Origin of the sequence: Curtobacterium sp. VKM Ac-2861, from assembly GCF_013204965.1 — a bacterium.
Classification (GTDB): Bacteria; Actinomycetota; Actinomycetes; order Actinomycetales; family Microbacteriaceae; genus Curtobacterium.
In genome coordinates, this window is the sequence record NZ_JABMLA010000008.1 from 1 (window position 1) to 56,276 (window position 56,276).

Sequence of the window (56,276 nt, forward strand, 5' to 3'; positions counted from 1 at the left end):
GCTGCTGTGTGCGCGCCGAACACACCCTGGTGCAGGGTGGAGAACCAGCAATGTGCGGCTGGTGAGCGCTCCGGGTGGTTCCCGGTCTGTGCAGGTGATTCGGGGGCCTCCGGGAAAAGGTTTGGACCGATCTGTCCTCGTTACCGGTCTGTGACCTTCGCGCCCTGGGCGCGACCAGCGGACGGACGGGAGGCCCGGTGCCAGCTGGCACCGGGCCTCCCGTCCGTCGTCCACGTGGGTTCAGAACGCCTTGCCGGGATTCAGGGTGCCCGCCGGGTCCAGGGCGTCCTTGACGGCACGGTGCATCGCGAGGACCCGCTCGCCCAGCTCCTGCCGCAGGCCCGGCAGCTTGAGCAGGCCGACGCCGTGCTCACCCGTGACGGTGCCGCCGAGTGCCAGGCAGTCCGCGACGATCTGGTCGAACGCCTCCTTCGCGCGGGCCTTCGCGGCCTCGTCGCCCTCGGGAGCGATGATCAGCGGGTGCAGGTTGCCGTCGCCGGCGTGCGCGATGTTCGCGATGGTGACGTCGTGCGCCGCCGCAGTCGCCTGGATCCGTCGGAGCATCTCGGGCACCGCGCTGCGGGGCACGCAGATGTCCTCGGTGAGCACCGGGCCGAGCCGCTCGAGTGCCGGGTACGCGAGTCGCCGTGCCTGGAACAGCCGGTCGATGTCGTCGGGGTCCGTGGCGCGCTCGACGTCGGTGCCGCCAGCCTGCGCGAAGACGGCCGCGACCTGGTCGGCGAGCTCGTCCCCCGCGGCACCAAGCTCGTCGACCCGGGCCAGCAGCAAGGTGTCGACGTCGGACGGCAGCCCGAGGTGCATCCAGTCGTCGACGGCCCGCAGACAGGCCCGGTCCACGATCTCGAGTGCTGCGGGGATGATCCCGGCACGCGAGATCGCGGCGACGGCGTCTCCGGCGGCGCTGAGCGAGGGGAAGTAGCCGATCACGGCGCGTTCGTCGCGTCCGGCCAGGGGGAGCAGCTTGACGGTGACCGACACGACGATGCCGAGCGTGCCCTCCGACCCGACCATCAGGCCGGCCAGGTCGTACCCGGCGACGCCCTTCGCCGTGCGGCGTCCGAGCTCCACCACGGAACCGTCGGCCAGCACGACGGTCATCCCGAGCACGTAGTCGCGGGTGACTCCGTACTTCACGCAGCAGATGCCGCCGGCGTTCGTCGCGACGTTGCCCCCGATCGTCGAGATGGCCGAGCTCGCCGGGTCCGGCGGGTACCAGAGTCCGTGTTCCGCGACGGCAGCGCGCAGTGCGTCGTTGATCACACCGGGCTGGACGACGGCGTAGCGCTCGTCGGTGTTCACCTCGAGCACCGCGTCCATCAGCTCGAGGGACAGGACGACCGATCGGGCCATCGCGTTCGCCCCGCCGGACAGCCCGGTCCCGGCGCCGCGCGGCACGACCCGCACGCCGGCGGCGGCCGCCCACCGGACGGTGGCGACGACGTCGTCGGTGCTGCGTGCGAGGACGACGACGAGCGGTGCGGTGGAGTCGGCCCACTCGGCGTCGTCGTGGCGGTACCGCTCGAGCGACGCCGGGTCGCGGAGGACCTGGTCCGGCTCGAGCAGGTCGTCGAGGGCGGCGGTGTCGACGGCGTGACTGACGGTCATCGGTTCGGGGGTCCTTCCGGGCGCTGCGGTGCGGCGCCGACGACGATACCGCGCTGAGCGGACGACCCGTGTCGTCTGCCAGGGACGCCGGACGACGGTGAGGCACGCGGCGGATCCGTCGCGGACGGCAAGGAGGCCCCATGTACTTCCACGCACAGACCTGGATCAACGAGATCGCTGACGGCGAGCCCGACCCGGCAGCCGCCAACGCCCTGCAGGAAGGGCTCGGCGGGCAGTTCGGCGAGATGCGCACGATGATGCAGTACCTGTTCCAGGCGATGAACTTCCGTGGCCCGGCGGCGAAGCCGTACCGCGACCTCATCCAGGGCGTCGGCACCGAGGAGATCAGCCACGTCGAGCTCATCGGCACCACGATCTCCCGCCTGCTCGACGGCTCGCCCGAGTACACCGGCAAGCTCACCGACCCGCTGGACAAGCCAGGTGCGAAGGGTGCGACGCCGCTGAACATCGCGCTCGACACGAGCAACATCCACCACTACCTGGTCGGCGCCCAGGGTGCCCTGCCGGTCGACGCGGCCGGCAACCCGTGGAGCGGCAGCTACGTCTACAACTCCGGCAACCTGCCGCTCGACCTGCTCTACAACCTGATGCTCGAGTCCACCGGTCGCCTGCAGAAGTGCCGGATCTACGAGATGACGGACAACCCCACCGCGCGCAGCACCGTCGCGTACCTGATCGTCCGCGACCAGGCGCACGAGAACGCCTACGCGAAGGCGCTCGAGACCCTCGGCGTCGACTGGAAGACCCTGCTGCCGATCCCGAAGACGAACGCCGAACGGTTCCCGGAGGTCAAGGAACTCGTCGACCTCGGGCTGCAGAGCAAGCAGTACAGCTTCGACCTCGACGGGGCGTCGGAGGCGGGCAAGATCTTCCGCGGGGCGTCACCGTCGAAGGACGGCACGGACCTGACGGCGACCGAGCAGGCCCCGGCCGGCGTGCCGTCGTTCATCGCTCCGGAGCGACTCGAGGAGTTCGCTCCCGGACTCGATGCCGACCTGCTGGCGCTCATCCAGCAGACCGCCGAGCTCGAGCTCGACGCCGTCGAGGTGAGCACGTACGGGCCGGTGGCCTGAGCCCGCACGCTCGCGGATCAGTCGAGGCAGAACTCGTTGCCCTCGACGTCCTGCATCACGATGCAGGACTCGTTGACCTGATCCGCGAGCATGCGGCGGAACTGCGTCGCGCCGAGCGCGACGAGGCGAGCGCTCTCCGCATCGAGCGCTGCGAGACGTTCCTCGCCGACCAGACCGGTGCCGACCCGGACGTCCAGGTGCACGCGGTTCTTCACCGTCTTGCCCTCGGGCACCCGCTGGAAGAACAGCCGCGGCCCGACGCCCGTCGGGTCGACGCACGCGAAGGCGGAGTCCTGGTGCTCGGGCGGGAGCGAGGCGTTGAACGCCTGCCAGTCGTCGAACCCGGTCGGGGGAGCAGGGACCTCGTAGCCGAGGACCTCGCACCAGAACCGGGCGACCCGCTCCGGCTCGGCGCAGTCGAACGTCACCTGGAGCTGTCGCACCGTTGCCATGCGCGCCAGGGTAGGCGCGCGGCGCGGGTCGCGCGCACCCGTTCTCCGACGGACCACGAGTTGATCGACGCGTGGTCCGTCGGAACACTCGTGTTCCGACGCCGGAACAGACGTGTCAGTCAGTGCTTCCCGCGGAGGCGACCGATGCCGAGGACGATCGCCACGACGACCATGCCGAGGACGACTCCGGCGACCGCCGAGACCGCGGTGTCGACGATCCACGTGATGACCGGGCCTGTGGCCTCGATCGCGTGCTCGATCGTGTGCAGCAGGTCGTACGGGCCGTGCCAGAAGGTCTCGGCGAGGTTCGCGATGACCAGGTGCCCGCCCACCCAGAGCATGGCCACGGTGCCGATGACGCTGATGACCCGGAAGACCGTCGGCATGGCTCGCACGATCCGTGCTCCTGCGCGTCGCGTCCGGCGGACGGAGTTCTTCATCATCTGCAGACCGACGTCGTCGATCTTCACCAGCAGGGCCACCGCGCCGTAGACGACCGCGGTCATGACGAGACCGATCACGATGAGGGCGCCGAGCGTCGGCCAGAGCCCGAGGTCGGGGTCGAGCCCGGCCAGGGCGATGAGCATGATCTCGGTGCTCAGGATGAGGTCGGTCCGGATGGCGCCGAACACGAGCTTCGGTTCGGTGACCGAGTCGGTGGAGCCTGCGCCGTGGTGGACACCGAACCACTCGGTGACCTTCTCCGCGCCCTCGAAGCACAGGTACGTCCCGCCGATGAGCAGGAGGTACGGCAGCACCCAGGGCGCGAACGCGGTGAGCAGCAGCGCGAGCGGGATGATGATGATGAACTTGTTGAACAGGCTGCCGAGCGCGATGCGACCGACGACCGGCAGTTCCCGGGCCGGCGCGAGTCCCTGCACGTACTGCGGCGTGACCGCGGCGTCGTCGATGACGACCCCGGCGGTCTTCGCGCTCGCCTTCAGGGCCGCGGAGAGGATGTCGTCCACCACGGCGAGCAATCCGACTGACATGACTTCGTTCTCCGCTCGTCCGGGCCTGTGACGGTGCTCAGCGTAGTGGGCGCGGCCGACCCTGAACGCCGCCGGGGCACCGTCCGTAGGCTGACGGCATGGCTGACTTCACCGCTGCACAGGCCGCCGTCGTGCGGATCGAACGCGCCGAGGAAGGGCGTTGGGACCTCACGGTGATCAGCGACTCGGGCGTGAAGATGGGGCACGGCGTGTACCTGTTCGACGCCGCGCACGACGACGCCGAGGACGAGCAGGCCGCCGCACTCGACTTCGTGCGCGACTACGGCTTCCGGTTCGAGCGCGACGCCGTGCAGGCTGACGGCGCGGACGCATACTGGGCGCCGCTGCTGCCGTCCGACCAGCAGTAGCCGGCTACAGGGACGCGATCAGCCGCTCGACCCGCATCCGGATGTCGTCGCGGATCGGGCGGACCTGCTCGATCCCCAGCCCGGCCGGGTCGGCGAGGTCCCAGTCCTCGTACCGCTTGCCGGGGAACACCGGGCAGGCGTCCCCGCAGCCCATGGTGATGACGACGTCCGACTCGCGCACGGTCTCGGTCTCGAGCACCGCTGGCCGGGCGTCGGCGATGTCGATGCCCTGCTCGGCCATGGCCTGGACGGCGACGGCGTTGACCTGGTCGGCGGGCTCGCTGCCGGCGGAGAACACCCGGACGCGGTCGCCGGCGAGGTGCTGCAACCACCCCGCGGCCATCTGGGAGCGTCCGGCGTTGTGGACGCACACGAACAGGACGGCGGGGCGGTCGGTCATGCGCCCATCATCCCAGCGAGGGTGCCCGTCATCCCAGCGCTGACGCCTCGAACCCGATCAGCCACGTGACACCGAACGCGTCCCGCACGGTGCCGTCCCAGTCGCCCCACGGCCGTTGCTGCAGTGCATCGACGACCGTGCCGCCCTCGGCGAGCGCGTCGAACCACCGCCGCAGCACGTCGGGTTCGTCCGCCCCGAGGAGCGAGAACAGCAGGCCGGTCGCCGCGAACGGCTCGTCGGTCTCGCTCGCGTCCGCGGCGAAGAGCTGCAGCCCGCCGGTGAGCTGCCCGTGGGCGACCGCGTCGGCGGGGCCGTCGGTCCGTGAGAAGTCGGCGTAGGTCGCGATCTGGACCTCGCCGCCGAAGACACCCTGCCAGTGCTCGAGGGCCTGCCTGGCGGTGCCGGCGAACTGGAAGTACGGCGACGGTCCGGTGACGTTCATGCCCGGACGATACCGCCGGACGACGGCGCCCGTCCGCTCGTCAGGCGCTCGGTGCGATGCCGTCGAACGCGCGTCGCAGGATCGCGGCCGCGTCGGGGTCGTCGCCCGTGGCCCAGGTGGTGATCGCCACGTCGAAGCACCCGAGGGCTGCCTGCACGAGCACCCGTGCCCGCAGGTCGGCGTCGGGGCCGTGGAGCTGCTCGACGACGAGGGGCGTCAGGACGTCCGCCCAGGCCTGGTGCTTCTCGAGGTTCCGTGCGCGCAGCGATGCGGTGCTCGTCATCACGCGGACGGACCGTCGACCGGTCTCGGGGTCGTCGGTGCTGCCGCGCTCGAGCATCTCGGCGAAGGCCTCGCGCAGCGCGGGCCACACCGGTTGGGTCGTCGACCGCGACCGGAACGCCTCGGCGAGGGCGTCCCGGTGTCGCGCGGGGTCGCCGATGACGGCGTCCTCCTTCGCGGGGAAGTACCGGTGGAAGCTCCGCGCTGAGATCCCCACCTCGGCGGCGACCTGTTCCACGGTGACGTTGTCGAACCCGTCGGTGTCGAACCGCTCGAGGGCCACGGCGGCGATGCGCGCGCGGACGGCATCGCGGGTGATGTCCCGCAGGCCGGTTCGCACGTCGCTCACGGGGCCGATCGTACCGCGACGTCATCTTCGGTCCAAGTTGTCAGACTCTGACAGGAGTGGCGTACAGTGCCAATCGCATGACCACCACACGTCACGAAGGGACGGCACCATGCAGCAACGCACCCTCGGCCGACAGGGCCTCACCGTCAGCGCCATCGGCTACGGCGCCATGGGCACCACGTTCGCGTACGGACCCGGCGACGACACCGAGTCCGTCGCCGCGATCCGGCACGCCCACGAACTCGGCGTCACGCACTTCGACACGGCCGAGCTGTACGGCTGGGGGACCGGCGAGCGGCTCCTCGGCGCGGCGCTCGCCCCGATCCGCGACGAGGTGACGATCGCGACGAAGTTCGGGTTCACGCCCGAGGCCTACGCACCGGACTCCCGACCGGAGCACATCCGGCAGGTGGTGGACGCGAGCCTGCAGAACCTCGGCACCGACTCGATCGACCTGCTCTACCAGCACGTCCACGATCCGGCCGTCCCGATCGAGGACGTCGTCGGCGTGATGCAGGAGTTCGTGCAGGCCGGCAAGGTCCGGTACCTCGGCCTGTCGAACACCGATGCCGACCAGATCCGCCGTGCCCATGCCGTACACCCGATCTCGGCGTTCCAGACCGAGTACTCCGTCTTCTCGCGGGAGTCCGAGGCGCTCTTCCCCCTCGTCGACGAGCTCGGCATCGGCGTCGTCGCCTACTCGCCGCTGGCGCGCGGCTTCCTGAGCGGTGCCGTGCAGCCGGCGAGCGCCTACGCGGCCGACGACATCCGCCAGCAGCTCGAGTGGTGGGCGCCGGAGCACTTCGACGCGAACGTCGCCGTCGTCGCCGCACTCACCGAGATCGCCGACGCGAAGGGCGTCTCGCTCTCGCAGCTCGCGTTGGCCTGGATCCTGGCGAAGCGCGCCGACCTGGTCCCGATCCCCGGATCGCGCAATCCCGGACGCGTCGCCGAGAACGTCGCCGCCGCCGAGGTGCGGCTCACTGACGACGAGGTGGCGCGCATCGACGCGCTGTCGCGCGACGTCCGTGGGAAGCGAGCGATGGGCTGAGCCCGGCCGGGTGCCGGACGGGAGGCCCGTGGCACGCCCGCCACGGGCCTCCCGTCCGTCCGGTGGTCGTGTCCAGGGCGCGTCTCAGGCGAGCAGGGCGAGCGCGCGGTCCACGACGTCCTCCGGTCGGCCGTCGCCGTGCAGCGCCCACCAGGTGAGGGCCGCGCTCGCCGCGGCCGCCAGGGCGTGCGCGCGCACCGACACCGCGAGGTCGTCGGGCGTCGCGCCGTCCCGCTCGGCCACGAACCGGACGATCGCGTCGGTCAGGGTCGTGACCGTGGCCGCGCCGACGTGCTCGAGCGAGGGGTTGGCGCGGATGACACGGAGCCGGTGGCGGGTGACCTCGACGGCGTCGTCGGGGAAGGTCGCGCCGATCCGGTACGCCGCGCGGAGGGCGTCCGACGACGACTCCGTGGACGGCCGCTGTCGGAGCGCGTCACCGAACCGCGAGGCGAACTCGTCGAGCCCGCCCCAGACGAGCGCCGCCTTGTTCGGGAACAGCCGGAACAACGACCGGCGGCTCACCCCGGCAGCTGTCGCGACGTCGTCCATCGACACGGCGTCGAAGCCCTGCTCGTCGAACAGCCGGAGCGCCACGAGGGACACCGCGTCCGGGTCGATCGTGCGGGGGCGTCCCGTCGGTCGGTCGCTCGTCGGCCGGTCGCTCGTCGGGCGCATGGAGTCCTTTCGGCACTGAGTGCTATAACCGTCGTGGCGCAGCGAGCGCCTCTCAGTGAGGAGACGACATGACCGACACCACCGCCGGACGTTTCACCGGCAGGACCATCATCGTCACCGGGGCGGGTTCCGGCATCGGACGCGCCACGGCGACGCGCATCGCGAACGAGGGCGGGCGGGTGATCGCGACCGACGTCGTCGCCGACCGCCTCGACGCGCTCCGCTCCGAACTCGAGGGCCTCGAACTCGAGACCGTCGTCGGCGACGTCGCCGCCACCGAGACCATCGACGCACTCATCGCGGCAGCGGGCGATCGCATCGACGGACTGGCGAACGTCGCCGGCATCATGGACGCCTTCCTGCCGCCGAGCGAGGTCGACGACGCCACCTGGGACCGCGTCTTCAGCGTCAACGTCACCGGACCGATGCGCCTCACCCGCGCCGTCCTGCCGCACATGATCGCCGCCGGCCGCGGCGCCGTCGTGAACGTCGCCTCCGAGGCCGCACTCCGTGCCTCGGCAGCGGGTGCCGCGTACACGGCGTCGAAGCACGCGATCGCCGGGTTCACCAAGAGCGTGGCGTTCTTCCACGGGCCGCAGGGCATCCGCGCCAACGCGGTCGCGCCGGGCGCGGTCGCGACGAACATCGAGGCGCCGATGCGCAGCGAGTACGCCGCCAGCCGGGTCGGCCCCATCATGCAGGTCGCCATCCCGCCGGTCGCGCAGCCGGAGCAGCTCGCAGCGGCCATCACCTGGCTGCTCAGCGACGACTCCGCCAACGTGAACGGCGCCGTGCTGCCGAGCGACGGCGGGTGGTCGGTCGTCTGAGGCGGGACGCGCCGCCTACACTGCCGACATGACCGAGGTCCCCGTCGCGCGCTCCGAGTGGGGCCGGTTCGCCCCCGACTCCGTCGAACGCCGGATGCTCGAGCACACCGGCACCGCCCTCGGCCTCGTCCTCCGCCCGCGCACGGTCGTGCTCGATCGCGCCCGGGTCGAGGTCGAGGGCATCGACGACGCCGACCGCGTCGTCGTGCAGCTCGTCGCGAACCAGGGCGCCTACAAGCCCGCCTGGCGCAACAAGGTGATGGCGGACCTGTTCAAGCTGCTGTGGCTGCGGCAGTCGGTCCCCGGCGTGGAGCGGGCCGTGCTCGTCGTCGCCGAACCCGCGGCGAGGGCGCTCGCCGGGTGGGTGGCGGTGGCCGCCGAGGACCTCGGCGTCGAGGTGCTCGTCTGGGACGGGCAGACCGCGGTGCCCTCGCCACGCTGAGCGCAGTCGACCCGACCCGCGCACTCGTTCACACGTTCGCAACACATGTGGTCCGACTCCGTAACACGGGCGTCCTAACCTCATCACCAGCAGCGGATTTCCGCGTCGCAGACCAACCCGAGCTCGCGACGCACGCTCTCCGCCATACGAGACCGAGCCTGCGTGCTCGCCGACGGTATGGAGGAACGGATGACCACATCAGCGGTCCGCGTGGACGCGGTGCGCAAGGTGTACGGCAGCGGCCCGAGCGCCATGGTCGCGCTCGACGACGTCGAGTTGACCATCGAGCCCGGGAAGTTCGTGTCGCTCATCGGCCCGAGCGGCTGTGGGAAGTCGACGCTGCTCCGCCTGGTGGCCGGGCTCGAGCCCGCCGACCGCGGTGACGTCCGGGTGCACGGTGTCACACCGGCCCAGGCCTGCGCGGCGAAGCTCATCGGACTCGTGCCCCAGGCACCGGCGCTGCTGCCCTGGCTCACCGTGCTGCAGAACGTGTCGCTCGCCGGGCGCGTGAACCCGGGTGCCGGCCGCCGCCGCGCCGCCATCGAGGACCTCGAGGAGCGCGGTACCGGCACCGGCCCGGACATGCGCGAACTCCTGCGGATGGCGGGACTCGGCGAGGCGATGGACAAGCTCCCCGCACAGCTGTCCGGCGGCATGCAGCAGCGTGCCGCGATCGTCCGGGCCTTCGGCCTGCGCCCCGACGTCCTGCTGATGGACGAGCCGTTCTCGGCGCTCGACGAGTTCACCCGCGAGAGCCTCCAGGACCAGCTGCTCGACCTGTGGGACGAGCTGCGCACGACGGTGCTCTTCGTGACGCACTCGGTGTCCGAAGCCGTCCGGATGTCGGACACCGTCGTCGTGATGGCGCCGCGCCCCGGCCGGATCGTCGACGTCATCGACATCGACCTGCCCCGCCCGCGCAACCAGCGATTGTTCGAGGAACAGCGGTTCCACGAGTACGAAGACCTGGTCCGGACCCGTCTGCACAGCGCCTGGCGCATGACCGATGCGGCCTGAGGGAGACGGGACCATGAGCGCCACCACCACCTCCACACCCGCCGCGACCGCCACCACGGCCGACGCCGAACGACGCACCGCCCGCCGACCGGTGCCCGGTTGGCTCCGACCGACCGTCTGGTTGCCCCTCGTCGTGATGCTCGCCGTCCTGGCGGTGCTCTGGCAGATCGGCGCGACGGCGATGCCGTACCTGCTGCCGCCGTTGCCCGCGGTGGGGGAGACCCTCGCCACGCAGCTGCCCTACTACCTGCAGAACGCCGGCATCACCCTGGCGGAGTCGCTCGTCGGCCTGGCCATCGGGTTCCTCGCCGCCTTCGTGCTCGCGGTGCTGACGAGTGAGCTGCCGATCGTCCGCCGTGCGGTCATGCCGATCGCCATCGTGCTGAACGTCACGCCCCTCGTCGCGATCGCGCCGGCCCTGGTGGTGGCGTTCGGGTTCGGGCCGCTGCCGAAGCTCGTCATCACGGCGCTCATCTGCTTCTTCCCGATCCTGATCAACACCGCCGCAGGCCTGCGGTCCGTGCCGCAGCCCGTGCTGCAGGTCTACAAGACGATCGATGCCTCCCGGTTCGAGATGCTCGTGCACCTGCGGATCCCGAACGCCCTGCCGTTCGTGTTCGCAGCCCTCCGGATCGTGTTCCCGCTGTCGATCATCGGCGCGGTCGTCGCGGAGCTCTCCGCCTCGGGATCGACCGGAGGACTCGGCACCGTGATCAGCACGGCGTCGTCGATGAACCAGCTCGACGTCGTCTACGCGGCGATCGCGATCCTCGCGGTGATGGGCGTGGTCCTGCTCGGACTCATCACGCTCGTCGAGCGGCGCGTCCTGCACTGGCACCGCACCGCGAACGACTGACTCGCGCGGCGCCGGCCGCACCACGCGGCCGCCCCGCGGCCCTTCCGCACCACCCGCCGGCGCGAGCCTGCCCGCGCGACGTCAGCCGCGCCTCCAGGCCGACGTCCGGCGACCCACCGACCCACCCGCACCCGCCCTGCACCACCCATCCCTTCCCACAGGAGTGACCATGCAGCACAGCACCATGCAGCACCGCACCACGCACCGCACCAAGGCCGCGCTCGCGGCCCTCGCCACCGCCGTCGTCGCCCTCGCGCTCGCCGGCTGCAGCACCGGCTCGAGCGCCGGCACCACCTCGTCCGAGGGCAGCGCGATCTCGGCCGAGCGGTGCAAGGAGAACCAGGACGCCGGCAAGATCACCTACCTGTCCGGCTACCAGTACCAGTCGTCGGCGTCGATCCTCGAGTACATCGCGGCGGACGAGCTCGGCTACTTCAAGGACCTCTGCCTCGACGTGACCCTGAAGCCGGGCTCGGGTGACACCGCCCAGAACACGAAGCTCCTCGCCAGCGGCCAGGCCACCGTGTCCGCCGTCGCCGAGCAGGACCTCATCCAGGCCCGGGCGAACGGCATCGACATCACCGGGATCTCGTCGTACTCGAACGCCGGCCTCGACGTCCTGATGACGAACAAGGACATCACGAAGCTGCCGCAGCTCGACGGCCAGGTCGTCGGCCACAAGGGCTACGTCCCCGCCTCGGTCCGGGCGATGATGGAGAAGGCCGGTGTCGAGTGGGACTCCCTCACGCTCGTCAAGGAGGGCTACGACCCGTCCGTCCTGCCCCGCAAGCAGAACGGCCTCGAGGCGCTGACCGGCTTCGTGTCGAACGAGCCGAACCTGCTCAAGGCCGCCGGTGACGACGTCACCGTCTGGCAGCCCGTCGACTACGACATCCCCTCGTCGATCGGCGCGATGGCCGTCAACCCCGCCTTCGCGAAGGCGCACCCGACCGCGGTCGAGGACGTCCTGCGCGCAGCCTTGCACGCCTACGACTTCTGCTCCGCGAGCGAGGCGAAGACCAAGCAGTGCGTCGGGTACGCCGCGAAGCTGTCCGGCGCGACCTACGACACCGCCCAGAACACCAAGATCTGGACCACCGAGACGAAGGTCATCGCGGACAACCCGACGCCGGACCAGCCCCTCGGCGGGATCGACCCGGAGAACGTGACGAAGCTCGTCGACATGCTGCACCAGTTCGACATCGTCAAGAGCTCCGTGACCGCCGACGACGCGAAGAGCTGGTTCACGAACGAGTACATCGACGCCATCACGAAGGACGGCGAGACCGTGTGGCCCGCACCGTGAGTCCCATCGTCACCGAGTGTTCCGCAACGACCAGAAAGGCGGCGTGAGATGCCCGCGAAGGAGTACGGGATCTTCCTCCCGATCGGCAACGGCGGGTGGATGCTCTCCACCACGGCACCCCACCCCGAGGCGACCTACGCGTGGAACAAGCGCGCGGCGCTGCACGCCGAGACGATCGGCCTGGACTTCGTGATGTCGATGGCGAAGTGGCGCGGCTTCGGCGGCTCCACCGACCACTGGGGCCGTTCCCTCGAGTCGATGACGATGATGGCCGGCATCGCCGAGGCCACCGAGCGCGTCAAGATCTGGGCGACGATGCACGCCAACGTCCACAACCCGGCGGTCGCAGCGAAGATGTACACGACGCTGCAGGACGTCTCCGGCGGCCGGGCCGGCATGAACATCGTCAACGGCGCCTACGCGGCGGAGTTCGAGCAGTTCGGGATCTGGGACGCGGCCCTCAGCCACGCCGACCGGTACCGGATGACGGAGCTCTGGACCGAGGCGGTCACGCGCCTGTGGACCGAGGACAGCGTGACGATGCACACGCCGTACTTCGACCTCGACGCGTGCGAGTCCCGTCCGCACCCCGCATCGCGGCCGACCATCATCAGCGCGGGCAAGTCCGAAGCGGCCCGGGCGTTCCAGGCGAAGCACGCCGACGGCGCCTTCCTGGCAGCGGACAGCCTGGACGAGATGCGCGACCTGTCCCGCGACGTCCACGACCGCGCCGCCGCCGAGGGACGCGAGTGCCGCACCTACTCGATGCTCACGGTCGTGCAGGGCGAGACCGACGCCGCCGCGCAGCGGAAGGTGCGCGAGTGGGGTGCCGGCGTCGACCGCGAGGCACTGGCCTCGATGCGGGCGTCGTGGGGCGTCCCCGCCGAGCAGGCGCGTGCCTGGGCGGACGGTGCTGCCGGTGAGGACGCGTTCCAGACCGCGTACGTCGCCGGGTCCGCCGAGACCGTCACCGAGCACATCGAGTACATCGTCGACCGGGGCGAGCTCGACGGCCTGATGCTGATCTTCCCCGAGTACGACCAGGACATGGTGCTGTTCGGGGAGACCGTCCTGCCGGCGCTCCGCCAGCACGACGCGGCGGTCGTCCGGTGACCGGGGCACTCGACGCGGGTCGCGACCCGCGGCTCGCGCAGTTGCTGTCCGCTCCGCTCAGCCCGGCGCTCGTCGTCGTCGACGTGCAGCGCGACTTCGGTGAGCCGGCGCGGATCGCCCCCTACGGACTCGACGACCGCGCGTCCGTCGCGGTGGACGCCGCCGTCACCCGCATCGGCTCGCTCGTCGACGAGGCCCGCGCAGCGGGCGTCCCCGTCGTCTGGGTCGAACTCGGCAGCGACCCGGCCCGGCCGTGGCGCTCCAGCACGTGGCTGCGCGGGGGCGACCCGGACGGCCCGATGCCGGACGACGAGCCGTGCCGGATCGGCACGGAGGGCGCCGAGTGGTACCGCACGGCGCCCGAGCCCGGTGAGACACGCGTCGTCAAGCGCGGCTACAGCGGGTTCCTGGGCACCGACCTGGAGGCCCGGCTCACCGCCGCAGGGATCGGCTGGGTCACCGTCGTGGGACTCACGACCGAGTGCTGCGTCCTCGCCACCGCACAGGACGCGATGCAGCTCGGCTGGCCCGTGGTGGTCCCGCAGGACGCCACCGCCGCGTACGACACCGACGTGCACGACGCCGCACTGACCCTGATCGACCTCAACGTGGGCGTCGTGACCGACGCCGACGAGACGGTGGCGCTGTGGCGCGCGGCGGCTGACGCTGCTGCGTCTGCGTCTGCGTCTGCGTCTGCGTCCGCTTCGCCGGTGGGTGCCCGATGAGCGGCATGCACCTGGCCTACGACCTGTCCTTCACCCACACCGAGGGGCGGTGGGCAGCGGCCGGCAGCTGGGTCGGCCAGGACTTCCCCGACGTCCGCATGTACATGGAGGTCGCCCGGACCGCCGAGCGCGCAGGCGTGGACATGCTGTTCTTCGGCGACGGGTCCGGTGTGCCGAGCACGTGGCGCGGCAGCATCGACCCGGCCGTCGAGTGGGGCATCCAGTGGCCCCGGCAGGACATGTCGCCCGTGATCGCCGCGATGTCCACCGTCACGGAGCACATCGGGTTCGGGCTCACCTACTCGTCCACGTTCACCCACCCCTTCTCCGTCGCCCGACTGCTCAACTCGCTCGACCACGTCACCGGCGGGCGGATGGCGTTCAACGTCGTCGCCTCGTCGCGGGGCGCGGACGCGGCGAACTACGGGTCCGACCACCTGATCGACCACGACCTGCGGTACGAACGGATGGAGGAGTTCATCGGCGTCTGCCGTGCGCTCTGGGACTCCGTCGCCCCCGACGCGATCGTCCGCGACCGCGCGACCGGCCGGTTCGCCGACCCGGCCGGGGTGCACCCGATCGACCACGACGGCCGCTTCTTCAAGGTGCGCGGCCCGCTCGCGAGCGTCCCGAGTCCGCAGCGGCACCCCGTCGTCGTGCAGGCCGGCAACTCGCCGCGCGGCATCGCCGCCAGTGCGTCGTTCGCCGACCTGGTGTTCGGGTTCGGGTCGAGCGTCGCCGGACAGCTCCGGCACCGGAACGCCCTCGACGCAGCGCTCACCGACGCCGGTCGGGACCCGTCCGGCGTCGGGATCCTCTGGGCGACCCAGGTCATCGTCGGCGCCACCGACGCCGAGGCCGCCGCCCGCCGTGACTCGCTGCTGTCGTTCTGGAACCGCGAGGCCGTCGGCACCTTCATCTCGCACAACGCCGGGTACGACTTCTCCACGCTCCCGGAGACGTTCCGCCTCGGCGAGCTGCGCGACGAGATCGTCGCCGCGCAGGCGAGCCCGGCCGGCCTGGTCGGCAGCCTGGTCGCCGAGTTCGGCGAGGACCACACCATGGACCGCGACGACTTCTTCGAGCACGGCTGGCGTGCCGCGACGGGCCTCGACCACATGCTGGTCGGCGACGCCGCGGGGGTCGCCGACGCCCTGCAGGCGAACTTCGCGGCCACCGGCGGACGCGGCGGCTACATGCTGTCCAGCCCGCTCGGCATGCCCACCGGGTTCGCCGACCTGAGCGAGCTGCTCGTGCCGGAGCTACGTGCCCGAGGTGCCCTGGCGCCCCGGTACCCGGGGTCGACGCTCCGCGAGAACCTGGCGGTGTGAGGTGACCCCGGCCCGTCGGTGGCTCGCGCTCGGCGGGCTCTGCCTCGGCTTCTTCATGCTGCTGCTGGACAGCACGATCGTGTCCGTCGCCCTGCCGGACATCGGCAGCGACCTCGGCACCGACGCGTCGCTGTCGGTCTGGGTGAACAGCGCCTACCTGTTCGCGTTCGCCGTGCCGCTCCTCGTCGCCGGACGGCTCGGCGACCGCTTCGGTCACCGCCGGGTCTACCTGCTCGGGCTCGCGGTGTTCACCGTCGCGTCGGTCGGGTGCGCGTTCGCACCGGGGATCGGCGCGCTCATCGTCTGGCGCGCCGTGCAGGGCGTCGGTGCCGCGCTGCTGACACCCCAGTGCCTGACCGTGATCCGCTCGTTGTTCGAACCACCCCGGCTCGCCGTCGCGCTCGCCGTCTGGAGCGCCGGTGGCGGTGCGGCGACCGTCGCCGGCCCGATCGTCGGCGGCGTGCTCGTCGAGGCGTGGGGGTGGCCGTCGGTCTTCCTGGTGAACGTGCCCGTCGGCATCGTCACCGCCGTCGCCGTGCTGCGGTTCGTGCCGGTGTCCCGACGCATCGCGGTGCCCCTGCCGGTGCTCGCCGTCGTCGGGGTGACCGCCGGGGTGTTCGCGGTGGTCGTCGGTGTCCAGGGCGCGGGCGACGGCGTCCTCGCCGCACCCCTGCCGAGGGTCGGTCTGGTGGTGCTCGGCGCACTCGTCGTCGCCGCGGTGCTCACGGTGCAGCGCCGCGCGGGGGACCGGGCGCTCGTCCCGCTCGGGTTGTTCGGTGACCGCGGGTTCGTGACCGGTTCGTGGGGCGCGACCGCCGCGTCGTTCTGCGTCGGCTCTGCCCCGATCCCGCTCATGCTCGACCTGCAGGACGGACGTGGTCTCGGACCGGGGGCCGCGGCCCTCGTGCTCGTGCCGATGGGGGTCGCCTGCCTGGCCGCCGCACCGTTCGTCGGCCGCACGACGAACACCGCGGGCCCCCGTGCGACGGCGACCATCGGCGCCGTCCTGCTCGTCGTCTCGGTGGCACTGACCGCCGTGCTCATCGGGATCGCCGCACCCTTCTGGGCGGTGGCGACGGCGTTCACCGGCTTCGGGGTCGCGAACGCGTTCGTCTGGTCGCCGTTCTCGCTCGCGGCGGTGCTCGGGGCCGGACCGGCGACCATCGGTGCGGCGTCGAGCACCTTCAACACCGTGAAGCAGCTCGGTGCCGTCCTGGGCAGCACGGTCACCGCGGTGCTGCTCGCGGTGTCGACCGACGCGGTGGCCCTCGGCGCCCTGGCGCTGGCGGCCCTCGGGGCACTCGTGGCGGCGGCGTCCCTGCCAGGGCGAGCGCCGGCGGTCCTGACCGGCGCGGTCGTGCACGGCGCCGGGGTCGGGCACGGGCTCGGGTTCCCGACCGCCAACATGCTGCCCGACGACGCGGGCGCTGTTCCGTCGGACGGGGTCTACGTCGGCTGGCTCACCGCGCCGACGTGGTCCGGTGCCCGTGAGGCGCTCGTGTCGATCGGCAGCAACAGCACCTTCGCCGACCGGCCGCGCACCGTCGAGATCCACGTGCTCGACTTCGACGGCGACCTGTACGGCACCCCCGTCGAGCTCACCGTCGGTCGTCGGCTCCGGCGGCAGCGCACGTTCCCCGGGCCGGACGCCCTCGTCGCCGCGATGCGTGCCGACGAGCGCCGTGCCCGCACCCTGCTCGCCCGCTCCTGAACGAAGGAACCACCATGCAGCACGACTTCATCGACGACCCGCTCGACATCCGCGAGGCGATCGCCGAGGTCCCCTCGGTCGTGGCCGCCATCGCCGCACGGGTCGAGGGCGCGCCGGTCGTCATGGTGGCGACGTCGTTCACCGTCGGGGTCTCGTACGACCCGCCGCTCGCGACGATCGCCGTGCAGCACTCGTCGACGACCTGGCCGGACCTGGCCGACGCGCCGGTGCTCGGCATCTCCGTGCTCGCCGAGGGGCACGCGGCGCAGACCCGGCAGCTGGCCTCCCGCGATCGGGCGAAGCGACTTGTCGGCGTGCCGCACGTCGACACCGGGTCGGGTGCCGTGCTGCTCGACGGCGCGCACTCGTGGCTGGAGTGCTCGGTCGAGGCAGTCCACCGCGCGGGCGACCACGACATCGTGGTGCTGCGGGTGCTCCGCTTCGCCCGCGACTCCGCCAACGCCGCGCTCGTGTGGCACCGGCCAGCTCGGCGGCGAGCAAGCGTCGCCACCGCCTGACGTTCTTTCCCAGAACGCGTGCGATGGGAAGCGGAATCGGGCGCACCTGGTCAGAAGTTCCGACCCGGTACGCCCGAAACGACTCGGTACGCTCCGCGCGGCGGCCCGCGCGGCGCCCGTCAGGAAGCCAGCGCCGCCATCTCGCGCACCACGGCCCGGAGCCGCACCGCGAGCTCGTCGTTGTTCCGCACGGAGTCGCGGTGGGCGGCCTCGCTGAGCGCCGACATCACGAGCGTCACCGCCGTGCGAGCGGTCTGGTCGTCGGTCCTGGTGCCCACGACGCTGAGGAGGGACTGGCGCGACTCGGCCATCCACTGCATCACCATCGAGGACATCTCGGGCCGGAGGACCAGCAGCTCCTTCATCCGTCGGCGGTCCTGGGACAGCGGTACGGTCGCCGCGACGAGGGTGCAGAGGTCGTCGACCAGGCCGCCACGAGCCTCGGCGAACCATGCTGCGGAGGGCTCCGGGACCTCGACGGAGTCGAGTCCGAGGGCGGCGTGCGCCTTGGACGAGAAGTAGTTGAAGAAGGTGCGGGGCGAGACGTCGGCATCGGCGCAGATCTGCTCGATGGTGACGCCGTCCAGCCCGTGCGCGGACACCAGCGTCAGGGCCGCGTCGTGCAGCGCCTGCCGGGTCTGCTGCTTCTTGCGCTCCCGCAGGGTGCACGGCTCCGTCGCCGCTGCAGCTGCCGGGGTGGTGATCACGTGGACTCCTGGTGGTGGGGGTTGGTGGGCCGCCCGTGCCGGAAAGGGGGCACGGCACGGACGGCCCGGTCGGTCACCGACGGTGCGTCGGCGTGGATCCGGTCGAACCCGATCCGGTCGAACCCGATCCGGTCGAACCCGATCCGGTGGGCACCGAGCCGGTCGGCACGGACCCGGTCATCGGACCGGTGAACGAGCCGGCGTCGGCAGCGGCGGCGCCGGCTTCGGCCTCGAGCTGGGCCTCGGCGGACAGGTCGGCACGCTCCTGCAGGGCGGAGCGCTGGCGCAGCGGCGGCACCCGGAAGAACCAGGTGAGCACGAAGGCGAGCAGGATCACGCCGAGGCCGACCCAGTAGATCGTCACGGACGAGGCGTTGAAGCCCGCCATGAACGGCCGGGTCAGGCGGCTGTCGGCACCGGTCAGGAACGAGGTGTCGTTCGTGCTGGTGGCGCTGTCGCTCGTGGTGTTGCCGTCGTCGATCTTCTTCGCGAGCTCCGGGGTGAGCTCGTCGACCCAGTACGAGCGCTGCGAGGCGTTCGACCAGTCGACGGACACGGTGCCGTCCTGCACGCTGGCGTGTGCCTGGTCGGCGACCTGCTCGAGGGCGGACTGCTCGGCCGCCGGCGTCGCCGCTGCGACCTGCTGGTCGATGACGGACTGGGCCGAGGCGGCGGGGACCGCACCGGCGGCGACCTGCTGCTGCACGGCTGCCGTGACCTGCTCGGTGACCGCGGCGTCGGCGGCCTGCGTCGCCTTCGCCGAGGCAGCGTCGAGCTGCGACTGCACGGTCTTCGTCAGCGGGGTGACGACGGGCGTCCAGATCTTGTCCATCGCGCCCTGGTTCGCCTTCGCGCTGGCGACGGTGGGGTTGAGCGCGGCGTCGAGCGCCGGGCCGAGGTCCTTCTCGTTCGCGGTCGCGTGCAGGATGTTCGCCGGCATCACCGAGAACAGGATCGACAGCAGGACGGCGGTGCCGAGCGTTCCACCGATCTGCCGGAAGAACGTGGCGGACGACGTGGCGACGCCCATGTCACGGGCCTCGACGGAGCCCTGCGAGGCCAGGGTCAGCGACTGCATGACCGAGCCGAGGCCGAGGCCGATCAGGAACATGCCGATCATCAGGAACCAGAGCGGCTTGTCGATCGACATGAAGGTCAGGACGACGTAGCCGGCGGACACGAGCGCGGTGCCGATGACCGGGAAGATCCGGTAGCGGCCGACGCGGGCGACGATCTGACCGCTCGTGATCGAGGCGATCATGAGACCGCCGACCAGGGGCAGCGTGGCGAAGCCGGACTCGGTCGGGGTGAGCCCCACGACGATCTGCAGGTAGAGCGGGATGGTGAGCATCGCACCGAACATCGCGAAGCCGACCAGGAACCCGATGACGGTCGCCATCGAGAACGTGCCCGAGCGGAAGAGCTTGAGCGGGATGATCGCCGCGTCGCCCATCTTCGACTCGATGAGCAGCAGCCCGATCAGGCCGACGACCCCGACGACGTAGCAGGCGATGGCGGCGGGGGAGCCCCAGCCCCAGATGCGGCCCTGTTCGGCGACGAGCAGCAGCGGCACGAGGGTGACGATGACGGCGGTCGCGCCCCACCAGTCGACCTTGGGCTTCGCGTCGTCGGCACTGTGCACCTTCGGCAGGTGCAGGAAGACGATGACCATGAGGAGCGCGGCGACACCGATCGGCACGTTGATCAGGAGGACCCAGCGCCATCCCGTGATCCACAGGATCTCGGAGGAACCGGCGAGCAGCCCACCGATGAGCGGCCCGATGACGGACGAGATGCCGAACACGGCGAGGAAGTAGCCCTGGTACTTGGCACGTTCGCGCGGGGCGAGGATGTCGCCCATGATCGCGAGCGGCAGCGACATGAGCGCACCGGCACCGATGCCCTGCACGGCGCGGAAGGCCGCGAGCATGAGCATCGAGGTGGACATCGACGACAGGACGGCGCCGAGGATGAACACGACGATGCCGAAGATGTAGAGGGGCCGGCGGCCGAAGATGTCGGAGAGCTTGCCGTAGATCGGCGTCGCGATCGTCGAGGTGATCAGGTAGGCCGTGGTGACCCAGGCCTGCTGGTCGAGGCCGTGCAGGTCGTCGCCGATGGTGCGGATCGCCGTGCCGAACACCGTCTGGCCGAGGGACGACAGGAACATGCCCGCCATCAGGCCGTAGATCACCAGGAGGATCTGGCGGTGGGTCATCAGGGGCTGCGGGCCGGTCCCGCCGGAGGCTGCTGGGGCCTCGGCGGTGTGCCGACCGTGCTGCACCTGGACGGGTGCGGTGGCGGTCATCGAACTCCTTTTTCGTGCTGTGTAACTTTGCAGACCGCGCAACGATACATCTGTTGCTTCCAGCAAGCAACTAAATGTGCCGACTACGCTGGCCCCATGTGCGACGACCGGCGTGCCGCCGAGCGACTCCTGCGATCCCAGCTCGACCGGCTGTGGGTCCGGCAGACCCTGCGTTCCTCGCTCATCGAGTCCAGCGGCGGCCTCGACCCGACCGCGCGGGTGATCCTGCGAGCCGTCGCCGGTCACGGACCCGTCCGTGCGACCGCGATCGCCGACGCGACGGGCCTGTCCCGCCCGGTGATCAGTCGCCGGGTGGCGTCGCTGGTCGAGGCCGAGCACCTGGTCGGCTCGCCGGACCCCGCCGACGGCCGAGCGACCCTGGTCTCGCTCGCACCCGCGGGCAAGCAGTTGCTCGACCAGCTCGACGCCGCCGGTGCCGAGGTCTTCGACGACCTCACCGAGGAGTTCGCCTCGGACGAGCTGCGCTCGCTCGCCGAGATGCTCACGCGACTGAACGACCGGGCCGACGCGGTCCTCGGGATCGGCACCACGCGCCCGTGACGTGACCAACAAGAGGACGGGAGGCGCGGGGCGGGCCCGCCCCGTTCCTCCCGTCCGCACGCCCCCCGGTCACTGCGGAGCGTGCATTCGAGATACCGTTGGTGTATGAGCACGGACACCGCCACCACCACCGAGACCACCGACGAGGGGCCCGTGGTGACCTTCGCCGATCTCGGCCTGAGCGATGCTGTGCTCAAGGCCGTCAAGGACATCGGCTACGAAACCCCTTCCGCCATCCAGGAAGCCACCATCCCCACACTGCTCGACGGCCGCGACGTCGTCGGCCTCGCGCAGACCGGAACCGGCAAGACCGCCGCCTTCGCGCTGCCGATCCTGTCCCGCATGGAGCCCGGCAGCAAGAAGCCGCAGGCCCTCGTGCTGTCCCCGACGCGTGAGCTCGCCCTGCAGGTGTGCGAGGCGTTCGAGCAGTTCGCGTCGCACATGAAGCACGTCCACGTCCTGCCGGTCTACGGCGGTCAGGCGTACGGCGTGCAGCTGTCCGCCCTGCGCCGCGGCGTCGACGTCATCGTCGGCACCCCCGGTCGCATCATGGACCACCTGGCGAAGGGCACGCTCGACCTGTCCGAGCTGAAGTACCTCGTGCTCGACGAGGCCGACGAGATGCTCAAGATGGGCTTCGCCGAGGACGTCGAGACGATCCTGGCGGACACCCCCGACGACAAGCAGGTCGCCCTGTTCTCGGCGACCATGCCCGCCCAGATCCGCCGCATCTCGCAGCAGTACCTGACGGACCCGGCCGAGATCACCGTCAAGACCAAGACGAAGACCGCCGCGAACATCACGCAGCGCTACCTGATGGTCTCGTACCCGCAGAAGGTCGACGCCCTGACCCGCATCCTCGAGGTCGAGGACTTCGAGGGCATGATCATCTTCGTCCGCACCAAGAGCGAGACCGAGACCCTGGCCGAGAAGCTCCGTGCCCGTGGTTACGCCGCAGCCGCCATCAGCGGTGACGTCGCCCAGGCCCAGCGCGAGCGGACCGTCAACCAGCTGAAGTCCGGCAAGCTCGACATCCTCGTCGCCACGGACGTCGCCGCCCGTGGCCTCGACGTCGACCGCATCACCCACGTCGTGAACTACGACATCCCGGTCGACATCGAGTCCTACGTGCACCGCATCGGCCGCACCGGTCGTGCCGGCCGCTCGGGTGACTCGATCAGCTTCGTCACCCCCCGCGAGCGTCGCCTGCTCTCCGCGATCGAGCGCCACACGAAGCAGCCGCTCACCCAGATGCAGCTGCCGACGATCGACGACGTCAACGAGACGCGCCTGACCCGCTTCGACGACGCGATCACCGCGGCGCTCGAGGACCAGGGTCGCATCGCTGCCTTCCGCGACGTCATCGCGCACTACGTCGAGCACCACGACGTCCCCTCGGACGACGTCGCCGCCGCCCTTGCCGTCGTGGCGCAGGGCGACTCGCCGCTGCTCCTGACCGCAGCCGACGACGCCCTCCGCACGCAGATGGAGCGCGACGCCCGCCGTGGCGAGCGCGACGACCGCGGTGCACGTGACGACCGCGGCCCGCGCAGCGACCGTGGCGGCGACCGTGGTGGCGACCGGGACCGTGCGCCCCGCCGTTCGCAGCCGATGACCGCCTACCGCATCGAGGTCGGCCGCCGTCACCGCGTCGAGCCGCGCCAGATCGTCGGCGCCCTGGCCAACGAGGGTGGCCTGCGCCGCGACGACTTCGGTGCGATCCGCATCCAGCCGGACTTCTCCATCGTCGAGCTGCCCGCCGACATGGACGGCGGCGTGCTCGACCGCCTGACCGACACCCGGATCAGCGGAAAGCTCATCGAGATCAAGCCCGACCGCCGTGGTGGTGGCCGCCGCGACGAGCGTCCGGAGCGCAAGCCGCGCTACTGACGCGAGTCGCGTCGTCGACGCGAGTTGCGTCCTGGACGCGACCACCTCTTGACGGGAGGCACGGTGCCAGCTGGCACCGTGCCTCCCGTCCGTCGTCCGGTCGCGTCTCCCGCCGCGGGCCGCCCCGCGTGCCGGCCTTGCGTCACCAGCTTTGCGGTGCGGGGAACCGCAGATCACGCTCGGATCCGTTCCCCTGGCGCCCGAGCGGTGCTGTGATACCTGGAGCCGTGACGCAGGGAGCCGCGGAGAAGGCAGGGGAACGAACGTGTACCGAGCACTCATCACCGTCGCAGCAGCGGCGGCGCTCGTCATCGGGGGAGTGGCGCCGGCGACGGCAGCCCCCTCGTCCTCGGCGCCCGGAGCGCCCACCACCGTCCGGGTCACCGGAGCCGGCGACAGCGCGACCGTGACCTGGGGCGCCCCGAAGTCGGGCGCGAAGGTGACTGGTTGGAAGGTCACGATCGCCCCCGCGCAGCAGCAGCCCGGCAACGGCGTCGACCGGCTGCCGGCGAAGGCGCGGTCCGACCGCTTCGGTGACCTGACGCCGAAGACGACCTACAAGTTCTCGGTCCGGGCGATCGGCGCGAAGAAGTCCGGCCGCACGATCCTGGTCCGCTACACCACGCCGTCCGTGGTCGACACGACGCAGTCGCTCTTCGCCCTCGACGCGTCCGGCAACGTCGTGCGCTTCGCCGAGGACGGTTCCGGCGCCGGGAAGGTCGTCGCCGCGAAGGGGACGGGCTTCGCCGCGGACGACGTCGGTGACGTGTTCACCCCCTCGGCGGACCTGACCTCGATCCTGTTCCACCCCGCCGACGGAAGTGCCACGCGGACGCTGGCGACCGGGCTGCACCTGACCCCCGACCTGCGTTCCGACGTCGCCGGCAACCTGTACTGGATCGACTCGGTGACGGGTGCGGTGCAGAAGCTCCCCGTCGGCAGTTCCACCGCGACGGCCGTGCTCGACCTGACTGCCACGGGCAGCGGGCAGCGGTTCTGGACCGTCACCCCCGACGGCAAGGTCGTCGTCGTCGGCGGTTCGCAGTTCTCCCCGATCGTCGTGGGCACCGGCATGACCGCACGGGCGATCACCCTCCCCGGCAGCTCCGGCGTCGGGTACCCCGCAGCGGTCCTCGCCGACTCGCACGGCAACGTGTACGTCGACATCCGTTCTCCCGGTGCCGCCGGTTCGTGGGCCTGGTACCAACTGAAGCCCGGTGCCACGGCGTTGACCACGATCGAGCCGCGACTGGCCTTCGAGTACGGTGCCGCGAACGCCGACGGCTTCTCGCTCCTGCAGTCCGCCGAGTGGTGCACCGCTCCGGCCGAGTACCCGACCAGTCCGACCGGCTGCAAGGTCGACCGCACGATCCCGGACAAGCTCGTGGTGGGCACCGGTGGGAAGTCCACCGTGGCGGTCTCCGGCATCACGGCAGGGTCGCGTGGTCCGAACACGGGTGCCGCCTCCGACGACGGGGACGTGTTCGCGAACGTCGACAGCGGGCCCTCGGCCGGGCTGTGGCGTGTGCCGGCCTCCGGCGGGGCTGCGCAGCAGCTGTCGTCGGCGCAGTACTCGCGGCTGCTGGTGATCTGACCGGCAGACCGAGGCAGGACGGGGTGGGACGCAACGGCGCGTCCCACCCCGTCCTGTGTTCCGGGGGTCGGGGGGGCGAGGTTCCGAAATCTTGGAGTGTCGGCGCTCTTTCTGCCGCTCCATGGAACCTCGGCGGCACACTGGCGGCGTGTTGTGGAACCTCGGCGCCACCCGGTGTCGCGAGGTGGGGGCGCGGGGTGGGGGTGCAGGGTACGAGGTCCGAGGTTCCGAGATCTCGGAACCTCGGCGCGCTCTCGGCCGTTCCGTGGAACCTCGGCGGCACACCGGCGGCATGTTGTGGAACCTCGGCGGCGCCGCAGCCCGCCGCCGCCCGCCGCAGCCCGCCGCCCCCGCCGCCAGCCCGCCTCACACCACCCCCGCCAGCCCGCCTCACGCCACCCCCATCACCGTCCGGCGACACACCTCGTCCCACGGGGTCGGCTCGATGCCGAACACCGCGCGACTCTCGGCATCGTCGACCACGTACGGCGCAGTCCACTGGTAGCTCATCTCGGCGAGCTCCCGCATCATCGGCGACACGACCCCGAGCGCACGGATCGCCGCCGCGGGCATCCGGTGGACGGCCACGGGTGCCTTGCCCGCCGCGGCCAGCACCTCGGTCAGTGCCTGCCGCTGGGTACGAGGAGCGTTGCTCGGCACCATCCACGTGCGGCCGTGCGTGCGCTCGTCCGAGGCCGCCGCCACCAGGGTCCTGGCGACGTCGAGCACGTCGGTGAAGGTGTGCGGCAGGTCGGTCCTGCCGATCATCGTCACGGCCTTCCCCTGCAGTGCGGCCGGCAGCACCCGCGTGACGTGCCCGTTCGCCCCGATGCCCGGCCCGACGTAGTCCGAAGCCCGGACCTCGACCGTGCGGATGCGTCCGGCACGGTGCGCGGCCAGGGCGTCGGCCCACAGCCGTGCGCGGAGGATCCCCTTGTGGTCGGTCGCCGCGTCCGGGGTGTCGGCGCGCATCGGGCCGTCGACCGGGCCGTACGGGTACAGGTTCCCGGTGATGGCGTAGACGGCTCCGGTCCGCTCGGCAGCGGTCAGCATCGACGCCGCGAGCGGTGGCCAGGTGCGCTCCCACTGGGTGTAGTCGCCGGGGTTCGCGCAGTTGTACAGCACGGCGGCGCCGTCGGCTGCCCGGGTGAGGGCCTCGGCGTCGGAGGCGTCGAGCGCGAGGTGATCGACCCCTGACAGGCCGGTGTCCCGACCCGAGCGGGTGGCGACGGTGACGTGCTCGCCGCGCTCGGCGAGCAGCGCGGCGACGTGGCGGCCCACCGGGCCGGCGCCGATGACGAGGTGGTGGTGCGACATGGTCCCTGCTTCCGTCCTGGTTGTGAGAGCGGTGCTCTCGCAACCAGGATGCGCGTCCGGCGACGAAAGAGCAAGAGCACTGCTCTCATTTGTGTGCAGTGCTCTCGTGTGGCATGGTAACCAGATGGCACCGACAGCACGCGAGCTCGCCCGGCAGACGATCCGGGCGGACATCCTGGCCGCCGCGCGCACCCGCCTCACCGACGAGGGGCCCGCAGTGCTCAGCCTCCGAGCCGTCGCCCGCGACGTCGGCATGGTGTCGTCCGCGGTGTACCGGTACTTCCCGAGTCGCGACGACCTGCTCACCGCGCTGCTCATCGTCGACTACGACGAACTCGGCGCAGCGGTCGAGGCTGCTGACGCCGCGGCCGGCCCGGAACCGGGTGCACGCTGGGTCGCCGCGTGCCGCGCGATCCGATCGTGGTCCGTCGCGCACCCGGGCGACTTCGCGTTGCTGTTCGGGTCGCCCGTGCCGGGATACGCCGCACCGCGCGAGACGGTCGTGCCCGCCGCGCGGACGACGCTCGCGCTGGTGCGGGTGGTGGCCGATGCGGTCGCGCCCGGCGGGAACGTCGCGTCGGCGTCGGGGGCGGACGGGAGGCCCGGATCACCCGCCGCGCCCACGGCGGCTCCCGGGGCGGCCGGTCCCGCCGTCGCGGACGCAGTGACCACCCTGCGGTCGTTCGGCATCGCACTGCCCGACGAGGTCCTGGTCCGCACCCTGATGGCCTGGTCGACGGTGTTCGGGACGATCTCGTTCGAGCTCTTCGGTCACTTCGTCGGCTCGGTGTCCGACGGCGCCGCCTACTTCGACCAGGTGATCGCGCGGCTCGCCGACGACCTCGGGTTCGCCGCCGCGTTCTGACCCGGTCGTGCGGTCGCCCCGAGCCGTTGTCCACGACTCGCACTCGGGGCCTGACAGAGTGCCGGTCACTGCGGTAGACAGGTCCCTACGCCGAGGTCGTGCCCGACGACCGGAGCGGACGGCCGGCACGGTGTCCCCTGGGCAGCGGCCGGACGGCACCACACCCGGGCGTGCGCTGCGGCCGGGGTCCGCGCGGATCAGGAGGCACCCTTGCGACGCAGCTCGGCCGGCGACCCCGCAGTCGGAGCGACCCGGTGACGGGGCTCGACGTCAGCCGCCAGGACCGCCGCCGGCTCACCACCGGCACGGCCCGCCGACGACTCGTCACGGTGCGCACGGTCGCACTCCTGGCGTCGATCGCCGGTGTGAACTACGTCGTCTGGCGCTGGGCCGCCTCGGTGAACTGGCACTCCTGGTGGATCGCCGTGCCGCTCATCCTGGCCGAGACCTACAGCGTGATCGACTCGCTCCTGTTCGCGTTCGGGGCGTGGCGGTTGCGCGAGCGCGGTGAGCCCCCGACGAAGCCGTCCTCCGACGTCACGGTCGACGTCTTCATCACCACCTACAACGAGCCCGTCGACATGGTCGTGCGCACGGCCCGTGCGGCGCAGGCGATCACGCACCCGCACACGACGTGGATCCTCGACGACGGCAACCGCCCCGAGATGCGTGCGGCCGCCGACTCGCTCGGCATCGGTGTCATCACCCGCGGTGCCGACTGGATCGACCGTCCCCGGCACGCCAAGGCCGGCAACCTCAACAACGCCCTGCTCGCGACCCAGGGCGAGTTCCTGCTCATCCTCGACGCCGACCAGGTACCAGAGCCCGGCATCCTCGACCGCACGCTCGGCTACTTCAAGGACCCGCGGATGGCGCTCGTGCAGACGCCGCAGTGGTTCGAGAACGTCCCCGAGGCGGACCTGCTCGGCAGTCAGGCGCCGCTGTTCTACGGGCCGATCCAGCAGTCGAAGGACGGCTGGAACGCCGCGTTCTTCTGCGGGTCGAACGCGATCCTGCGGCGCGAGGCACTGATGCAGCTCGGCATCTCCCGCTACGTGGTCGAGGTCGAGGCCTCGGTGCAGCGCACGATCACGACGTCGCGGAAGCTGTTGGCCCGTGCCCGTGAGACCGAAACGGACCCGCGGGTGCTCGGCGCCCTGGACGAGGCCGAAGCCGTCGTCGACCGCGCCCGCGACCAGGTCCGGGCCGGCGAACCGCTCGGCGACGTCACCTACGCGTTCCAGCGGGGGATCGACACGATCGCCTTCCGGTTCGCCGCCGCCGACCTCGAGTCGGTGCGGAACGACCTGCAGGAACTCGCCGCGATGTCGACCGACGCGAACACCTTCGCCGGGCTCGACGACGCCGCGCTCGACGTGCTCGGGCGGCGCGACGCATCGCCCGTGGCGGCGATCGAGTCGATCGCGGTCCTCGCACGGGCACTCGACGTCAACCGTGACGACGAGGCGCAGCCGATCATGCCGCTGGCGACGATCTCGGTGACCGAGGACATGGCCACCGCAATGCGGCTGCACGGGCTCGGCTGGAAGTCGGCGTACCACGACGAGATCCTGGCGAAGGGCCTGGCGCCGGAGGACCTGCCGACCATGCTCGTGCAGCGGCTCCGCTGGGCGCAGGGCACCATGCAGGTGTTCTTCCGCGAGAACCCGCTGGTGCAGAAGGGCCTGTCCTGGGGGCAGCGCCTGATGTACTTCTCGACGATGTGGAGCTACCTGTCCGGGTTCGCCGCGATCGTCTACATCGCGGCCCCGGTGCTCTGCCTGTCGTTCGGCGTCGTCCCGGTGCAGGCCTACAGCGTCGACTTCTTCGCCCGGCTGATCCCGTTCCTCGTGCTCAACCAGCTGCTGTTCTGGGTGGTGGCCGCCGGCAGACCGACGTGGCGTGGGCAGCAGTACTCGCTCGCGCTGTTCCCGGTGTGGATCGAGGCGGTGACGAGTGCGTTCGAGAACGTGTTCCGCGGCAAGCCGCTCGGGTTCCGGGTCACGCCGAAGGTGCGCGACGAGACCGAGCAGAAGCCCCGGTGGGACCTCGTCAAGCCGCAGCTCATCGCGATGGGGGCGCTGGTCGCGGCACTGATCCTGATCGGCATCCGCTACCTGACCGGGCAGGCGTCGGGCATCGCGCCGCTCGTCAACACCGCGTGGGTCGTCTTCGACCTGTTCATCTTCAGCATCGTGATCCGGGCCGTGCTCTACCGCGGCCCGGGCACGGGAGTCCAGTCAGAGCACGAGTCGAGCACCGCCGGAGGACCACTGTGAACGCCGAGACCACCTTCGACGTCGCCGCGACGCCCGTGTCGCTCGACGAGGTCCAGGACCGCTTCGGCGTCTGGTGGGACGGCCTCGGCATCGACGACGCCCGGCTCCGCTTCGCGCTTGAGACCGCGCTGGCCGAGGTCGCGGCGAACATCGTGGAGCACACGATCCGTTCCGACCAGGAGACCGGTCGGCGCTACACCGTGCGGCTCGAGTCGACCGAGCGAGCGCTCACCGCGGAGCTCACCGACAACGGTCTGCCCGTGGACATCGACCTGAGCGCCGTCACGATGGCCGACGTCGAGCAGGAGAGCGGACGCGGTCTGGCGCTCGCGATCGCCGCCCTCGACCGCCTGGAGCACCGGCACGAGCACGGGCACAACGTCTGGACGCTGGTGTGCGACCGGTGAGGCTGCTGGCGGCCCGCGTGGTCGCCGTCCTCGTCACGATCGCGACGCTCCTGCTCGGCGGTGCACTGCCGGCGTCCGCGGTGACGGTGCACACGGCCGCGGCGACGGAGCCGGCGAGCGGGACGACGTGGTTCGGCCCGGACCTCGACTGGGGCGACGACTCCCCGGCGGGGTACGAGGGACGGCTCGGTGCGACGCCGTCGATGTACGGGGTGGAGATCGACTACCCGCTGGACCGCTCGGCCAGGCGAGAGCTCCTCCGCGCGACGCGTGCCGCGGCGACGCAGGGCGCGGTCCTCGTCGTGAGCCTCGAGCCCGGGCAGTCGCTCCGGTCACTCGACGCCGCCGACGCCCGCGCCGCGAACACCGCGTTCCAGGAGATCCACGACCAGTACGACACCCAGGTGCTCGTGCGGTTCGCGCCGCAGATGAACGGCACGTGGGTGCGCTGGGGGCAGCAGCCGACCCAGTTCGTGCAGGCGTTCCGGACGCTCGCGACCGCCGTGCACGGCGGCGACTCCGACGCGCGCATGGTGTGGTCGCCGTCGTACGGTGCGGGGTACCCGTTCGGCGAGTCCGCGGGACGACTGGCAGACCTCTCCGCGACCGACGTCGCGAAGCTCGACACCAACGGCGACGGCGAGCTGACCGCGGCCGACGACCCCTACGAACCGTACTGGCCGGGCGACGCCTCGGTGGACTGGGTCGGCTTGTCGATGTACTACTTCGGCAAGGGCAAGTCGACCGAAGCCGCCGGTCGTGACGTCCCCCTCACCCGCAACGACGTGCCGGAGCGTGGCGAGGTCGAGTCCCGGTTCGACGAGACGTGGGGCTACGAGCAGCAGCAGGCGGACAGCTTCTACGACCGGTTCGCCGTCGACGGCGACCGGTCGATGCTGCTCGACACCGGTGCACTGTACGACCACACCCGCCGGGGCGACGCGGAGCTCCCGGTCAAGCAGGGCTGGTGGCGGCAGGTGATCGCCTCGGTCCAGGACCGCCCGTTGATCCGGGGCGTGACCTTCCTCGAGACGAACCGCCGCGAGCCCGAGGCCGGGAACCGTGTCGCCGACTGGCGCGACACAGCGGTGCCCGGGATCGCCGGGTCGTTCCGCACCGACCTCGAGCGCGGCGACCACTTCGCCTTCGGGCCCGTCACCGACCGCATCACCACGCAGCAGGGCAACGCCGCGACCGACCAGCAGTACGACACCGGCGGCGACCAGATGGCGTGGATCGTCTGGGTCGCCGTGGGCCTGGCGGTGGTGTTCCTGCTGAGCGGGCTGTTCGGACGGTTGCTGCCGAGCTGGCGCTACCCCGACGACGGCAAACCCGGGCGCGACCTGCGGCTCGACCTGTTCCGCGGGTTCATCATCCTGGCGGTGGTGATCACCCACATCGAGATCGGCGGGCCGTACTCGTACCTCACGCTGCACGCGGTCGGTGCGATCACCGGCGCCGAGATGTTCGTGTTCCTGTCCGGCATGGTCCTCGGCATGACGTACCCGTTCGCCATCAAGAAGTTCGGCGAGTGGGCGGCCGCGATCGGGGCGTGGAAGCGTGCCCGCAAGCAGTACCTCGTCACGCTCGTGGTGATCGCGGTCGTCTTCGCGCTGAGCTTCGTCCCGTTCCTGAACACCGACGCGATCACGACGTTCACCGACCGGGGGACCGGAACCGGGGGCGTCGGTGCCGAGGGCCGGGTGTACGACCTGTACCCGAACGCGATGCAGCTGCTCGGTTACCCGCCGCCGTGGTACGCCATCCGACAGTTCCTGCTGCTCGAGATGGGCCCGTGGCCGTTCAACATCATGGGTCTGTTCGTGGTGCTGAGCCTGTTCATCCCACCGCTGCTCTGGCTGATCCGCCGCGGCTTCTGGTGGGTGGTGTTGGTCGTGAGCTGGGCGCTGTACGTGTTCCAGGCCCTCAACCCGGAGTTCCGCCCGCTGAACTCGCAGTTCGAGGCGGTGTTCCCGCTGCTCACCTGGCAGGTCGTGTTCACCCACGGCCTCGTGCTCGGGTACTACCGACGGCAGATCATCGGCGCGCTCACCGGGCGGCTCGGCAAGATCCTGGTCGGCATCGGTGTCGGCGGCTACGCGGCGTTCCTGGTGTACGTCTGGGCGGCGAACCACGCCGGCTTCACACCGGTGCCGTTCCCGGCGTCGATGTACGAGGACCTGTACAACACGGCGTACCAGCGGGTGGACCTGCAGTGGGGCCGACTGGTCGACATCGCGTTCTTCGCGATCGTGTCGTACGCGATCCTGACGGTGTTCTGGAAGCCGATCTCGGCGGCGATCGGGTGGCTCTGGATCCCGATCGGGCAGGCGAGTCTCTACGTCTTCGTGTGGCAGGTCTTCTTCGCGCTGGCGATCGCGTCGATCCCGGGCGTCCCGTGGGGCGACTTCTGGATCGGCTTCGTGGTGCACTCGGCGTTGATCCTGCTGGCCTGGTACATGGTCCGCAAGAAGTTCCTGTTCTCGGTCATCCCGCGCTGACGCGACCGCGGGACGGACGGGAGGCCCGTGGCGGCGTCGCCACGGGCCTCCTGTCCCGCTCCGGGTCGCGTCAGCGGACCGCGACCACCAGCGGCGTCGGGTCCACCGGGTCCGGCGGCACCGGCAGGGAGCCACGGATCTGGTTCTGCGCCTGGCACTGGCTCGTGCAGTTGGTGGCACCCTGCGACAGCTCGACGGCGTCCTCGCCGAGCACGCCTCCGAGCCGACCACCGGGCTGGACGGTCCACGTGGTGGTCGTCGCGGTCTGCGACGTCTTCGTGGCGACCTGCGGGCTGTCCTTGCCGAGGAGCATCTGGTGCGAACCACTGCCGGACGCCACGGCCGCGACGCCGTCGCCGAAGTTGATCTTGCCCGTGTACGGGTTCGTGAAGTAGACGAGTCCCGCACCGAGCGTGTGCGTGAACGTCACCGGGCCGGCGAACTCGGTCTCCATCTGGAAAACGCCGCCCTGGGCGCCGTCCTTCGCCTGGACCTTGAGCTTGCCGGCGGCGGTGGCGAAGATCGCGACGAGGGTGTCGTCCTTGACGTCGAGCGAGGACAGCTTGGTGCTGGCGAGCTGCGCGGCGGTGAGCGAGGGGACCTTCGACGCGAACACGACGGTGGGCTTCGTCACCATCCGCTGCGTGTCGGGCGCGCCGGTGAGCGTGTAGTCGTACACACCGAGGTCGGCGATGCGGATGTCGAAGCCGTTGTGCTTGCCACGGACCTTGATCGAGCCCGAGACGGCGACGTCCTTGACCTTGAAGTCCTTGCCCACTGCGGGGTTCGTCGTGGTCCCGTTCACCGTGACGGCGTAGTCGCCACCGGTCGAGGTCTTGCCGGACGCGTTCGCGGGGGAGACCCCGACGAGGGCGGCTGCGGCCACGGCGCCGAGGGAGACCGCGGCGGCGATGCCGGTGAGTCGGCGGCGGGAACGCCGGGTGGTGGGGGATGCCGTGTGCATGGGTGCCTCCTGGGGAGGGGCCGGGGTGGCCCGTACACGTCGATCGTCGCCGGACCCGGTCGTCGGCACCATCGGACCTTGGTACTAGTACCCGGTCACCAGCCGTGGTCGCGGGCCCAGAGCGCGGCGCTCGTCCGGTCGGCGACCCCGATCCGCCGGAACAACGAACCGACGTGCACCTTCACCGTCCGTTCGGCGATCCCGAGCTCCGTGGCGATCTGCCGGTTCGACAGCCCGCGAGCGAGCCGCACCAGGACGTCACGCTCGCGTGGGGGCAGGTCCGGTCCTGGGTCGACGTGCACGGCCCCGGGCAGGAGCGCACGGGCCACCCGCGGGTCGATGGGCGTCTCGTCCCGGGCAGCGGCGCGGACCGCGGCGACGACCTCGTCGGGGGAGGCGTCCTTGAGCAGGTAGCCGGTCGCTCCCGCGGCGAGCGCGGCTCGGACGCGGTGGTCGTCGGAGAACGTCGTGAGGACGAGCACCCGGACAGCGGGCAGCAGGGCGCGCACCTGCCGGGTTGCCTCGACCCCGCCGGCGCCCGGCATCGACAGGTCCATCACCACGACGTCGGGTCGGAGCCCGGGGGCGAGCGCCACCGCGTCCTCGCCCGTCGACGCTTCGCCGACGACCGCGCAGTCGTCGGTCGTCGCGAGGACGGCGCGCAGGCCGCCCCGGACGAGGGCGTGGTCGTCGACCAGGAGCACCCTCACCGCAGGTCCTCGGTGTCCGCGGGGACCTCGAGCTCCCAGGTGGTGCCGGTGCCGGACCCGGTGCGGAGGCTCAGGGACCCGCCGGTGTCCTCGGCGACCTCGCGCAGCAGCGTCGTCCCGAGGTGCCCGGCGCGGATCGAGCCGACGACGACCGCCGGGTCGAACCCGGTGCCGTCGTCGGCCACGACCACCCGCACGACGGCTCCGGACCGGTCCACCGTGACCTCGACGCGGTTCGCTCCGGCGTGCTTGACGGCGTTCCAGACGGCCTCGCGGACGAAGCGCACGACCGCGAGGAGCGCCGCCGGCGAGGCGTCGACGACGTCGGGCGAGCGGACGACCGTGGTCAGTCCGGCGGCGCGGGCCCGTACGCAGGCGTCCTCGAGCGCGGGACCGAGTCCGTCGGGCGTCGGGGCCGCTGGACGGATCGTCGACATCGACGTCCGGAGCGAGGACACCGCCGACCGGAGCACGACCGCGGCGTCGCGCGTGGCGGGGTCGGCGCCCAGCGACAGGGCGAGGCCGGCGACGTCCTGCACCGGGCCGTCGTGCAGTTCCGCGGCCATCCGGCGACGTTCGGCGGCCTCGGCGTCGAGTGCGCGGCCGAGCAGCCGTTCGCGCAGCCGCTGGCCGGAACGGATGCGGACGAGCAGCCAGAGCAGCAACGGGACGAGCAGTGCGAGCACGACGGCGACGACGCCGAACGCCAGGGCGGCGAACGACCCCCGCAGGTCCGCAGCTCGGGCGAGCACGTCGTCGTAGGGCTGGTACGCCTCGAACAGCAGCGCTTCCCCCGAGGGTGTGTGCACCGCCTGGTACGCCTCGAGCAGCGGCCCGTGTCCGCGTTCGTAGCGGTTCTCGGGCTCGTCGAGGTCGGACACCTCGGCGTCCGACCGGTCGGACGCCAGTGCCTCGAGGTCCTCGGCGGACAGCGGGAACCGCTCGCCGACCAGCCGCCGTTCATCGGACCACAGGACGGTCCCGTCCGCCGCCCAGAGCTTCATGCGCACGGCCGATCCGGTCCGGAGCTCGCCGGCGACCGCGTCGTCGAGTCGGGTTCGGGCGGCGGCGTGATCGGCGTCGGTCGCGGCCGGGTCGGCGATCACGTCGAGCAGCGCCGGTTCGACCACGACCCGTGCCAACGCCGCGGTGTCGGTGGTCGCGTCGCGGACGGCGAACGACTCGGCGATGCGCTGGGAGACGAGTGCCCCGGCGGTCGCGACGGCGGCGCCGCCGACCACGGCGGCGAGCACGACCCCGACGAGGACGCGCCCCCACGGAGTCCGCCCCGTCCGTCGCCGCGGGTCGGCGGCCACCACCACGACCGGCTGCGCGGTCGTGCCACTGTCCGACGACCGTTGTCCGTGCACAGGGACACCGTAACCGGCGCGCCCTGGTCGTGGGGGAAGGCGGACGGGAGGCCCGTGGCGGCGTCGCCACGGGCCTCCCGTCCGTCCTCGGTCACGTTCACCGCACGCGTCGCGCCCGACGGGAGCGGTCGCGGTCCCGCGACGCGCCGCTCACGTCCGCCGAGGTTCCGATCGGGGGCCTGACGGACGCCGACATGCCGAGATCTCGGAACCTCGGGGGAACACGCGCGGGCGTGCCGGGCGGGTGTGCCGGCGCGCTACGGCGCGGGCACGGACGCACTCAGCGCTTCGCGCACCGAGCCCCACGCGGCCAGGCGGTCGCGGACCGCGTCGTGCCGCTCGGCGGCGAGTGCCTCGGCGTGTGCGCGCTCGAGCACCGCGTCGATGACGATGCGCTGCCCGGTGCGGGTCGAGGCGATCGCCGCCTCGACCATCGCGAGGCTCATGACGTTGCCGTGCACCTCGCCGTCCGGGGTCTCGCCGGAGCGCACGGCGTGCACGAAGGACGTCAGCGCCCCGGCGATCTCGTGTCCCACGCTGGCAGCGGGCGACGGCGCACCGGCGGTGCCGTCGAGGTCGCTGGAGGGGTCGTGGTCGCCGTCCCACAGCGCGGTGCCGGCAGCACCCGAGGCCCGCCAGTCGCCGTTCCACGAGGTCTCGGCGCCCGGCGCGCACCACGAGCCGTCGTACACGTACCGGACGTCGTCCTCGAAGGCGAAGACCGCTGCCGCCGCCGCGTCGCCGCGGTACCAGGACCACGACGGGTTCCACGACTCGCAGTACACCGACACCGGATCCCGTTCGAGCACGTAGCGGGCGGAGTCGAACGCGTGGATCGCCATGTCGAGCAGCAGGACGTCGTCCATCTGCTCGCGGAAGCCGCCGAAGTGCGGGGCCTTGGCGAACCGGGTGCCCAGGCCGCCGATCGCACCCAGGCCGCGCACGTGCTGGCGGAACGCGACGAGCTGGTCGTTGTAGCGTCGCGACTGCGACACCATGAACAGCTTGCCGGTGGCCTCGGCGGCCGCGGCGAGCGAGAGCGCCTCGGCGACCGTCTGCGCTGCGGGCTTCTCGCCGAGCACGGGGAGCCCGGCGTGCAGGGCCTGCAGCGTGACGGGGTGGTGCGCGACCGGGACGGTGATGTCGAGCACCGCCTGCGCACCGGTCTCGGCGGCGAGCACGGTCAGGTCGGTGCCGACGGGGATGCTCGGGTCGCCGGCGTGTTCGGCACCGGCCCGGGCGGCGTCGAGGTCGAGGTCGACGATGCCGACCAGCTCGACGTCGGGGTCGGCGGCGACGGTGCCGAGCCAGGCCCGGCCCATGCCGCCGGCGCCGACCTGCAGGACGCGGAGCGCGGTCACGCCTGCGCTCCGGCGTGGTCGTCGACGGGCGCGTCGTCGACAGAGGCGTCGTCGACGGGCGCGTCGTCGAACGGGCCGCGGTAGTGCTGGCCCTCGAAGTACTCGCCCAGGTCGTAGCGGCGGAGCGTCGGGATCTCCCGCTCGCGCTCCGGCCGCGCCCACTCGGTCGCGTTCGCGATCACGCGGCGGACGTCCTTGTGGTGGTAGACGGGGAAGTCCTGGTCGCCGGGCGAGAAGTAGAAGATCTTCCCCAGGCCGCGGCGGTACGTCATGCCGCTCCGGAACACCTCGCCGCCGGTGAAGCCCGAGATGAAGACGAGCTCGTCGGGGGTCGGCACGTCGAAGTACTCGCCGTACATCTCCTGCTCGGGGATGACGATCGGGTTCGGGACGCCGCGGGTGATCGGGTGCTGCGGGTTGACGGTCCAGACGAGTTCCTGGTCGTGCTCGCTCCGCCAGCGAAGAGTGCACGTGGTGCCCATCAGCTTGCCGAAGATCTTCGACCAGTGGCCGGAGTGCAGGACGACCAGGCCCATGCCGGACAGGACGTGCTTGTGCACCCGGTCGACCACGGCGTCGTCGACGTCCTGGTGCGCGGCGTGCCCCCACCAGGTCAGGACGTCCGTCGCGGCCAGGACCTCGTCGGTCAGGCCGTGCTCGGGTTCCTGCATGGTGGCGGTCCGGACGACGGCGTCGGGCAGGTTCTCGCGGATGCCGTCGGCGATCGCGCCGTGCATGCCGTCGGGGTACCGCTCGGCGACGTGCTGCTCGACCTGCTCGTGGACGTTCTCGCCCCAGACGGTGATGCGCAGCGGGGTGGTGGTCATGGTGTGCCTTTCTGGCTGGGTTGCGTGGTGGCGTCGGTCCGGGGCCGTCACTTGACGGCACCGCCGAGGGCACCAGCGGAGATGTACTTCTGCGCGAAGATCAGCAGGACGGCAGCGGGCAGGGACGCCAGCACCGAGGTCGCCATGACGGGTCCCCAGTCGGTGACGTTCGAGCCGATGTAGTTGTAGATGCCGAGTGTGATCGGTCGCACCGCGGTCGTCGACGTCAGGGTCAGTGCGATGAGGAAGTCACCCCACGCGCCGAGGAACGTGAAGAGCGCCGCGGTGACGATGGCGTTCCGGCTGATCGGCACGACGATCGACACGAACGCCCGGAAGTCGCTGGCGCCGTCGACCAGTGCGGCCTCGACCAGGCTCGGCGGGATCGACTCCATGAACGCCCGCATGAGCAGGATGGCGAACGGCACCTGGACCGCGCTGTCGGCCAGGATCAGCCCGACGTAACTGTTGAGCAGCCCGATGTTGTTGAACAGCGTGTACAGCGCGTTCGCGATGACGATCGCCGGGATCATCTGGGTGATCAGCAGCACGAGCAGGAACACCCGGCCGCCGCGCATCCGGAACCGGGCCAGCCCGTAGGCGGCCGGCGTCGCGATGGCCAGCGTCAGCAGGACGGTTCCGAGGCCGATGATCATGCTCGACAGGAAGTTCTGCCCCTGCTGGGCGAACGCGGCCTCGTACCCGGCGAAGGTGGGGGAGAACGGGAACCACGTCGCCGTGGCAGCCCCGGACGTCGCCTGCAGGCTGGTGTTCACCATCCAGTAGACGGGGAACACCATGATCGCGAGGAACACGCACCCGAGGATCGTGAACGGGATGCCCTTGGCGGAACCGCGCGGGCGGGGTGCCCGGGTGGTCCGCTTCGTCGTGATCGCGCGGGTGGCGGTGACGGTCTGGTTCGCGAGTCCGACGCTCATTCGTCGACCGCCTTCCGGGAGATCGCGATGTAGACCATCGCGAAGACGAACGAGACGACGATGAGCACGTTGCTCACCGCGGCTCCGATGCCGAACTGGAAGTTGATGAACGACTGGTGGTACGCGTTCGTGGCGAGGGTCTGCGTCGAGTTCGCCGGCCCGCCGCCGGTCAGGCCGAGGATGATGTCCACGACCTTCAACGTGTAGACGACCCCGAGCACGACCACGACGCTGACCACCGACCGGATGCTCGGCCACGTGATGTACCAGAACGCCTTGAACCCGGTGGCGCCGTCGAGCGAACCGGCCTCGTAGAGCTCCGGCGGGACGGACTGCAGGCCGCTGTAGAGGATCGTCGTGTTGAACGGGATGCCGAGCCACACGTTGACGCCGATGACGGCGATGAGCGCGAGGCTCGGGCTGACCAACCACGGGACCGGGGCGATGCCCACCACACCGAGGAGCTGGTTGAGTGCCCCGCTGTCCTGGTCGAGCAGCCACTTCCACACCGCGCTCGAGGCGATGAGCGGCAGGAGCCACGGCAGGAGCAGGAGCCCCCGCAGGAAGCCCGACAGTGGGAAGTGCCGGCGGAAGAACAGCGCGAGGCTCAGCCCGATGACGAACTGCAGGATGATCGAGCCGGCCGTGAACAGGGCGGTGTTCACGAGGCTCGTCGTGAAGACCGAGCTCTGGAACACCGAGATGTAGTTGCCGAGTCCCACCCAGGGGGCCTCGCCGGTGAAGAAGGTCGCGGTCGTGTAGTCCTGGAAGGACATGATGATGTTCTTCACCACGGGGTAGCCGAAGAAGACGGCCACGAAGACCGCCGCTGGCACCACGAAGAGCCATCGGGTCACGCCGGATCGGAACCGGGCTCGTCGCTGCCCGGGTCGGGGGGTCACCACGGGCGGGATCGTCCGTGGTCGTGTCTGTGTCGAGGCGCTCACGCCGGGGTCCTTTCCTGCACGCCGGAGGGAGCCGACCGGTCGGCCGGCTCCCCGTGGACTACTGCTCTTGCGACTGCGCCTGCTTGAGCGCTGCCTCGGGGCTGGCCTTGCCGGTGAGGGCGAGCTGGACGGCGGTGTAGATCTTCGTGGCGGCCTTGGGCCAGTCGGGTCCGAGCTCACCGGTGCGCGCGCGAGCGGTCTGCACCGTGGTGACGAAGGACGCGACCTGCGGGTGGTCCTTCGCCCAGGCGGCGCCGGCCTCGAGGTTGGTCGGCACGTTGCCGCTGACCTCGGACAGGGTCTTCTGCATCTTCTGCGAGTGGAGGCAGCCGACGAACTTGCCGGCGAGCTGCATCTTGTCCTTGTCGCCGGTCTGCGGGACGGTGAACGCCTCGCCGCCGAGCGGTGCGACCGTGGCCTCGCCGGTGCGCGTCGGGATCGGGACGCTGTCGAACTCGAGGCTCTTCTTCTCGTTGAGCGCCGGCAGCTGCCAGGGACCGTTGATCATCATCGCGGCCTTGCCGGCCAGGAACTGGTTGTTGACGTCCGCCTGGGCCCAGTTGATCGAGCTCTTCGACATCGAGCCGTCGTCCTGCAGGTCCTCGACGAGCTGCAGCGCCTGGGTGGCGTCCGCGGTGGCGATGTCCTTCTCGTCACCGCCGTTCGACCAGAAGAACGGCAGGAACTGCCAGGTGCCCTCGTACGTGTTGATGTTGCTCATCGCGAAGCCGTAGGTCGAGCCCTTGGTGAGCTTCTTCGCCGCGGCCTTGAGCTCGTCCCACGTCTTGGGCGGCTGGACGCCGGCGTCCGCCAGGAGCTTCTTGTTGTAGTAGAGCGCGATGGAGTTCGTGTTCGACTGCAGGCCGTAGAGCTTGCCCTTGTAGGTGCTCGCGGCCTTCACGCCGGGCACGTCGCCGTCGGCGTCGAGCCCGTAGTCCGACAGGTCGGACAGGGCACCGGAGGAGGCGATCTGCTGGACGTCGGGGTTGTCGAGCATGAGGACGTCGGGCAGCGTCTTCGACGATGCCTGCTGCAGCACCTTCGCGATCAGACCGGCGCCGGCGACGTGGTTGATCGTGACCGTCGCGCCGACCTCCTTCGCGCACGTCTTGTAGACCGGGTTGTAGTTCGCGTCGTAGTAGTCCTCGATCGTCAGGGCCTTGCTGCCGCCCGACGAGGCCGATCCGGAGCCGGAGCAGCCGGACAGGACCAGGGGGATCGTGGCGACGACGGCGACAGCGCCGACGAGGGCGCGCGTCCGGCGGGACATGGAGGGGAATCTTTGCTTCATTGCAGAGCTCTTCTCTTGACGGGTGCTGGGGCAGGCACGCATCGACGAGGCCGCTGACGTCATCGTCGCTGTGCTCCTGGGGCGAGAAGCTAACAGATAAGCGCTTCACCTGTAAAGCGCTTTTCTGACTTCCCGCGCGCTAGGATCAGCGCCATGGCCACGATGCAGCAGGTCGCCGATCGGGCGGGGGTCTCGATCGCCACCGTGTCCTTCGTGGTGAACGGGACGAAGTACGTGACCCCCGGCACGACCGCGCGGGTGAAGACCGCGATGCGCGAGCTGAAGTTCCGCGGCAACGTCGTCGCCCGGGCCCTGGCGAGCCGGCGGACCCGGATCATCGCGCTGCTGTTCCCGACCACCGGCAACCGCTTCAGCCCGACGACCTCGCAGTTCTTCATGAGTGCCGCGGAACGGGCGTCCGAGCGGGGCTACCACCTCGTGCTCTGGCCGGTGGACCCCGCTGGAGACGACCTCGACGACCTCGTGTCGGGTGGGCTCGTGGACGGCGTCATCCTGATGGAGGTGCGGATGGACGACCCCCGCGTCGCCGTCCTCACCGACCTCGGCGTGCCGTTCACCCTGATCGGCCGGACCCGCGACAGCAGCGGTCTGCCCTTCGTCGACATCGACTTCGAGACGACCATCGAGGACAGCCTCGACCACCTCGAGACGCTCGGGCACCGCCGGTTCGGACTCGTGCTCGAGGACCTCGAGGGCACCCCGATGGCCGGCTACGCACCGCACCTGCGCGTCGAGGCGACCTTCCGGCGCGCGATCGCCGAGCGCGGGCTGGCCGGGACGGTCGTCACCGCCGGGCCGGGCAGCGACGGCGGACGGCAGGCCACGAGCGACCTGCTCGCGGCGGACCCCGACGTCACGGCGCTGCTCGTGATGAAGGACGACTCGTCCGCCGGCGTCCTGGTCGGCCTCTACACCGCCGGGCGGCGGGTCCCCGAGGACGTCTCCGTGCTCAGCATCGCGTCGTCCGAGGCCAACGCTGACCAGCACTACCCGCGGCTGTCGACCATGGTCGCGCCGGGTCAGGAGCTCGGGATCCGGGCCGCCGACGCCCTCATCGAGCAGCTCGACGGCACGTCCGACGACCTGCCGCACTTCCTGCTGCCGTGCACGCTCCGCACCGCGGAGTCCACGGCCCCCGCCCCCGCCTGACCGCCTGCCGGACGGGAGGCGCGGTCCGGCGCCGCCACGGGCCTCCCGTCCGCCCGTTCCCACGTTTCGGGCTGAGCGACAGTTCGCGGGGCCGCGAACCCGTGAACTGTCGCCCAGCGCGAAAGCTCGGCACCGCGTCCCGCCCGCGCCCGCGTCCCGCCCGCGCCCGCCGCGCGCGTTCAACCTGCCGTTCGCCATCTGGATCATGCGGAACTACCTCGTCGGGATCCCCTCGACGATCGAGGAAGCGTCCGAGATCGACGGGGCGGGGGCCTGGCGCACCGTGCTCAGCGTGATCCTGCCGATGGCGAAGCCGGGCCTGTTCACGGTCGGCGTCTTCACGTTCACGGCGTCGTGGAGCGAGTTCCTGATGGCGCTGACGTTCAACAGCGAGAACTCGTTCCGGACGATCCCGGTCGGCATCGCGCTGTTCGGCACGCAGTTCACGGTGCCGTTCGCGCAGATCTTCGCGGCGAGCGTCGCGGCGACGGTGCCGATCGTGATCCTGGTGCTCGTGTTCCGCCGCTCGATCGTGTCGGGGCTCACCTCCGGTGCCGTCAAGGGGTGACGCGTCCATTGATTCCTGAGGGATAGTCCGCCAGGATCGGAGCAGACGTCGACGGCGACGGCCAGGACCAACCACCCCGGCCGTCGCCGCCACCGATCGGCGTCACGGATCAGGAGACACGTCATGGCTGACAGCACTGCGCCCCCGCGCGCCCGGAACCGTGGCCGTCGCGCCGCGGACGACACCGCCCGCCGCTCCCGGCGTCGCAACCGGGTGTTCGCGCTCGCTGCCGGCGGGGTCCTCGTCATCGGCGGCGCGGGCTACACGCTCGCGTCGTGGACGGACACCGAGTGGGTGTTCGGCGGCAACGGCTCGGGTGGGCCGGGCGTCGGCACCTCCGGGTTCGAGGTCGAGCAGAACGTCACGGCGCCGTTCGCCGCGGCGGGCTTCACCTCGGACGAGACGAACCCGGGGCAGGCGCTCCGGTTCACCGTCGACGCGCTCGCCCTGTCGCCGGGCAGCGCGACCTACGCCCCCGTCGCGCTCCGCACCACCGCCGACTCGATCGCCGGCGACCTGGTGCTCCGGGCAGCGGTCCCGGCGTCCGGTGTCACGGTCTCCGACGCCGACGACGTGCTGTGGAACGCCCTGCAGGTCCGGGTCGCCGCGATCACGGACACCACCGCAGTGTGCGACGCCACCGCGTTCGACGTGCCGTGGACGAGCGTCGCGTCCGGGCCGCTCGGCACGGCTGCCGCGACGATCGCGCGGCCCCTCGCCGCGGCCGGCGGGTCGACGCAGGTGTACTGCTTCGAGGTCTCGCTGCCCGCGTCGCCGACCCTGCCCGCCGGCACGTCGGTCGACGCGCTCCAGGGGCGGACGGCCGCGCCCGCGTGGCAGTTCGCCGCCGAGTCCGACTGAGCGCGGCCGTGCGCGGCTCCACCGCGCCGACGTCCTCCGACGAGGGCGCGGCGCCGCCCCGTCGTCCTGCCGACCGCATCCGCACCATCGTCCTGACGGTCGCCGGCGCGATCGGGCTCACGTGCCTGCTCGCCTGGGCCGCCGTGGCGTTCACCGGGCTGTCGTTCGTCGTCGTCACCACCGGGTCGATGGCCCCGACGATCCCCGCGGGCGGGCTCGCCATCACGCACCGCGTCCCCGCGGCCGAGATCACCGACGGGGACGTCGTCACGGTCCCGCGCGGGGGGTCGGCCCTGCCCGTCACCCACCGGGTGGTCGCGGTGGACCGGGTGCCGGGGGACACCGCCGCGCGGTCGCTCACCCTGCGGGGCGACGACAACGCCTCCGACGACCGCGACCCGTACGTCGTCCGGCACGCCGGACTCGTGCTGGCACACGCCCCCGGCCTGGGCTCGGTGCTCGTCGTGGTCACGAGTGCCCCGGCCCGTGGGCTGGCGGTCGCGCTCGTCGGCGTGCTCGTCGCGTGGGCGTTCTGGCCGGCCCGGCGGGAGGACTCGTGACCCGCGTCCTCGCCACCTCCGCGGCGGTCGCCGCGGTGCTCGTCGGTGCGGCCGGGGTCGGCACGACGGCGGTGGCGGTCGCCGCGACGGACTGGAGGCCCGTGGCCGAGACCGGCACGCCGGGCCGGTTGGTGCTGCACACCGGTCCGGAGCCCCTCGTGCTGCCCGGGGCGGGGAACGACGCGGACGTCACGTGGCAGGTGCGGACGAGCGTCGACGAGCCCGGCCCGGTCACCCTCGACCTGCAGCTCACGGGGCGGGGCGGCCTGCCGGGCGGGACCGACGGCGTGCTCGTGTCGGTGGCGACGTGCGACCAGCCGTGGGGGGACCCGTCGGGAGCCCCCACGTGCGGCGGACAGACCGCCGCCCTCGTCGACGCCGTCCCCCTCGTCGACTGGGCGACCACCGCGCCGTCGGTCCGTGTGCCCGACCCGGACGGCGACGGCTCGGCGTACCTGCTCGTCCGGTTGTCCCTCGGTGACGCCGCGACCACGGTGCCCCGGACCGCCGAGGTCGGCGTCGGCGTGACCGCGCGCGGCGGGGACCCCGTCGTGCCCGGACGCCCGACGCACGGCGACGGCGACGGCAGTGGCGAAGGCGGGGGCGACGACGTCGGTCCGGTCGTCCTCGCGATGACGGGCGGCGGGTTCGCGGGGCCGGTGCTCGTCGCGGTCGCGGCCGTGCTCGCCGGCGTCGCCCTCCGATTCCGACGCCCCGGGAGCCGGTCGTGAGCCGGCGTCCGCTGCACCTGCGCCGTGGGCGGATCGCGGTCGTCACCGGCATCGTCGTCGCAGCAGCCCTGGTCACGCCCACCGCCGTCCCGAGCACCGCGTCGTGGTCGGACCGCGAGTGGGCGCACGGGGCCGTGGGGACGTCGTCGTTCGACTGCGGCACCGACGCGGACTACACGTCGACGGCCTCGAGCCGGTTCCTGGGCGGGAGCATCGCCGGCATCGACCTCGACGACGTCGCGACGGTGCGCGGGGTCGACGTCGCGAAGACCGGAGCCGCACCGGCATCGGTCGAGCCGGCCACCGCGCCCGAGCTCGGCACCGGCGGCCGCCCGTTCACGCAGGCGTTCGGCAACCCGCTCGACGTCGGGCTGCTCGGCGACGTGGCGGGCATCGACCTCACCGGTCTCGGCCTCGGACTGCCGGCCGGTTCGGCGGGCGCGGTGAACCAGGTCGCGACGGCGTCGGGCACCGGTGACGCGGTGGCGGCATCCGGGCTCGTCGCGGACTCCGGTGGCGTGCTCGTCACGCCGACGACCCCGTCCGGGGACCTGCCCGACCCGGCGTCGATCACGCTCGGCCGCGCACTGCCGGGCATCGCGGACGTCACCGACGTGGGGCTCGACGTCGGTGCCGTCGGTGCGAGTGCGCAGCTCGCCGGGTGCGACGCGATCAGCGACGACGTGTGGGGCGGGGTCGTCCAGCGGACGCTCGCGACGAACCTGCGGGCCGCGGTGCAGCAGGTGGCAGCCGACAGCGGCCCCACCGGGCTCGAGCGCGACTACGGCATCGCGAGCCTCGACCTCCGTGTGGACAGCCCGCTTGTCGGTGCGCTCGTCACGGCCGTGAACGACACCGTGGTGCAGCTCGACGCCACGGTCGACGCGCTCGGTGGCACGGACGGGGTGCTCGCACGGACGATCAACCAGGGCGTGCTCGGGGTGCTCGGCGGGCTCACCGGCAGCCTCGGGCTCGGCACCATCGGGGGCACGGTCGAGATCACCGGGCCGGACCTGGCGGGCGCGGTCGCGCCGTTGCTCGCCGAACCCGTGCAGGACGCCGGCGGAACGTTGTCGCTCGACTTGTCGGCCGGATCCGTCCGGGTCGACCTCGCGCACCTGCTCGGCGACGACGAGCACGGGCTCAACGACCTGCCGCCGAACCACGAGGTGGTGCTCGACGCCGTCACCCTCGGTGCGCTGGCCGACCGGCTCGGGCAGGTGGTGGACGCCTGGGCGGGGAAGATCACGACCGCCCTGACGACCGCGCTCGGGTCCCTGCACGTCCGGATCGCGCTCGCCGCCGACCTCAGCGCACCCCTGGTGCTCGGCATCCGCGTGAAGATCGCCACGCTGTCGATCGGCGTCGACACCGGGGTCGCGGCGCTCATGGCGGGGCAGACGAAGCTGTCGGTCGGGGTCGCGCTGCTCGGACTCGACCTGGGTGGTCTGCTCGGCGTCGTGACCGGCCTCGCCACGTCGCTCGTGAACCCGTTGACCCAGGCGGTGGTGGGGGCGCTCACGACCCGGTTGTTCGCGCTCGTCGGGACGCTCGGCACGACGCTGACGACCACGATCGGCGGCCCGGTGGTCCGTGCGCTCGGGACGGTCCTCGCGCGGCTGCCCGGGGTGCTCTCGCTCCGGGTGAACGTGCAACAGGACCTCGCGGCCGCCCCGACCCCGGCCGGCCGTGCGACGACCGGGCAGTACACGCAGACCGCACTCCGCCTGTCGATCGCGGACGCCCTGGTGCCCGGGGGACTGGCCCGCGTCGATCTGGCCAGCGCCGTGGTGGGGCCGAACTCCGTGTCGCTCCTCGATGCCGCCCGCGCCCGAGATAGGTAGCATCGTTACCTAGCTGCGCATGGTGGACAATCACCGGAGCCGCATGCTGACCGCCCGTAACCTGCCGTCAGGGGCTCGGGGCGCCGAGGTCGACGGCCGCGATGATGCGGTCGACGATCCGGACGAACCGGACCCTGTCCCGTTCCGAGAAGGAGGCCAAGAGCTCGTGCAGGTGCTTGTTCGTGCCGTCCATGGCGATCGAGTAGTCGCGTCTGGCGGTCTCGGTCAGCTCGATGTGGCGACTCCGTCCGTCGGCCGGGTTCGGCACACGGCTGAGGTGTCCGCTCTGCTCGAGTCGGTCCACCATGCCGGTCACCGCCGGTCCGGTCAGGCCGAGGTGCTTCGCGAGGTCCTTCACGCGGACGGTCCGGTCGGCCGCTTCGGCGCGGGACACGAACTGCAGCACGGTCAGGTCGCTGCCCGAGACGTCGAGCTGGTCGCGCAACCGCGCCCGCAGCGCGGACACTGCTGCTTCGAGTCGGGTCAGCGCCGCCACGAGGTCGAGATCGCTCACGAGCGAGCCCCCTTCGAACCGATCGGGTCCGCGCCACCGTACGCCGTGCTCACCGGGTCAGCGTATCCACATAACGAGTTGCACGGTCAGGTTCGGGTGTCCGGCACGGGGGCGATGCACCGTGACTGACACGTACGATGCCCCACGTGCCGGCGGACGCGCGAGCGAGTCGGTGCGCTTCGAAGTGTCCGGCATCGATCCGGAGTCGGCGGCGCGTGACCTGGCCATGGTGCACGGCGCCGAGCAGTGGTCCGCCCAGCAGACCGGCAGCGAGTTCCTCTACCGCTACACCGCGGTCGGCGACACCGAGATCAGCATCCGTCGGTCCCAGATGCGCGGCGTCCTGCGCGGTGCGATGCCGATCAGCACCGACTACATCGTCGCGTGGATGACGAGCGGCAGCGCCCACCTCGACCTCGGCGGGCAGCGGGTGGACCTGCACCGGAACGTGCCGACGCTGCTGCCCTGCGACACCGCGTTCGTCTTCGCGGCCGAGGACCACGACCAGCGCCTGGTGCACCTCGACCGGGAGCTCGTGCACCGGGTCGCCAGCGAACAGCTCGACCTGGGCGACCGTCCGCTGCGCTTCGACCACACGCGCGAACCGGACAACGCGATGTACGGCCGGTGGCAGGCTGCCCTCGCCGCGCTGTCCCGCGCGCTCCGTGTCGGCGGGCCGGACTCCGACACCTGGGTCGAGGCGAAGTCGCTCGCGATCGCCGCGTTCCTCGAGACCTTCCCGCCGCAGCTCGACGACCTGCCGGCCGAACTGGCCCTGCCGCGGAACGCCCGGCTGCGCGCCGCCGTCGAGTACGTCCACGCGCACGCGTCCGAGACCGTGACCATCGCCGACCTCGCCGCGGTGGCCGGCCTGAGCGTGCGGTCGGTGCAGGAGTCGTTCCGTCGGGTGTTCGACGTGTCGCCGCTCACCTACCTGCGGGACGTCCGTCTGGACCGCGTGCGCAGCGAACTCCTCGCACTCGACCCGCAGGTCGGAGCGATCGGCGACGTCGCCCGACGCTGGGGGTTCGCGCACCTCGGCCGGTTCTCGGCGTCGTACGCAGCCAGGTTCGGCGAGTACCCGAAGCAGACCCTGCGCCGCTAGCCGGGGGTCAGGCCCGCGGCGCGGGGCCGGTGCTGGAACGCACCCGCAGCGTGGTCGACAGACGGACGTGGTCCGACGCGGCTTCACCACGGAGCATCGTCAGCAGCATCTCGACCGCACGGGACCCGAGTTCGGCCAGCGGTTGCGAAACGGTGGTGAGCGGCGGGGTGGTGATCGACGCCTGGGGGACGTCGTCGAACCCGACGACGGACAGGTCCTCCGGCACCCGCAGGCCGAGCTCCGCCGCGGCTCGCAGCACACCGACGGCCGACGAGTCGTTCGCGGCGAACACCGCGGTCGGTCGCTCGTCCATCGTGAGCAGGTCCCGCGCGACAGCCGCGGACTGCTCCTCTTGGTAGTCGCCGTCGCGGACGAGCCGCTCGTCGATCGTGAGTCCGGCGGCGGTCAGCGCGGAGCGGTACCCGGCCTCGCGCAGCTGGGCGGACGCCAGGTCGACGCGCCCCCGCAGGTGCGCGATCCGGGTGTGCCCGAGCGCGAGCAGGTGCTCGACGGCCTGGACCGCCCCGCCCTCGTTGTCGGCGTCGACCGTCGCGTGGCCCTCGGGCCCGGTGTGCGGGTCGATCGCGACGACCGGGATCGACGAGCTCGACAGGGCCGTGGTCGGGGTGACGACGATGGCGCCGTCGATGAGGGTGCCGGACAGGCGTGACAGTGACCGGCGTTCCCAGCCCGGACGGTCGGCGCCGGTCATCAGGCCGGCGTAGGCGAGCAGCTCGTAGCCGGTGCCGGTCGTCGCACTCGAGATGCCGCGCAGGAGCTCCGTCGAGAACGGCTCGAACTCGGGCACCAGGATCCCCACGACCCCGGTGCGGGAGCTCCGCAGGCTGCGGGCGACCAAGGACGTCTCGTAGCCGAGGTCCGCGACGACCTGCTGCACGCGGATCATCGTGGCCGCGGCGACGCCGTCGCGCTGGTTGATGACCTTCGACACGGTGGGGATCGAGACCCCCGCGACCCGTGCGACGTCGCCGATCGTCACCCGGCCGGCACCGGGACGCGCGCCGAGTGCCGAGTCCATGTGCTCACCGTACCGCTGATGGCGTGTCGAAACGGCGTAGAAAACGTTATCGATATCGATTGACAAGCGGCAGGAGCACCTGGCACGCTCTCCGCAGCGGCAGTGGATGTCGCTGCATGTCAACGACGACACGAGGAGTTCCACGATGACGAGGAAGATCCGTGCCGCGGCAGCCATCGCGCTGATCGGGGCGACAGCACTGGTGGCCACGGGCTGCTCGGCAGGCGGCAACGCGGCCGACGACGGCAACGGGAAGGTCACGATGACCTTCTGGCACAACTCCACCACCGGACCCGGCAAGGCCTACTGGGCCTCGACGGTCAAGGCGTTCGAGGCGAAGTACCCGAACGTCACCATCAAGACGCAGGCCATCCAGAACGAGGACCTGGACGGCAAGCTGCAGACCGCGCTCAACTCGGGCGACGGGCCGGACGTCTTCCTGCAGCGCGGCGGCGGCAAGATGGACGCGATGATCGCCGCCGGGCAGCTCATGGACATCTCCGGCTCCATCAGCGCCGACGCGAAGAAGTCGATCAGCGCCGGGACGTTCGCGGGCTACGAGAAGGACGGCAAGACCTACGCCATGCCCGGTGCCGTGCTCCCCGAGGGCATCTGGTACTCGAAGGACCTGTTCCAGAAAGCCGGCATCGACCGTACCCCGACGACGATGGACGAGCTGAACGACGACATCGCGAAGCTCAAGGCCGCCGACATCGACCCCGTCGCCGTCGGTGCGAAGGACGCCTGGCCCGCCGCCCACTGGTACTACAACTTCGCGCTGCGCGAGTGCAGCCAGAAGACGCTCGAGGGCGCGGCGAAGTCGCTGAAGTTCGACAACGCGTGCTGGACGAAGGCCGGCGAGCAGCTCGAGGACTTCACCGCGACGAAGCCGTTCAACGACGGGTTCCTGACGACCGCTGCCCAGCAGGGTGCCGGCAGCTCCGCCGGTCTGCTGGCCAACCACAAGGCCGCCATGGAGCTCATGGGGGCGTGGGACCCGGGCGTGATCAGCTCGCTCACCCCGGACGGCAAGCCGCTGGCCGACCTCGGCTGGTTCCCGTTCCCGACCATCGACGGTGGCAAGGGTGACCCGAAGTCGATGATGGGCGGCGTCGACGGCAACTCCTGCTCGGCGAAGGCCCCGAAGAAGGCCTGCACGGACTTCCTCAACTTCATCGTGCAGAAGGACAACCAAGAGGCCTACTACACGGCGTTCCAGGCCATCCCGGTCAACCAGGAGGCCCAGACGGTCGTCGACGCGGACTACCTGAAGTCGGCGCTCGCCGCCTACCAGGACGCGCCGTTCGTCTCGCAGTACCTGGACACCCTGTACGGCCAGAACGTCGGCAACGCGCTGAACACCAGCGTCGTCGACCTGCTCGCCGGCAAGGGCAGCGCGAAGGACATCGTGGACACCACCAACCAGGCTGCGGCCAAGGGCTGACCATGACCCTCGACACCTCGCTCGGCACGACCCCGGCCACCGGGTCGGACACGGCCGCGGGGACGTCCCCGGCGGGGAGCGGTACGCCGCTCCCCGCCGGACGGCGGTCCACGCGCCGCATCGCGGACTGGCGGAAGCGCGTCGAGATCGCGGTGCTCGCCGGCCCCGCGGTCATCGTCTTCGTCACCTTCGTGATCCTGCCCGTGGTGCTCGCCGCCTACTACGGGTTCTTCAAGTGGCAGGGCTACGGCCCGCCCACCGACTTCGTGGGGCTGCAGAACTACCTGATCATCTTCCAGGACAAGGCGTTCCACGCGGTCCTGATGCACAACGGCTTCATCGTCGTGCTGTCCCTCGTGCTGCAGGGGCCGATCGCCATCGTGCTCGCGCTCCTGCTCAACCAGAAGATGCACGGCCGCGGGCTCGTCCGCGTGCTCGTGTTCGTCCCGTACGTCATCTCCGAGGTGATCGTCGGCACCGGCTGGAGCCTGATGCTCCAGTCGAACGGCGCGGTGAACGACCTGCTCCAGGGCATGGGGCTCGGCGGGCTGCGGGCCGACTGGCTGTCCAACCCGGACATCGCCATCTGGACCCTGCTCGTGATCATCTCGTGGAAGTACATCGGCTTCGCGGTGATCCTGTTCCTGGCCGGCCTGCAGAGCATCCCCGAGGAGCTGTTCGAGGCCGCGGCCATCGACGGCGCCGGTTACTGGCAGATCCAGCGGCGGATCACCCTGCCGCTGCTCGGCCCCACCATCCGGATCTGGGCGTTCCTGTCGATCATCGGCTCACTGCAGCTGTTCGACCTCGTCTACATCATCTGGGGGCAGTACATCTCGTCGACCGCCGGCACCTCGACGATGGCGACGTACATGGTCGCCAACGGTCGCACGTCCGGCAACTTCGGTTTCGGCAGCGCCGTCGCTGTGGTCATGTTCGTGATCTCGCTCGCCGTCGCTCTGATCTACCAGCGCTTCGTGCTCCGCCGCGACACCGCGGGTGCACTCACCGAGAGGAAGAACTGATGGCCACCACGAGCATCGTCGCCCCCGGGCGGCGGGCCACGCGGGAGCGGCGGTCCAGCGCGGCCATCGGTCGCGCGAACCCGCTCACCTACCTGGTGGCGATCCTGTTCGTCGCCGCGAACCTCGCCCCGGTGCTGTACATCGTGCTGGGCGGCTTCCGGACGAACTCGCAGATCACCACGAGCCCGGCCGGGCTGCCAGCGCCGTTCGAACTCGGCAACTACGGATCCGTGCTGTCCAGCGGGATCTTCTGGCAGCAGCTCGCGAACTCGACGATCAGCGCCGTGACCACCACCGCGGGCGTCGTCGTGCTCGGACTGATGGTGAGCTTCGTGCTCGCCCGCTACCGGTTCGCCGGCCGCGGTGCGCTGTACGCGCTGTTCGCCGCCGGTCTGATGTTCCCGATCACCGTCGCCATCACGCCGCTGTACCTGCTCGTGAAGGACCTCGGGCTGACGAACAGCCTGGCCGGCGTGATCCTGCCGCAGATCGCCTTCGCGCTGCCGACCACGGTCATCATCCTGGTGCCGTTCCTGCGGGCGATCCCGGACGAGCTCGAAGAGGCAGCGTCGATCGACGGCGCCAGCCGCCTCGGGTTCTTCTTCCGCATGGTCGTGCCGCTGTCGCTGCCGGGCGTCGTCACGGTCGGCATCCTGGCGTTCATCGCCAGCTGGAACAGCTACATCCTGCCGCTGTTCATCCTGAACAACGAGGGCAGCTACACACTGCCGCTCGGCGTGCAGGCGTTCTCGTCGCAGTACTCGGTCGACACGGCCAAGGTGCTGGCGTTCACGTCGATGTCGATGATCCCGGCACTGGTGTTCTTCACCATCTTCCAGCGCCGCATCGTCGGCGGCCTGACCGGGGCGGTGAAGGGGTGACGACGACGGACGCGACCCGGGACACCGGACGCCAGCCGCGCCTCCAGGACGACAACGACGCACCCGACGCACACGACGCACCCGACGCGACCGGACCCGACCGCGCCACCGCCCTGCTCGCGGCCATGACGCTCGACGAGAAGGCGGCGCAGCTCGTCGGCTACTGGCTCGACCAGACCGGCGTCGTCGCGCCCATGCAGGGTGAGATGGCGGCGGCCGCCGACGGCCGCACCCTGGCGGACATCACCCGCGACGGCATCGGCCAGTTCACCCGCGTCTACGGCACCCGACCGGTCGAACCCGACGACCGCGCGGCGTGGCTGTGGGCGGAACAGCGGCGACTCAAGCGCGAGACCCGGCTCGGGATCCCCGCGCTCGTGCACGAGGAGTGCCTGACCGGGCTCGCCGCGTGGAAGGCCGCGACGTTCCCCACCCCGCTGGCGTGGGGTGCGGCCTTCGACCCGGACCTGGTCGAGCAGGTCGGCGCCGCCATCGGCGCGTCGATGCGGCAGCTCGGCGTGCACCAGGGCCTGGCGCCGGTCCTCGACGTGATCCGCGACCCGCGATGGGGGCGGGTCGACGAGTGCATCGGCGAGGACCCGTACCTGGTCGGCACGGTGGGGACCGCCTACGTGCGCGGCCTGCAGTCGGCCGGCGTCGACGCGACCCTCAAGCACTTCCTCGGGTACTCGGCCTCGCAGGCGGGGCGGAACCACGCGCCCGTGCACGCCGGGCCGCGCGAGGTCGCCGACGTGTACCTGCCGCCGTTCGTGATGGCCCTGCGCGACGGGGGCGCCCGGAGCGTCATGAACTCGTACGCCGAGATCGACGGCGTGCCCGTCGCGGCGAACGGCGAACTGCTGACCGGCCTGCTCCGTGACGAGCTCGGCTTCGACGGCACCGTCGTCGCCGACTACTTCTCGGTCGCGTTCCTCGAGGTCATGCACGGCATCGCCGCCGATCGTGGCGAAGCCGCGGCGCTCGCGCTCGAGGCGGGCATCGACGTCGAGCTGCCCACCGGGGACGCGTACCTCGCGCCGCTCGTCGAGCGGGTGCGTGCCGGTCTGCTCGACGAGCGCCTGGTCGACCGGGCGGTCCTGCGGGTGCTGCGGCAGAAGGAGCGACTGGGGCTGCTCGACCAGCAGGCGTTCGAGGACGAACCGCCGACCGGCATCGACCTGGACACCCCGCTGCACAGGTCGTTGGCGAAGCAGTTGGCGGCGCGGTCGCTGGTGCTGCTGTCGAACGACGAGGTGGTCGCTGGCGCTGGCGCTGGCGCTGGTGCTGGCTTGCCGGCGGCCGCGCCCGTGCTCCCGCTGCGCGTCGGGGCGTCCGTGGCCGTCATCGGCCCGAACGCCGACCGTGCCGAGGCCCTGCAGGGCTGCTACTCGTTCGCCAACCACGTGCTCGCGTCGCACCCCGACCTGCCGCTCGGTTTCGCCATCCCGACCGTGCGCGAGGCGATGGTCGACGCCCTCGGCGACGACGCCGTGCGCTTCGCCGCGGGCTGCGCCGTCACCGGGTCCGACCGTGCCGGGTTCGCGGACGCCGTCGCCGTGGCCGCCGCGTCCGACGTCGCGGTCGTCGTCGTCGGCGACCAGGCCGGCCTGTTCGGCCGCGGCACGGTCGGCGAGGGGAACGACACCGAGTCGCTCGACCTGCCGGGCGTGCAACGCTCGCTCGTCGAGGCGGTCGTCGCCACCGGCACGCCGACCGTGATGGTGCTGCTCACAGGGCGGCCGTACGCCATCGGGTGGGCGCTCGACGGCGGCGGCGACGGCGTCGTCGCCGCCGGCCCGGCCGGCGCGGGACGTCCGGCCGCCGTCGTGCAGGCCTTCTTCCCCGGCGAGGAGGGCGGCACCGCCATCGCCGACCTGCTCACCGGCGCCGCATCGCCGTCCGGTCGCCTGCCCGTCTCGCTGCCCCGTGCCGCCGGCGCCCAGCCGTACACGTACCTGCACCCGCGGCTCGGGGGGCCCTCGGACGTCACCGCCGCCGACTCGACGCCGGTCCGCCCGTTCGGCTTCGGCCTCGGCTACACGACGTTCACGTACGACGACCTGGTCGTCGACGCGTCCGTCCGCTCCGACGCCGTGTTCGAGGCATCCGTGACCGTCCGCAACACGGGCGCACACGCGGGCGAGGACGTCGTCCAGCTCTACGGCCACGACGTGCACGGCAGCGTCACCCGACCCGAGGTCCAGCTGCTCGGCTACGCGCGCGTCGCGCTCGCCGCGGGGGAGTCCACCCGGGTCCGCTTCTGCGTCCCCGTCCAGCGGTTCGCGTTCACCGACCGTCGCATGCGCCGGGTCGTCGAACCCGGTGCCGTGCAGGTCTGGGTCGCGTCCCACGCGGCGGCGTCACGACCGGGAGGCCCGGTGCCGGCAGGCGGGATCGTCGCGTCCGGCGACGGGCCGGTCCGACACCCCGTCCCCGGCTCCGCGACGGAGCGCGCCACGGTCGACGTGACGGGGCCGGTGCACGAGGTGACGCTGGACGACCCGCGGGTCGTCGAGTGGACGGTGGCCTGAACCGGGGCTGCGCCGACGGGGCGGGCCGTGCGGACGGATCAGGACGCACGGCCCGCCCCGGCAGCGCTACCGCGAACCCTGCTGCAGGGTCTCGGGCAGTGGCGGCAGGGGGCGATCGCTGTCGGCGACCCGGGTCAGCCGTGCTGCCAGTGGTCGGAAGAGCGCCGACAGCAGCACCTTGTCCGCCACACCCCGGGCGGCGAGCCCGAGCCGGGTCTGCGGGTACGCGAAGTGCACGATGCCCTTCGGGATGCCCTGGATCTTGTCGACCAGGGGGCGCATCCACGTGTCGAAGGCGTCGAGCGCGCGGTCGAGGTCCTCGTCCGCCGTGACCGATGCCGCCAGCACGTACCCGCTCGTCAGGGCGAGCGAAGCGCCACCGCCACCCATCGGTGTCACGCACCAGGCCGCATCGCCGATCACGCACACGCGGCCGCGGTGCCAGCGCGGCATCCGGATCTGGGTCAGCTCGTCCAGGTAGACGTCGTCCGAGCCGTCGAACCCGTCGAGCACGCGCTCGGTCTGCCAGCCGGCGTCGGCGTAGCGGGTCCGCAGTGTCGCCAGGGCCTCCGACCGCGAGCGGCCGACCAGGTCGTCGCCGCCGGCGTAGGCCAGGATCGCCCGCGTCGTGCCGTACGGGTCCGGGCGCAGGTGGACCTGACGCCCGCCGACAGCGTTGTACCAGCGCCAGCGGTCGTCGTCGGACGGCGTGCGCGGGATCGTCCCGAAGACCATGGTCACCCCGAGGTCCCGCTCGTCGACCTCGCCCTCCGCGGCGAAGAGCCGGTCGCGGGTCCGGGAGCGGACGCCCTCGGCGATGACCACGAGGTCGGCGTCGAGCACCCGTCCGGCGTCGGTGGTCACGGTCGCCCGGCGTCCGCCGGCCTGGTCGTCGACGTCCTGGATCGTCTCGCCGTAGACGATGCTGACGCCGTCGGGCAGGTCGTCGAGGATCACCCGGGCGAAGTCGCCGCGCAGGACCTCGAGTTCTGCGGTGGCACCGTCCGGGCCGTCGGAGGGCAGCTCGGACCGGACCTTGCCGTCACGATCGACGATCACCGTCCCGGTCTCGGTCGTGTTGCGTGCGCGGACGGCGTCGACCAGGCCCATGCGCTCGAGCACCTCGCGAGCGACCCCGCGGACGTCGACGTTCTGCCCGCCGTCGCGGAAGGACGGCGCACGTTCGATCACCGTCACCTGCCACCCGACGTGGCGCAACCACCAGGCGGCGGACAGGCCTGCGATGCTGGCTCCGGAGATCACTGCGTGCTGTGAGGTCATGCTTTACAGTAAAGCAACTGCACAGTAAAGGAACCTGGATGCCCGACATCGACCCCCTCACCACGGTGTGGTCCGACGACGAGGTGGCCGTCATGCACGCGCTGCGCGACTGGGCCGTCACCTTCGACGAACTCCAGCGCCACCTGTCGTCGTGGATCGGTCTGCCCGGTTCCGACGCGAACGCCCTCGGGCAGATCGTGTGGGCGGACCAGGCCGGCGAGCCACTCTCCCCGGCGAAGTTGGCCCGGCGGATCGGCATGACGTCGGGCGCCACGTCGGTACTGCTCGACCGCCTCGAAGGGGCC

53 protein-coding genes (1 of these 53 running past the window's edge) are annotated in these 56,276 nt (G+C 71.4%); 32 read left to right on the top strand and 21 right to left on the bottom strand.

Annotated features, from left to right (window positions below):
• Positions 1–240: 240 nt before the first annotated feature.
• Positions 241–1,626 (bottom strand): FAD-linked oxidase C-terminal domain-containing protein, encoded by a 1,386-nt coding sequence (locus HQQ88_RS17495; RefSeq protein WP_173170606.1) that lies wholly within the window; start codon positions 1,624–1,626, stop codon positions 241–243.
• 140 nt (positions 1,627–1,766) lie between these two features.
• Between HQQ88_RS17495 and HQQ88_RS17500 the strand changes: the two genes are divergently transcribed.
• Positions 1,767–2,720, top strand: a complete 954-nt coding sequence (locus tag HQQ88_RS17500; RefSeq protein ID WP_173170608.1) for a manganese catalase family protein — start codon at positions 1,767–1,769, stop codon at positions 2,718–2,720.
• Between the two features lie 17 nt (positions 2,721–2,737).
• Here HQQ88_RS17500 and HQQ88_RS17505 read toward each other — a convergent pair whose 3' ends face one another.
• Complete coding sequence (locus HQQ88_RS17505) at positions 2,738–3,172, bottom strand: VOC family protein (protein ID WP_173170610.1); 435 nt, start codon at positions 3,170–3,172, stop codon at positions 2,738–2,740.
• A gap of 119 nt (positions 3,173–3,291) precedes the next feature.
• Entirely contained in the window at positions 3,292–4,164 is an 873-nt protein-coding gene (locus HQQ88_RS17510) for a DUF808 domain-containing protein (protein ID WP_173170612.1), read from the bottom strand.
• A 98-nt stretch (positions 4,165–4,262) separates the two neighbouring features.
• Between HQQ88_RS17510 and HQQ88_RS17515 the strand changes: the two genes are divergently transcribed.
• Positions 4,263–4,532 (top strand): hypothetical protein, encoded by a 270-nt coding sequence (locus HQQ88_RS17515; RefSeq protein WP_123294645.1) that lies wholly within the window; start codon positions 4,263–4,265, stop codon positions 4,530–4,532.
• 4 nt (positions 4,533–4,536) lie between these two features.
• Here HQQ88_RS17515 and HQQ88_RS17520 read toward each other — a convergent pair whose 3' ends face one another.
• Genes HQQ88_RS17520 through HQQ88_RS17530 form a run of 3 tightly spaced genes read right to left on the bottom strand, consistent with a single transcriptional unit; the run spans position 4,537 to position 6,005 of the window.
• Positions 4,537–4,932 (bottom strand): arsenate reductase ArsC, encoded by a 396-nt coding sequence (locus HQQ88_RS17520; RefSeq protein ID WP_123672903.1) that lies wholly within the window; start codon positions 4,930–4,932, stop codon positions 4,537–4,539.
• Between the two features lie 28 nt (positions 4,933–4,960).
• Positions 4,961–5,374, bottom strand: coding sequence for a VOC family protein (locus HQQ88_RS17525; protein WP_123939127.1), 414 nt, complete (start codon positions 5,372–5,374; stop codon positions 4,961–4,963).
• 40 nt (positions 5,375–5,414) lie between these two features.
• Positions 5,415–6,005, bottom strand: coding sequence for a TetR family transcriptional regulator (locus HQQ88_RS17530; protein WP_173170614.1), 591 nt, complete (start codon positions 6,003–6,005; stop codon positions 5,415–5,417).
• Positions 6,006–6,114: 109 nt separating this feature from the next.
• Between HQQ88_RS17530 and HQQ88_RS17535 the strand changes: the two genes are divergently transcribed.
• A complete protein-coding gene (locus HQQ88_RS17535) occupies positions 6,115–7,056 on the top strand; it encodes an aldo/keto reductase (RefSeq protein ID WP_173170615.1) in 942 nt (313 codons plus the stop codon).
• Positions 7,057–7,140: 84 nt separating this feature from the next.
• Here HQQ88_RS17535 and HQQ88_RS17540 read toward each other — a convergent pair whose 3' ends face one another.
• Positions 7,141–7,734, bottom strand: coding sequence for a TetR family transcriptional regulator (locus tag HQQ88_RS17540; RefSeq protein WP_159573984.1), 594 nt, complete (start codon positions 7,732–7,734; stop codon positions 7,141–7,143).
• Between the two features lie 68 nt (positions 7,735–7,802).
• On the opposite strand from HQQ88_RS17540, the gene HQQ88_RS17545 reads away from it, so the two are divergent.
• The 10 genes from HQQ88_RS17545 to HQQ88_RS17590 all read left to right on the top strand — a co-directional run bounded on the left by HQQ88_RS17545 (position 7,803) and on the right by HQQ88_RS17590 (position 17,580).
• Positions 7,803–8,561, top strand: coding sequence for an SDR family NAD(P)-dependent oxidoreductase (locus HQQ88_RS17545; RefSeq protein WP_159573985.1), 759 nt, complete (start codon positions 7,803–7,805; stop codon positions 8,559–8,561).
• A 28-nt stretch (positions 8,562–8,589) separates the two neighbouring features.
• Positions 8,590–9,003, top strand: a complete 414-nt coding sequence (locus HQQ88_RS17550; RefSeq protein ID WP_123340571.1) for a hypothetical protein — start codon at positions 8,590–8,592, stop codon at positions 9,001–9,003.
• A 189-nt stretch (positions 9,004–9,192) separates the two neighbouring features.
• On the top strand, positions 9,193–10,020 hold the full coding sequence (locus tag HQQ88_RS17555) for an ABC transporter ATP-binding protein (protein WP_173170617.1): 828 nt from the start codon (positions 9,193–9,195) through the stop codon (positions 10,018–10,020).
• A gap of 13 nt (positions 10,021–10,033) precedes the next feature.
• Complete coding sequence (locus tag HQQ88_RS17560; protein WP_173170619.1) at positions 10,034–10,876, top strand: ABC transporter permease; 843 nt, start codon at positions 10,034–10,036, stop codon at positions 10,874–10,876.
• 169 nt (positions 10,877–11,045) lie between these two features.
• A complete protein-coding gene (locus HQQ88_RS17565) occupies positions 11,046–12,182 on the top strand; it encodes an ABC transporter substrate-binding protein (protein ID WP_254067230.1) in 1,137 nt (378 codons plus the stop codon).
• Between the two features lie 48 nt (positions 12,183–12,230).
• On the top strand, positions 12,231–13,295 hold the full coding sequence (locus tag HQQ88_RS17570; protein WP_111086881.1) for an LLM class flavin-dependent oxidoreductase: 1,065 nt from the start codon (positions 12,231–12,233) through the stop codon (positions 13,293–13,295).
• Positions 13,292–14,020, top strand: a complete 729-nt coding sequence (locus tag HQQ88_RS17575; RefSeq protein WP_173170621.1) for an isochorismatase family cysteine hydrolase — start codon at positions 13,292–13,294, stop codon at positions 14,018–14,020. Before HQQ88_RS17570 ends, HQQ88_RS17575 begins: the two co-directional genes overlap by 4 nt.
• Positions 14,017–15,351: an NtaA/DmoA family FMN-dependent monooxygenase gene (locus HQQ88_RS17580; protein ID WP_123294652.1), complete on the top strand. Its 1,335-nt coding sequence runs from the start codon at positions 14,017–14,019 to the stop codon at positions 15,349–15,351. The genes HQQ88_RS17575 and HQQ88_RS17580 overlap by 4 nt, the downstream gene beginning before the upstream one ends.
• Position 15,352: 1 nt before the next feature.
• Positions 15,353–17,062, top strand: coding sequence for an MFS transporter (locus tag HQQ88_RS17585; RefSeq protein ID WP_367917050.1), 1,710 nt, complete (start codon positions 15,353–15,355; stop codon positions 17,060–17,062).
• Between the two features lie 14 nt (positions 17,063–17,076).
• Positions 17,077–17,580, top strand: coding sequence for a flavin reductase family protein (locus HQQ88_RS17590; RefSeq protein ID WP_173170623.1), 504 nt, complete (start codon positions 17,077–17,079; stop codon positions 17,578–17,580).
• 119 nt (positions 17,581–17,699) lie between these two features.
• Here HQQ88_RS17590 and HQQ88_RS17595 read toward each other — a convergent pair whose 3' ends face one another.
• Positions 17,700–18,287, bottom strand: a complete 588-nt coding sequence (locus HQQ88_RS17595) for a TetR/AcrR family transcriptional regulator (protein WP_173170625.1) — start codon at positions 18,285–18,287, stop codon at positions 17,700–17,702.
• Between the two features lie 73 nt (positions 18,288–18,360).
• Positions 18,361–20,595: an MDR family MFS transporter gene (locus HQQ88_RS17600; RefSeq protein ID WP_254067231.1), complete on the bottom strand. Its 2,235-nt coding sequence runs from the start codon at positions 20,593–20,595 to the stop codon at positions 18,361–18,363.
• A gap of 96 nt (positions 20,596–20,691) precedes the next feature.
• On the opposite strand from HQQ88_RS17600, the gene HQQ88_RS17605 reads away from it, so the two are divergent.
• The 3 genes from HQQ88_RS17605 to HQQ88_RS17615 all read left to right on the top strand — a co-directional run bounded on the left by HQQ88_RS17605 (position 20,692) and on the right by HQQ88_RS17615 (position 24,640).
• Positions 20,692–21,156, top strand: coding sequence for a MarR family winged helix-turn-helix transcriptional regulator (locus HQQ88_RS17605; protein WP_123294655.1), 465 nt, complete (start codon positions 20,692–20,694; stop codon positions 21,154–21,156).
• A gap of 105 nt (positions 21,157–21,261) precedes the next feature.
• Positions 21,262–23,046: a DEAD/DEAH box helicase gene (locus HQQ88_RS17610; protein ID WP_131881956.1), complete on the top strand. Its 1,785-nt coding sequence runs from the start codon at positions 21,262–21,264 to the stop codon at positions 23,044–23,046.
• Between the two features lie 265 nt (positions 23,047–23,311).
• Positions 23,312–24,640: a fibronectin type III domain-containing protein gene (locus HQQ88_RS17615; RefSeq protein ID WP_173170627.1), complete on the top strand. Its 1,329-nt coding sequence runs from the start codon at positions 23,312–23,314 to the stop codon at positions 24,638–24,640.
• Positions 24,641–25,030: 390 nt separating this feature from the next.
• Here the strand turns inward: HQQ88_RS17615 and HQQ88_RS17620 are convergent, their stop codons facing one another.
• Entirely contained in the window at positions 25,031–25,957 is a 927-nt protein-coding gene (locus tag HQQ88_RS17620) for an NAD-dependent epimerase/dehydratase family protein (protein ID WP_173170629.1), read from the bottom strand.
• Between the two features lie 124 nt (positions 25,958–26,081).
• On the opposite strand from HQQ88_RS17620, the gene HQQ88_RS17625 reads away from it, so the two are divergent.
• The 4 genes from HQQ88_RS17625 to opgC all read left to right on the top strand — a co-directional run bounded on the left by HQQ88_RS17625 (position 26,082) and on the right by opgC (position 32,009).
• Positions 26,082–26,822 carry a TetR/AcrR family transcriptional regulator gene (locus tag HQQ88_RS17625; protein WP_173170631.1) on the top strand — a complete coding sequence of 247 codons (741 nt, stop codon included), beginning with the start codon at positions 26,082–26,084 and terminating at the stop codon, positions 26,820–26,822.
• A gap of 329 nt (positions 26,823–27,151) precedes the next feature.
• Positions 27,152–29,101 carry a glycosyltransferase gene (locus HQQ88_RS17630; RefSeq protein WP_173170777.1) on the top strand — a complete coding sequence of 650 codons (1,950 nt, stop codon included), beginning with the start codon at positions 27,152–27,154 and terminating at the stop codon, positions 29,099–29,101.
• Entirely contained in the window at positions 29,098–29,508 is a 411-nt protein-coding gene (locus HQQ88_RS17635; RefSeq protein WP_173170634.1) for an ATP-binding protein, read from the top strand. The genes HQQ88_RS17630 and HQQ88_RS17635 overlap by 4 nt, the downstream gene beginning before the upstream one ends.
• Positions 29,505–32,009 (top strand): OpgC domain-containing protein, encoded by a 2,505-nt coding sequence (gene opgC, locus HQQ88_RS17640; RefSeq protein ID WP_173170636.1) that lies wholly within the window; start codon positions 29,505–29,507, stop codon positions 32,007–32,009. The genes HQQ88_RS17635 and opgC overlap by 4 nt, the downstream gene beginning before the upstream one ends.
• A gap of 70 nt (positions 32,010–32,079) precedes the next feature.
• Here the strand turns inward: opgC and HQQ88_RS17645 are convergent, their stop codons facing one another.
• The 8 genes from HQQ88_RS17645 to HQQ88_RS17680 form a co-directional block, all read right to left on the bottom strand.
• A complete protein-coding gene (locus HQQ88_RS17645; RefSeq protein WP_173170638.1) occupies positions 32,080–32,973 on the bottom strand; it encodes a hypothetical protein in 894 nt (297 codons plus the stop codon).
• 95 nt (positions 32,974–33,068) lie between these two features.
• On the bottom strand, positions 33,069–33,683 hold the full coding sequence (locus HQQ88_RS17650; RefSeq protein ID WP_248704288.1) for a response regulator transcription factor: 615 nt from the start codon (positions 33,681–33,683) through the stop codon (positions 33,069–33,071).
• On the bottom strand, positions 33,680–35,053 hold the full coding sequence (locus tag HQQ88_RS20270) for an ATP-binding protein (protein WP_173170640.1): 1,374 nt from the start codon (positions 35,051–35,053) through the stop codon (positions 33,680–33,682). Before HQQ88_RS20270 ends, HQQ88_RS17650 begins: the two co-directional genes overlap by 4 nt.
• Before the next feature lie 257 nt (positions 35,054–35,310).
• Complete coding sequence (locus HQQ88_RS17660) at positions 35,311–36,414, bottom strand: Gfo/Idh/MocA family protein (RefSeq protein ID WP_367917051.1); 1,104 nt, start codon at positions 36,412–36,414, stop codon at positions 35,311–35,313.
• Positions 36,411–37,241, bottom strand: a complete 831-nt coding sequence (locus HQQ88_RS17665; protein ID WP_123294665.1) for a ThuA domain-containing protein — start codon at positions 37,239–37,241, stop codon at positions 36,411–36,413. Before HQQ88_RS17665 ends, HQQ88_RS17660 begins: the two co-directional genes overlap by 4 nt.
• A 47-nt stretch (positions 37,242–37,288) precedes the next feature.
• Entirely contained in the window at positions 37,289–38,179 is an 891-nt protein-coding gene (locus HQQ88_RS17670) for a carbohydrate ABC transporter permease (RefSeq protein ID WP_111084887.1), read from the bottom strand.
• Positions 38,176–39,036: a carbohydrate ABC transporter permease gene (locus tag HQQ88_RS17675; protein WP_123939110.1), complete on the bottom strand. Its 861-nt coding sequence runs from the start codon at positions 39,034–39,036 to the stop codon at positions 38,176–38,178. Before HQQ88_RS17675 ends, HQQ88_RS17670 begins: the two co-directional genes overlap by 4 nt.
• Before the next feature lie 148 nt (positions 39,037–39,184).
• Positions 39,185–40,396, bottom strand: coding sequence for a sugar ABC transporter substrate-binding protein (locus HQQ88_RS17680; protein ID WP_123294666.1), 1,212 nt, complete (start codon positions 40,394–40,396; stop codon positions 39,185–39,187).
• 174 nt (positions 40,397–40,570) lie between these two features.
• On the opposite strand from HQQ88_RS17680, the gene HQQ88_RS17685 reads away from it, so the two are divergent.
• From HQQ88_RS17685 to HQQ88_RS17710, 6 genes are all read left to right on the top strand, one after another.
• Entirely contained in the window at positions 40,571–41,587 is a 1,017-nt protein-coding gene (locus tag HQQ88_RS17685; protein ID WP_173170643.1) for a LacI family DNA-binding transcriptional regulator, read from the top strand.
• A 196-nt stretch (positions 41,588–41,783) separates the two neighbouring features.
• Positions 41,784–42,155 carry a carbohydrate ABC transporter permease gene (locus HQQ88_RS17690; protein WP_367917052.1) on the top strand — a complete coding sequence of 124 codons (372 nt, stop codon included), beginning with the start codon at positions 41,784–41,786 and terminating at the stop codon, positions 42,153–42,155.
• Positions 42,156–42,278: 123 nt separating this feature from the next.
• Positions 42,279–43,016 (top strand): acyl-CoA dehydrogenase, encoded by a 738-nt coding sequence (locus HQQ88_RS17695; RefSeq protein WP_216835059.1) that lies wholly within the window; start codon positions 42,279–42,281, stop codon positions 43,014–43,016.
• An 8-nt stretch (positions 43,017–43,024) separates the two neighbouring features.
• A complete protein-coding gene (locus HQQ88_RS17700) occupies positions 43,025–43,576 on the top strand; it encodes a signal peptidase I (protein ID WP_173170645.1) in 552 nt (183 codons plus the stop codon).
• On the top strand, positions 43,573–44,307 hold the full coding sequence (locus HQQ88_RS17705) for a hypothetical protein (RefSeq protein WP_173170647.1): 735 nt from the start codon (positions 43,573–43,575) through the stop codon (positions 44,305–44,307). Before HQQ88_RS17700 ends, HQQ88_RS17705 begins: the two co-directional genes overlap by 4 nt.
• On the top strand, positions 44,304–46,151 hold the full coding sequence (locus tag HQQ88_RS17710) for a choice-of-anchor G family protein (RefSeq protein WP_173170649.1): 1,848 nt from the start codon (positions 44,304–44,306) through the stop codon (positions 46,149–46,151). The genes HQQ88_RS17705 and HQQ88_RS17710 overlap by 4 nt, the downstream gene beginning before the upstream one ends.
• A gap of 67 nt (positions 46,152–46,218) precedes the next feature.
• On the opposite strand, the gene HQQ88_RS17715 is transcribed toward HQQ88_RS17710, so the two are convergent.
• The gene (locus HQQ88_RS17715; RefSeq protein ID WP_123294672.1) at positions 46,219–46,665 is read right to left on the bottom strand and encodes a MarR family winged helix-turn-helix transcriptional regulator; all 447 of its coding nucleotides are present in this window, start codon (positions 46,663–46,665) and stop codon (positions 46,219–46,221) included.
• 121 nt (positions 46,666–46,786) lie between these two features.
• Here HQQ88_RS17715 and HQQ88_RS20275 point away from each other — a divergent pair, with 121 nt between their 5' ends.
• Entirely contained in the window at positions 46,787–47,770 is a 984-nt protein-coding gene (locus tag HQQ88_RS20275; protein ID WP_173170651.1) for an AraC family transcriptional regulator, read from the top strand.
• A 7-nt stretch (positions 47,771–47,777) separates the two neighbouring features.
• Here the strand turns inward: HQQ88_RS20275 and HQQ88_RS17725 are convergent, their stop codons facing one another.
• On the bottom strand, positions 47,778–48,809 hold the full coding sequence (locus tag HQQ88_RS17725) for a LacI family DNA-binding transcriptional regulator (RefSeq protein ID WP_123672942.1): 1,032 nt from the start codon (positions 48,807–48,809) through the stop codon (positions 47,778–47,780).
• 145 nt (positions 48,810–48,954) lie between these two features.
• Here HQQ88_RS17725 and HQQ88_RS17730 point away from each other — a divergent pair, with 145 nt between their 5' ends.
• The 4 genes from HQQ88_RS17730 to HQQ88_RS17745 all read left to right on the top strand — a co-directional run bounded on the left by HQQ88_RS17730 (position 48,955) and on the right by HQQ88_RS17745 (position 54,690).
• A complete protein-coding gene (locus HQQ88_RS17730; protein WP_173170653.1) occupies positions 48,955–50,253 on the top strand; it encodes an extracellular solute-binding protein in 1,299 nt (432 codons plus the stop codon).
• A gap of 2 nt (positions 50,254–50,255) precedes the next feature.
• The gene (locus tag HQQ88_RS17735; RefSeq protein ID WP_111084878.1) at positions 50,256–51,278 is read left to right on the top strand and encodes a carbohydrate ABC transporter permease; all 1,023 of its coding nucleotides are present in this window, start codon (positions 50,256–50,258) and stop codon (positions 51,276–51,278) included.
• Positions 51,278–52,159 (top strand): carbohydrate ABC transporter permease, encoded by an 882-nt coding sequence (locus tag HQQ88_RS17740; protein WP_123313217.1) that lies wholly within the window; start codon positions 51,278–51,280, stop codon positions 52,157–52,159. Before HQQ88_RS17735 ends, HQQ88_RS17740 begins: the two co-directional genes overlap by 1 nt.
• A gap of 125 nt (positions 52,160–52,284) precedes the next feature.
• The gene (locus HQQ88_RS17745; protein WP_173170785.1) at positions 52,285–54,690 is read left to right on the top strand and encodes a glycoside hydrolase family 3 N-terminal domain-containing protein; all 2,406 of its coding nucleotides are present in this window, start codon (positions 52,285–52,287) and stop codon (positions 54,688–54,690) included.
• Between the two features lie 66 nt (positions 54,691–54,756).
• On the opposite strand, the gene HQQ88_RS17750 is transcribed toward HQQ88_RS17745, so the two are convergent.
• Positions 54,757–55,971 (bottom strand): FAD-dependent monooxygenase, encoded by a 1,215-nt coding sequence (locus HQQ88_RS17750; protein ID WP_123340593.1) that lies wholly within the window; start codon positions 55,969–55,971, stop codon positions 54,757–54,759.
• Positions 55,972–56,009: 38 nt separating this feature from the next.
• On the opposite strand from HQQ88_RS17750, the gene HQQ88_RS17755 reads away from it, so the two are divergent.
• On the top strand, positions 56,010–56,276 hold the 5' portion of the coding sequence (locus HQQ88_RS17755; protein WP_173170655.1) for a MarR family transcriptional regulator. Its footprint extends 225 nt past the window's final position; 267 of the gene's 492 nt are visible here — the first part of the coding sequence; the start codon lies at positions 56,010–56,012; the stop codon falls past the right edge of the window.

What these genes read in the sequence shown, in the direction of transcription:
- HQQ88_RS17495 (WP_173170606.1), bottom strand. Translation starts at nt 1,626, where the DNA reads ATGACCGTCAGTCACGCCGTCGACACCGCCGCCCTCGACGACCTGCTC.
- HQQ88_RS17500 (WP_173170608.1), top strand. Translation starts at nt 1,767, where the DNA reads ATGTACTTCCACGCACAGACCTGGATCAACGAGATCGCTGACGGCGAG.
- HQQ88_RS17505 (WP_173170610.1), bottom strand. Translation starts at nt 3,172, where the DNA reads ATGGCAACGGTGCGACAGCTCCAGGTGACGTTCGACTGCGCCGAGCCG.
- HQQ88_RS17510 (WP_173170612.1), bottom strand. Translation starts at nt 4,164, where the DNA reads ATGTCAGTCGGATTGCTCGCCGTGGTGGACGACATCCTCTCCGCGGCC.
- HQQ88_RS17515 (WP_123294645.1), top strand. Translation starts at nt 4,263, where the DNA reads ATGGCTGACTTCACCGCTGCACAGGCCGCCGTCGTGCGGATCGAACGC.
- HQQ88_RS17520 (WP_123672903.1), bottom strand. Translation starts at nt 4,932, where the DNA reads ATGACCGACCGCCCCGCCGTCCTGTTCGTGTGCGTCCACAACGCCGGA.
- HQQ88_RS17525 (WP_123939127.1), bottom strand. Translation starts at nt 5,374, where the DNA reads ATGAACGTCACCGGACCGTCGCCGTACTTCCAGTTCGCCGGCACCGCC.
- HQQ88_RS17535 (WP_173170615.1), top strand. Translation starts at nt 6,115, where the DNA reads ATGCAGCAACGCACCCTCGGCCGACAGGGCCTCACCGTCAGCGCCATC.
- HQQ88_RS17540 (WP_159573984.1), bottom strand. Translation starts at nt 7,734, where the DNA reads ATGCGCCCGACGAGCGACCGGCCGACGAGCGACCGACCGACGGGACGC.
- HQQ88_RS17545 (WP_159573985.1), top strand. Translation starts at nt 7,803, where the DNA reads ATGACCGACACCACCGCCGGACGTTTCACCGGCAGGACCATCATCGTC.
- HQQ88_RS17550 (WP_123340571.1), top strand. Translation starts at nt 8,590, where the DNA reads ATGACCGAGGTCCCCGTCGCGCGCTCCGAGTGGGGCCGGTTCGCCCCC.
- HQQ88_RS17555 (WP_173170617.1), top strand. Translation starts at nt 9,193, where the DNA reads ATGACCACATCAGCGGTCCGCGTGGACGCGGTGCGCAAGGTGTACGGC.
- HQQ88_RS17560 (WP_173170619.1), top strand. Translation starts at nt 10,034, where the DNA reads ATGAGCGCCACCACCACCTCCACACCCGCCGCGACCGCCACCACGGCC.
- HQQ88_RS17565 (WP_254067230.1), top strand. Translation starts at nt 11,046, where the DNA reads ATGCAGCACAGCACCATGCAGCACCGCACCACGCACCGCACCAAGGCC.
- HQQ88_RS17570 (WP_111086881.1), top strand. Translation starts at nt 12,231, where the DNA reads ATGCCCGCGAAGGAGTACGGGATCTTCCTCCCGATCGGCAACGGCGGG.
- HQQ88_RS17580 (WP_123294652.1), top strand. Translation starts at nt 14,017, where the DNA reads ATGAGCGGCATGCACCTGGCCTACGACCTGTCCTTCACCCACACCGAG.
- HQQ88_RS17590 (WP_173170623.1), top strand. Translation starts at nt 17,077, where the DNA reads ATGCAGCACGACTTCATCGACGACCCGCTCGACATCCGCGAGGCGATC.
- HQQ88_RS17600 (WP_254067231.1), bottom strand. Translation starts at nt 20,595, where the DNA reads ATGACCGCCACCGCACCCGTCCAGGTGCAGCACGGTCGGCACACCGCC.
- HQQ88_RS17605 (WP_123294655.1), top strand. Translation starts at nt 20,692, where the DNA reads ATGTGCGACGACCGGCGTGCCGCCGAGCGACTCCTGCGATCCCAGCTC.
- HQQ88_RS17610 (WP_131881956.1), top strand. Translation starts at nt 21,262, where the DNA reads ATGAGCACGGACACCGCCACCACCACCGAGACCACCGACGAGGGGCCC.
- HQQ88_RS17620 (WP_173170629.1), bottom strand. Translation starts at nt 25,957, where the DNA reads ATGTCGCACCACCACCTCGTCATCGGCGCCGGCCCGGTGGGCCGCCAC.
- HQQ88_RS17625 (WP_173170631.1), top strand. Translation starts at nt 26,082, where the DNA reads ATGGCACCGACAGCACGCGAGCTCGCCCGGCAGACGATCCGGGCGGAC.
- HQQ88_RS17645 (WP_173170638.1), bottom strand. Translation starts at nt 32,973, where the DNA reads ATGCACACGGCATCCCCCACCACCCGGCGTTCCCGCCGCCGACTCACC.
- HQQ88_RS17665 (WP_123294665.1), bottom strand. Translation starts at nt 37,241, where the DNA reads ATGACCACCACCCCGCTGCGCATCACCGTCTGGGGCGAGAACGTCCAC.
- HQQ88_RS17670 (WP_111084887.1), bottom strand. Translation starts at nt 38,179, where the DNA reads ATGAGCGTCGGACTCGCGAACCAGACCGTCACCGCCACCCGCGCGATC.
- HQQ88_RS17680 (WP_123294666.1), bottom strand. Translation starts at nt 40,396, where the DNA reads ATGTCCCGCCGGACGCGCGCCCTCGTCGGCGCTGTCGCCGTCGTCGCC.
- HQQ88_RS17685 (WP_173170643.1), top strand. Translation starts at nt 40,571, where the DNA reads ATGGCCACGATGCAGCAGGTCGCCGATCGGGCGGGGGTCTCGATCGCC.
- HQQ88_RS17695 (WP_216835059.1), top strand. Translation starts at nt 42,279, where the DNA reads ATGGCTGACAGCACTGCGCCCCCGCGCGCCCGGAACCGTGGCCGTCGC.
- HQQ88_RS17725 (WP_123672942.1), bottom strand. Translation starts at nt 48,809, where the DNA reads ATGGACTCGGCACTCGGCGCGCGTCCCGGTGCCGGCCGGGTGACGATC.
- HQQ88_RS17730 (WP_173170653.1), top strand. Translation starts at nt 48,955, where the DNA reads ATGACGAGGAAGATCCGTGCCGCGGCAGCCATCGCGCTGATCGGGGCG.
- HQQ88_RS17735 (WP_111084878.1), top strand. Translation starts at nt 50,256, where the DNA reads ATGACCCTCGACACCTCGCTCGGCACGACCCCGGCCACCGGGTCGGAC.
- HQQ88_RS17740 (WP_123313217.1), top strand. Translation starts at nt 51,278, where the DNA reads ATGGCCACCACGAGCATCGTCGCCCCCGGGCGGCGGGCCACGCGGGAG.
- HQQ88_RS17745 (WP_173170785.1), top strand. Translation starts at nt 52,285, where the DNA reads ATGACGCTCGACGAGAAGGCGGCGCAGCTCGTCGGCTACTGGCTCGAC.
- HQQ88_RS17750 (WP_123340593.1), bottom strand. Translation starts at nt 55,971, where the DNA reads ATGACCTCACAGCACGCAGTGATCTCCGGAGCCAGCATCGCAGGCCTG.